The 57,199-nt window shown below is 53.8% G+C and carries 55 protein-coding genes, 1 rRNA gene, 2 pseudogenes and 1 riboswitch; of the genes and pseudogenes, 10 read left to right on the top strand and 48 right to left on the bottom strand.

What is annotated here, in order from left to right; all coding sequences use genetic code 11:
• Positions 1–91: 91 nt before the first annotated feature.
• Positions 92–640: a tyrosine protein kinase gene (locus tag EH198_RS14845; protein ID WP_246014330.1), complete on the top strand. Its 549-nt coding sequence runs from the start codon at positions 92–94 to the stop codon at positions 638–640.
• Positions 641–698: 58 nt separating this feature from the next.
• Here EH198_RS14845 and corA read toward each other — a convergent pair whose 3' ends face one another.
• From corA to EH198_RS14730, 23 genes are all read right to left on the bottom strand, one after another.
• Positions 699–1,658, bottom strand: coding sequence for a magnesium/cobalt transporter CorA (gene corA / locus EH198_RS14840; protein WP_124696306.1), 960 nt, complete (start codon positions 1,656–1,658; stop codon positions 699–701).
• The gene (locus EH198_RS14835; protein WP_124696305.1) at positions 1,655–2,554 is read right to left on the bottom strand and encodes a response regulator; all 900 of its coding nucleotides are present in this window, start codon (positions 2,552–2,554) and stop codon (positions 1,655–1,657) included. Before EH198_RS14835 ends, corA begins: the two co-directional genes overlap by 4 nt.
• A 3-nt stretch (positions 2,555–2,557) precedes the next feature.
• On the bottom strand, positions 2,558–3,841 hold the full coding sequence (locus tag EH198_RS14830; RefSeq protein WP_124696304.1) for an ATP-binding protein: 1,284 nt from the start codon (positions 3,839–3,841) through the stop codon (positions 2,558–2,560).
• Positions 3,842–3,937: 96 nt separating this feature from the next.
• On the bottom strand, positions 3,938–4,588 hold the full coding sequence (locus tag EH198_RS14825) for an amino acid ABC transporter permease (protein WP_124696303.1): 651 nt from the start codon (positions 4,586–4,588) through the stop codon (positions 3,938–3,940).
• Between the two features lie 220 nt (positions 4,589–4,808).
• Positions 4,809–5,453: an amino acid ABC transporter permease gene (locus tag EH198_RS14820; RefSeq protein ID WP_124696302.1), complete on the bottom strand. Its 645-nt coding sequence runs from the start codon at positions 5,451–5,453 to the stop codon at positions 4,809–4,811.
• A 256-nt stretch (positions 5,454–5,709) separates the two neighbouring features.
• Entirely contained in the window at positions 5,710–6,537 is an 828-nt protein-coding gene (locus tag EH198_RS14815; RefSeq protein ID WP_124696301.1) for a transporter substrate-binding domain-containing protein, read from the bottom strand.
• Positions 6,538–6,567: 30 nt separating this feature from the next.
• Positions 6,568–7,296 carry an amino acid ABC transporter ATP-binding protein gene (locus EH198_RS14810; protein ID WP_124696300.1) on the bottom strand — a complete coding sequence of 243 codons (729 nt, stop codon included), beginning with the start codon at positions 7,294–7,296 and terminating at the stop codon, positions 6,568–6,570.
• A 311-nt stretch (positions 7,297–7,607) separates the two neighbouring features.
• Positions 7,608–8,597, bottom strand: coding sequence for an inorganic phosphate transporter (locus EH198_RS14805; RefSeq protein WP_124696299.1), 990 nt, complete (start codon positions 8,595–8,597; stop codon positions 7,608–7,610).
• A gap of 13 nt (positions 8,598–8,610) precedes the next feature.
• Positions 8,611–9,225, bottom strand: coding sequence for a DUF47 domain-containing protein (locus EH198_RS14800; RefSeq protein ID WP_124696298.1), 615 nt, complete (start codon positions 9,223–9,225; stop codon positions 8,611–8,613).
• Positions 9,226–9,437: 212 nt separating this feature from the next.
• Complete coding sequence (locus EH198_RS14795) at positions 9,438–10,523, bottom strand: DUF3048 domain-containing protein (RefSeq protein ID WP_124696297.1); 1,086 nt, start codon at positions 10,521–10,523, stop codon at positions 9,438–9,440.
• A 270-nt stretch (positions 10,524–10,793) separates the two neighbouring features.
• Positions 10,794–11,711, bottom strand: coding sequence for a hypothetical protein (locus EH198_RS14790; RefSeq protein WP_124696296.1), 918 nt, complete (start codon positions 11,709–11,711; stop codon positions 10,794–10,796).
• Positions 11,708–12,547 carry an ABC transporter permease gene (locus EH198_RS14785; protein WP_124696295.1) on the bottom strand — a complete coding sequence of 280 codons (840 nt, stop codon included), beginning with the start codon at positions 12,545–12,547 and terminating at the stop codon, positions 11,708–11,710. The genes EH198_RS14790 and EH198_RS14785 overlap by 4 nt, the downstream gene beginning before the upstream one ends.
• Positions 12,544–13,737: an extracellular solute-binding protein gene (locus tag EH198_RS14780; RefSeq protein WP_124696294.1), complete on the bottom strand. Its 1,194-nt coding sequence runs from the start codon at positions 13,735–13,737 to the stop codon at positions 12,544–12,546. The genes EH198_RS14785 and EH198_RS14780 overlap by 4 nt, the downstream gene beginning before the upstream one ends.
• Before the next feature lie 25 nt (positions 13,738–13,762).
• Positions 13,763–14,800: an ABC transporter ATP-binding protein gene (locus tag EH198_RS14775; RefSeq protein WP_124696293.1), complete on the bottom strand. Its 1,038-nt coding sequence runs from the start codon at positions 14,798–14,800 to the stop codon at positions 13,763–13,765.
• A 48-nt stretch (positions 14,801–14,848) separates the two neighbouring features.
• On the bottom strand, positions 14,849–15,673 hold the full coding sequence (locus EH198_RS14770; protein WP_124696292.1) for an ABC transporter permease: 825 nt from the start codon (positions 15,671–15,673) through the stop codon (positions 14,849–14,851).
• A 133-nt stretch (positions 15,674–15,806) separates the two neighbouring features.
• Positions 15,807–16,808: a LacI family DNA-binding transcriptional regulator gene (locus EH198_RS14765; protein ID WP_124696291.1), complete on the bottom strand. Its 1,002-nt coding sequence runs from the start codon at positions 16,806–16,808 to the stop codon at positions 15,807–15,809.
• A gap of 2 nt (positions 16,809–16,810) precedes the next feature.
• The gene (locus tag EH198_RS14760) at positions 16,811–17,542 is read right to left on the bottom strand and encodes a glycerophosphodiester phosphodiesterase (protein WP_124696290.1); all 732 of its coding nucleotides are present in this window, start codon (positions 17,540–17,542) and stop codon (positions 16,811–16,813) included.
• Positions 17,543–17,556: 14 nt separating this feature from the next.
• On the bottom strand, positions 17,557–18,561 hold the full coding sequence (locus tag EH198_RS14755; RefSeq protein ID WP_124696289.1) for a CehA/McbA family metallohydrolase: 1,005 nt from the start codon (positions 18,559–18,561) through the stop codon (positions 17,557–17,559).
• Positions 18,558–19,022, bottom strand: coding sequence for a hypothetical protein (locus EH198_RS14750; protein WP_124696288.1), 465 nt, complete (start codon positions 19,020–19,022; stop codon positions 18,558–18,560). The genes EH198_RS14755 and EH198_RS14750 overlap by 4 nt, the downstream gene beginning before the upstream one ends.
• Before the next feature lie 248 nt (positions 19,023–19,270).
• On the bottom strand, positions 19,271–20,047 hold the full coding sequence (locus EH198_RS14745; protein WP_124696287.1) for a dioxygenase family protein: 777 nt from the start codon (positions 20,045–20,047) through the stop codon (positions 19,271–19,273).
• Between the two features lie 84 nt (positions 20,048–20,131).
• On the bottom strand, positions 20,132–20,962 hold the full coding sequence (locus EH198_RS14740; RefSeq protein ID WP_124696286.1) for an alpha/beta hydrolase family protein: 831 nt from the start codon (positions 20,960–20,962) through the stop codon (positions 20,132–20,134).
• Between the two features lie 192 nt (positions 20,963–21,154).
• The gene (locus EH198_RS14735) at positions 21,155–21,352 is read right to left on the bottom strand and encodes a hypothetical protein (protein ID WP_124696285.1); all 198 of its coding nucleotides are present in this window, start codon (positions 21,350–21,352) and stop codon (positions 21,155–21,157) included.
• 146 nt (positions 21,353–21,498) lie between these two features.
• On the bottom strand, positions 21,499–21,693 hold the full coding sequence (locus EH198_RS14730) for a hypothetical protein (protein ID WP_124696284.1): 195 nt from the start codon (positions 21,691–21,693) through the stop codon (positions 21,499–21,501).
• A gap of 275 nt (positions 21,694–21,968) precedes the next feature.
• Between EH198_RS14730 and EH198_RS14725 the strand changes: the two genes are divergently transcribed.
• The 3 genes from EH198_RS14725 (at position 21,969) to EH198_RS24715 (ending at position 23,953) form a co-directional block, all read left to right on the top strand.
• Positions 21,969–22,616: a DUF1129 family protein gene (locus tag EH198_RS14725; RefSeq protein ID WP_185702906.1), complete on the top strand. Its 648-nt coding sequence runs from the start codon at positions 21,969–21,971 to the stop codon at positions 22,614–22,616.
• A gap of 33 nt (positions 22,617–22,649) precedes the next feature.
• Positions 22,650–23,597 carry a hypothetical protein gene (locus EH198_RS14720; RefSeq protein WP_124696282.1) on the top strand — a complete coding sequence of 316 codons (948 nt, stop codon included), beginning with the start codon at positions 22,650–22,652 and terminating at the stop codon, positions 23,595–23,597.
• Positions 23,598–23,785: 188 nt separating this feature from the next.
• Positions 23,786–23,953 carry a hypothetical protein gene (locus tag EH198_RS24715; RefSeq protein ID WP_185702905.1) on the top strand — a complete coding sequence of 56 codons (168 nt, stop codon included), beginning with the start codon at positions 23,786–23,788 and terminating at the stop codon, positions 23,951–23,953.
• A gap of 172 nt (positions 23,954–24,125) precedes the next feature.
• Here the strand turns inward: EH198_RS24715 and ilvA are convergent, their stop codons facing one another.
• From ilvA to purM, 7 genes are all read right to left on the bottom strand, one after another.
• A complete protein-coding gene (gene ilvA / locus EH198_RS14715) occupies positions 24,126–25,388 on the bottom strand; it encodes a threonine ammonia-lyase IlvA (RefSeq protein WP_124696281.1) in 1,263 nt (420 codons plus the stop codon).
• A 153-nt stretch (positions 25,389–25,541) separates the two neighbouring features.
• Positions 25,542–27,821: a methyl-accepting chemotaxis protein gene (locus EH198_RS14710; protein ID WP_185702904.1), complete on the bottom strand. Its 2,280-nt coding sequence runs from the start codon at positions 27,819–27,821 to the stop codon at positions 25,542–25,544.
• Between the two features lie 332 nt (positions 27,822–28,153).
• Positions 28,154–29,485, bottom strand: a complete 1,332-nt coding sequence (locus EH198_RS14705) for a tetratricopeptide repeat protein (RefSeq protein WP_221621525.1) — start codon at positions 29,483–29,485, stop codon at positions 28,154–28,156.
• Positions 29,486–29,757: 272 nt separating this feature from the next.
• Positions 29,758–31,032, bottom strand: coding sequence for a phosphoribosylamine--glycine ligase (gene purD / locus EH198_RS14700; RefSeq protein WP_124696279.1), 1,275 nt, complete (start codon positions 31,030–31,032; stop codon positions 29,758–29,760).
• Between the two features lie 24 nt (positions 31,033–31,056).
• Positions 31,057–32,604 (bottom strand): bifunctional phosphoribosylaminoimidazolecarboxamide formyltransferase/IMP cyclohydrolase, encoded by a 1,548-nt coding sequence (purH, locus tag EH198_RS14695; protein ID WP_124696278.1) that lies wholly within the window; start codon positions 32,602–32,604, stop codon positions 31,057–31,059.
• A gap of 263 nt (positions 32,605–32,867) precedes the next feature.
• Positions 32,868–33,482: a phosphoribosylglycinamide formyltransferase gene (purN, locus tag EH198_RS14690; RefSeq protein WP_124696413.1), complete on the bottom strand. Its 615-nt coding sequence runs from the start codon at positions 33,480–33,482 to the stop codon at positions 32,868–32,870.
• Positions 33,482–34,525 (bottom strand): phosphoribosylformylglycinamidine cyclo-ligase, encoded by a 1,044-nt coding sequence (gene purM, locus EH198_RS14685; protein ID WP_124696277.1) that lies wholly within the window; start codon positions 34,523–34,525, stop codon positions 33,482–33,484. The genes purN and purM overlap by 1 nt, the downstream gene beginning before the upstream one ends.
• Before the next feature lie 236 nt (positions 34,526–34,761).
• On the opposite strand from purM, the gene EH198_RS24375 reads away from it, so the two are divergent.
• The gene (locus EH198_RS24375) at positions 34,762–35,001 is read left to right on the top strand and encodes a hypothetical protein (RefSeq protein WP_148091504.1); all 240 of its coding nucleotides are present in this window, start codon (positions 34,762–34,764) and stop codon (positions 34,999–35,001) included.
• 191 nt (positions 35,002–35,192) lie between these two features.
• Here the strand turns inward: EH198_RS24375 and purF are convergent, their stop codons facing one another.
• The 8 genes from purF to purE all read right to left on the bottom strand — a co-directional run bounded on the left by purF (position 35,193) and on the right by purE (position 43,891).
• Positions 35,193–36,689 (bottom strand): amidophosphoribosyltransferase, encoded by a 1,497-nt coding sequence (gene purF / locus EH198_RS14680; protein WP_124696276.1) that lies wholly within the window; start codon positions 36,687–36,689, stop codon positions 35,193–35,195.
• The gene (gene purL, locus EH198_RS14675) at positions 36,674–38,920 is read right to left on the bottom strand and encodes a phosphoribosylformylglycinamidine synthase subunit PurL (RefSeq protein ID WP_124696275.1); all 2,247 of its coding nucleotides are present in this window, start codon (positions 38,918–38,920) and stop codon (positions 36,674–36,676) included. The genes purF and purL overlap by 16 nt, the downstream gene beginning before the upstream one ends.
• Positions 38,898–39,587: a phosphoribosylformylglycinamidine synthase subunit PurQ gene (gene purQ / locus EH198_RS14670; RefSeq protein WP_124696274.1), complete on the bottom strand. Its 690-nt coding sequence runs from the start codon at positions 39,585–39,587 to the stop codon at positions 38,898–38,900. The genes purL and purQ overlap by 23 nt, the downstream gene beginning before the upstream one ends.
• A gap of 5 nt (positions 39,588–39,592) precedes the next feature.
• Positions 39,593–39,838, bottom strand: a complete 246-nt coding sequence (gene purS, locus EH198_RS14665) for a phosphoribosylformylglycinamidine synthase subunit PurS (protein ID WP_124696273.1) — start codon at positions 39,836–39,838, stop codon at positions 39,593–39,595.
• A gap of 76 nt (positions 39,839–39,914) precedes the next feature.
• Positions 39,915–40,808, bottom strand: coding sequence for a phosphoribosylaminoimidazolesuccinocarboxamide synthase (locus EH198_RS14660; protein WP_124696272.1), 894 nt, complete (start codon positions 40,806–40,808; stop codon positions 39,915–39,917).
• Positions 40,809–40,835: 27 nt separating this feature from the next.
• On the bottom strand, positions 40,836–42,131 hold the full coding sequence (gene purB / locus EH198_RS14655; protein ID WP_124696271.1) for an adenylosuccinate lyase: 1,296 nt from the start codon (positions 42,129–42,131) through the stop codon (positions 40,836–40,838).
• Positions 42,132–42,137: 6 nt separating this feature from the next.
• Entirely contained in the window at positions 42,138–43,379 is a 1,242-nt protein-coding gene (locus EH198_RS14650; protein ID WP_124696270.1) for a 5-(carboxyamino)imidazole ribonucleotide synthase, read from the bottom strand.
• Between the two features lie 26 nt (positions 43,380–43,405).
• Positions 43,406–43,891, bottom strand: a complete 486-nt coding sequence (gene purE, locus EH198_RS14645) for a 5-(carboxyamino)imidazole ribonucleotide mutase (RefSeq protein ID WP_124696269.1) — start codon at positions 43,889–43,891, stop codon at positions 43,406–43,408.
• 230 nt (positions 43,892–44,121) lie between these two features.
• Positions 44,122–44,223: riboswitch (purine riboswitch) on the bottom strand.
• Between the two features lie 325 nt (positions 44,224–44,548).
• On the opposite strand from purE, the gene EH198_RS14640 reads away from it, so the two are divergent.
• From EH198_RS14640 to EH198_RS14630, 3 genes are all read left to right on the top strand, one after another.
• Positions 44,549–45,316, top strand: a complete 768-nt coding sequence (locus tag EH198_RS14640) for a hypothetical protein (protein WP_124696268.1) — start codon at positions 44,549–44,551, stop codon at positions 45,314–45,316.
• A 221-nt stretch (positions 45,317–45,537) separates the two neighbouring features.
• Positions 45,538–46,080 carry a DUF1667 domain-containing protein gene (locus EH198_RS14635; protein ID WP_124696267.1) on the top strand — a complete coding sequence of 181 codons (543 nt, stop codon included), beginning with the start codon at positions 45,538–45,540 and terminating at the stop codon, positions 46,078–46,080.
• A gap of 469 nt (positions 46,081–46,549) precedes the next feature.
• The gene (locus EH198_RS14630; RefSeq protein WP_124696266.1) at positions 46,550–47,122 is read left to right on the top strand and encodes a nitroreductase family protein; all 573 of its coding nucleotides are present in this window, start codon (positions 46,550–46,552) and stop codon (positions 47,120–47,122) included.
• A gap of 206 nt (positions 47,123–47,328) precedes the next feature.
• On the opposite strand, the gene EH198_RS14625 is transcribed toward EH198_RS14630, so the two are convergent.
• A complete protein-coding gene (locus EH198_RS14625; protein ID WP_124696265.1) occupies positions 47,329–47,547 on the bottom strand; it encodes a helix-turn-helix domain-containing protein in 219 nt (72 codons plus the stop codon).
• 10 nt (positions 47,548–47,557) lie between these two features.
• Positions 47,558–48,043, bottom strand: coding sequence for a DUF2975 domain-containing protein (locus tag EH198_RS14620; RefSeq protein ID WP_124696264.1), 486 nt, complete (start codon positions 48,041–48,043; stop codon positions 47,558–47,560).
• Positions 48,044–48,371: 328 nt separating this feature from the next.
• On the opposite strand from EH198_RS14620, the pseudogene EH198_RS14615 reads away from it, so the two are divergent.
• Positions 48,372–49,396, top strand: a pseudogene (locus EH198_RS14615) (transposase).
• Between the two features lie 554 nt (positions 49,397–49,950).
• Here EH198_RS14615 and EH198_RS14610 read toward each other — a convergent pair.
• The 4 genes and pseudogenes from EH198_RS14610 to EH198_RS14595 form a co-directional block, all read right to left on the bottom strand.
• A pseudogene (locus EH198_RS14610) lies at positions 49,951–50,208 on the bottom strand (IS1595 family transposase); the annotation flags it as partial.
• Between the two features lie 124 nt (positions 50,209–50,332).
• On the bottom strand, positions 50,333–50,767 hold the full coding sequence (locus EH198_RS14605) for a universal stress protein (protein ID WP_124696263.1): 435 nt from the start codon (positions 50,765–50,767) through the stop codon (positions 50,333–50,335).
• Positions 50,768–50,811: 44 nt separating this feature from the next.
• Entirely contained in the window at positions 50,812–51,075 is a 264-nt protein-coding gene (locus EH198_RS14600; protein WP_124696262.1) for a DUF1294 domain-containing protein, read from the bottom strand.
• Between the two features lie 222 nt (positions 51,076–51,297).
• Entirely contained in the window at positions 51,298–51,675 is a 378-nt protein-coding gene (locus EH198_RS14595; protein ID WP_124696261.1) for a winged helix-turn-helix transcriptional regulator, read from the bottom strand.
• Positions 51,676–51,816: 141 nt separating this feature from the next.
• Here EH198_RS14595 and EH198_RS14590 point away from each other — a divergent pair, with 141 nt between their 5' ends.
• A complete protein-coding gene (locus tag EH198_RS14590) occupies positions 51,817–52,857 on the top strand; it encodes a zinc-binding alcohol dehydrogenase family protein (protein ID WP_124696260.1) in 1,041 nt (346 codons plus the stop codon).
• 345 nt (positions 52,858–53,202) lie between these two features.
• Here EH198_RS14590 and EH198_RS14585 read toward each other — a convergent pair whose 3' ends face one another.
• The 4 genes from EH198_RS14585 to rrf form a co-directional block, all read right to left on the bottom strand.
• A complete protein-coding gene (locus EH198_RS14585) occupies positions 53,203–55,347 on the bottom strand; it encodes a DNA topoisomerase III (RefSeq protein ID WP_124696259.1) in 2,145 nt (714 codons plus the stop codon).
• A 171-nt stretch (positions 55,348–55,518) separates the two neighbouring features.
• Positions 55,519–56,268 carry an acyl-[acyl-carrier-protein] thioesterase gene (locus EH198_RS14580; protein ID WP_185702902.1) on the bottom strand — a complete coding sequence of 250 codons (750 nt, stop codon included), beginning with the start codon at positions 56,266–56,268 and terminating at the stop codon, positions 55,519–55,521.
• 198 nt (positions 56,269–56,466) lie between these two features.
• On the bottom strand, positions 56,467–56,958 hold the full coding sequence (locus EH198_RS14575; RefSeq protein WP_185702901.1) for a heme-binding protein: 492 nt from the start codon (positions 56,956–56,958) through the stop codon (positions 56,467–56,469).
• A gap of 153 nt (positions 56,959–57,111) precedes the next feature.
• Positions 57,112–57,199: ribosomal RNA gene (gene rrf, locus EH198_RS14570) — 5S ribosomal RNA — on the bottom strand; the annotation flags it as partial.

Here is a 57,199-nt window from a genome sequence, read left to right as displayed (position 1 = left end):
CCTATCCCTGTTAACCCGGGCATACGTCCATACCTTATGTTCGCCCATGACATACAGTATAGCAAAATCACCGACAAAGGAATGTGATATCATGCCGCATCATTACTATAATCATTCCCACCGGAGCAGCCGCGCTTTGACTGAACCGTTCAATACTTCCCCCTATCCGGGGATCTCCCCTTACGTTCAGGTGCCGGGGCCCGGGACGACAGGCGCTTTCTCCCCTTTGGGTGCGGAAGCGGCCGAAACTGCGCTTGCGGTTCCGGCCGCGGCGGAGACGGCAGCCAAAGGCGGCGGACTGTTAGGAAACCTCGGCGGGCTCGCCAATTTGGCGAATATGGAACAGATCAAGGGGCTTATCGACCGCATGGGGGGAATTGACGGAATCGTCAGTTCCATGGGCAAAGTGCAGAAGGTTATGCAGGGCTTTCAGCAGATGGCCCCGATGTTCAAGCTGGTTATGGGCAGCATAGGCAAAGGTAAAGGGAAGGGCGGGGCGGCGGGACTGCTCGCTGCTGAAGAAGATTCCGCATCGTATGCGCCCCGGCGTAAAAAAAGAACCGCCCCGAAGCGCCGCAAATCGGGCTCTTCAGGGCGGCGGCGTTCAGGTTCATCCTCCGGCAAGCGGCGCCGCAAGTAAGCGGCGCCGCCTTTAAGCTCGGCGGCAGGAAACGTCATGCGGGCTGCCGCCGTTTATTTTAATTGAACCAGCCCCGCTTTTTAAACCACAGCACCATGCCTCCGCCGAGCAGCAGCATGATCATCAAGACTAAAGGATAGCCGTAGAGGTAGTTCAGTTCGGGCATTACATTGAAATTCATGCCGTAAATGCCGGCGATCAGCGTCAAGGGCATGAATATGGTTGTAATTACCGTGAGCGTCTTCATAATGGAATTCATCCGGTTCGAATTCAACGATATGTAACTGTCGCGCAGGTCCGCGGTCATTTCACGGTCGGCCTCGATCATATCGGTCAGCTTGAGCAAATGATCGTAAATATCGCCGAAATACATACGCTCTACCGAATTGCTCTGAATATGCTGAGAATTGAGAACTCTGTACATCAAATCGCGCATCGGCACAATCGTCCGGCGGAGCTTCAAGAGACGCCCGCGAACATCAAATACCTGGGTCATCAGTTCCTCCACCGACTCATTGCTTCCCCTGCTGTCCAGCTCCGCCAGCTCGTCCTCAATCATATACAGGCTCGGAAAATACTTGTCCACCAGCTTGTCCATTACCGTGTAAGCCGCCAGTATCGGACCGCCGGACCATCCCTTCCGGTTATGGATTTCCTTCACGACCTGATTCCAGGCTTCATCCAGCTCCGTCTGATGCTGAAGATGAAAGGACACGAAGAAGGATTTGCCGACGAACAAATCCACCTCTTCCGCCCTAAGCGAGGATTCATTCAGCGCATGCAGCACCAAAAACTGCACATCCTCATAGTAATCGAGCTTTGGCCGCTGAAGCACATGCATACAGTCCTCAATCGCCAGCGGATGAAAATTGAAATAGGTATCGAGAAGCCGCGTCTCCTCCAGAGTCGGCTCGGAAAAATCGGCCCAAATCCACTTGTATTCCTCTACCCCGACCTCCCGCAGCGGGATATCAATCAGCACTTCACCCTGATGAGTGACCGCCAACGTCCGTATCATAGCCTTCCCTCCTGAAGCTCCAGAACCATTACCTGCAAAAACTTGCGGATATTCACTTTGGTCTTGCCGGACTCCCGGCCCTGCTCGATTTCCTTCATCTTGGCTCGCACATCTTCAAAATCAAAGTAAAGCGGCGCATAATACTCGAATTTGGGATGGCTGTAATCGGTCAGGCCGATGGAAGCCAGATGAGTCAGACCGGTAGCCAGCGCCCGCCGCAGCCGCTGCTCGATGGCCTTCATCTCTTTGGCGATGTCGCTTTTATTGTCCTTGTAACGCGCGGCCACGGTTTCGTACAGCTCCTTGAGCGGTGGGAGCGTCCCCGTATCCTCCCGCTCCATCAGGATTTCCATAATAGCCAAAATATCGCGTCCGCCGCTCTCGCCGATCATTCCCATGTTCATCAGAATCGGTTGGACGGCATCCTTGACCGTACGCCGGGCAGGAATCGCCGGGGCGGCTCCGAACTGCAGCCCCTCCAGCTTCTCCAGACTCGATTTGATTTCATCAAGGTAACGGCTCATGGCATAGCGCTCGTTCACTCTGCGCAGCACGGTCTCTACCTCGATCCGGTTAATCGGCTTGCGGATGAAAAATTCGATTCCGCTCTCATACGCCCGGCCGACCATATCCTGATTCTCAATCTGCGAAATCATGACGAACTTGGACTTGCAGCCCTGCGCCTGAAGGGAGCGTATCGTCTCGATCCCGTCCTGATCGGGCATCAGCAGATCCATCAGCACGATGTCGGGCGATTCTTCCAGAATCAACCGGACGCCTTCCTGTCCACCCTCGGCCGTTCCCGCGACTTCCCCAAGACCGCTGTCCTCGATAATATGCTGCAGCATCCTTCTTGCGCTCCGGTCATCGTCTACAATACAGAAAGAAAGCGGCATGCTCTACTCCTCCTTGTGCAGCTTCTTCGTGGGAATCGCAATCTTGAACATGGCCCCGCCCGCGTGAGGGGCATTGTTCACCGTAATCTCTCCTTCGAATAAACGAACAATGTCCTGCACATGCGACAGGCCGATTCCCGTTGCCGCCACACCCTCGTCATCGAATTTGGTCGTGAAGCCCGGTTCGAACAGCAACTCCCGGTCGCGCTCTTTCACTCCGCCTCCGCTGTCGGTGACGGTGAACACGGTCATGTCCTCTTTTTCGTATACATTCAGATAGATCGTTCCTTTATCTTTGATCGCTTCGACGGCATTGGCGGTGAGATTGTTAAGCAGCGTGAGCAGAGGGATATAGCTGACGGTGGCATAATCGGAGGTGAGCTGCCGGGTGAACGAGATGTGTTTCCCCAGCATATCGGCATACTTCTGGTTGCTCTTAACGGTAAAGCGGAGAATGCCCGACAGCGGCATATCGCCGGTTACTTCGCGGTCCACCAGCTTCGTCAGACCCGCCAGAATCCGCTGCGAGTCCTTCTTCACCTCATGGATCTGCTGCGTCATATGAAGTACCCGGCGGCTGTGAGCGTCATCTTCGCCGTCCTTTAGGCTGCGGTACAGCTCATAGCTGTCAAGAGTAGCCTGTTCCAGCGTTCCGATCGATTTTTTCAAATAAAACACTTCCCCATAGAGGCCCGAACCGAAACCGAGCATCTGCTCCATCCGGCGGTTCTGTTCCTTCTGCACCAGCCGAAGCTGGCTGACGGATATGCTGCTGTACAGGCCGGTTGTAAAATAGGTCCTCAGCATGGCAATCGCCATCAGATACGTCCATTCGTTCAGCCGGAACGATTTCGTTCCCAGCACCAACAGCCGGGTCAGCAGTTCCATCTCATTGGAGAGAAGGTCGATGACGGCAGCCACGGCTCCCAGCACCAGCGGATGAAAACGGTCCACCCGGCCTTTGATGACACCCATCAGTACCGCGAAGACCATATAATACACCATTGCCGAGCAGTGCCTGGCCAGAATGTCCCGCACGGTTAAATCCGTTCCCGCCAAATCAAGGCCCGTCCGGAACAGCAGTACAAATACGCCCGTAACCGCGCCTGTGAGCATAAAGGGAAGATGCCGAAACAAAAGCAAAAACAGCAGAAATGCACTGCTGCCTAGGCCGATTCTGAAGATGTCGCCGTCGAAGGGATTGATCTTGAACTCCCCGGCAATCGCCGTTACGACCGCGACCAGCAGAATCTGAATATATGGATGTCTGTTAAACGGCTGCCCCATTAGCCAAAACTCCCGCGTGCAAGTGTTAGCCATTATAGTACCACAAACCGCAGTGAATTCCTATAAAATACTACGAAAACCGACTTCGTCATGGCGTCAGGCATTTTTCGTTTCCAGTCGTTTGGACAGCACGGACAGCAGGTAATTGACTGTAAAATAGATCAGCGCTACAAGCAGCAGCGTCGGAATCGTATAGTTGTAGCCGTGTCCGATAATGATTCCGGCATTGTGCATAAGCTCCGCCAGAGAAATGATCACCGCCAGCGATGTATCCTTCAGCAGGGAAATAAACTGACTGACCAATGGCGGAACCATGCGCCGGAGACCCTGGGGAAGCACGATATGCCACAGCGTCTGTACTCCCGTAAGTCCCGACGAGCGCCCCGCTTCAATCTGCCCTTTGTCGACCGAGGTAAGTCCGCCGCGCACAATTTCCGAAATCATCGCCCCTTCAAAAATCGTCAGCGCCGCAATCGCCGCTGTCATCAGCCCGAGCTTGATTCCAACCTCCGGCAGCGCGAAGCGCATAAAGAAGATAATGAGCAGCAGCGGCAGGTTGCGGATCAATTCCACAAATACGAAGCTGATCTGCGACAACACCGGAACCTTCGCATAGCGGACGACACCGATGATACAGCCAAGCAGGAAGCTGAGAATAATCGCCGTAAAAGCGACAATCAGCGTGACATACAATCCGTCCAGCAAAAATTTAAGATTATCCGCCGAGTAAGCGCCGGCAAAATCCATCGTTTATCCTCCTTTCGATCCCGCAAAGTGCTTGGAATACGCTCCGTAAGCTCTCTCCACTTTGTGGGGCTATTTCATCTCTTCCGGGGCCCCCGCAAAGTATTCGGATTTCGCTTCGAAGCCTTTTCTTCACTTTGTGGGGCTTATTTTATCTCTTCCAGGGCCCCCGCAAAGTACTCGGATTTCGCCTCGAAGCATTTTCTTCACTTTGTGGGGTTACTCAGCGCTGCAATCTGCGCTCCCATACTCTCATAACATAGCTGAGCGGCAGAGTCAGCACCAGATAGAACAGCGCGACGAATACGTAGGTGTCGAACGTGCGGAACGTATCGCTGTTGACGATATCCGCGAAATACATCAGATCAAGGCCTGCCACGATCGTCAGCACCGACGAGTTCTTGATCAGGTTGATGAACTGGTTGCCCAGCGGCGGAATAACCAGCTTGATCGCCTGCGGCAGTACGACATGGATCATCGCCTGCACATAGGTCAGGCCCGATGAACGCGCCGCTTCGGTCTGTCCTTTTGGAACGGCGGCTATCCCTGCACGGATCGCTTCGGCGATAAACGCCGACGTGTACACCGTAAGGCCAATGGTGCCGGCCGTAAACCCGTCCAGAGATAACCCGAATGCCGAGGGGCCATAGTAAAAAATATAAACGACGAGCAGGAGCGGGATATTGCGGATAAACTCGACGTACCCCGTCCCGAACCATCTCAGCCCTCTTGCGGTAGAAATGCGGAACACCGCGATTAGGGTACCCAGTAAAAAGCTTCCCGCCAGCGCCAGCAAGCTGGAAAGAATCGTACCGCGGAATCCCTCCATATAAGTGCCGAAATAATCCGTCAAAATGGAAAACTGCATCTTGATCACCTGCCTTTTTCATATATAGCGATTGGTACAGCCCGGTGCTCTAATCTTTCCGGATAATTATTGTTCCCGCTCTCTCTTCACGGGCGCCCTTTGACAAGCACGAAAGGATGGCCGGCGGAATGCGCCCGTTCCATCCTTTCGCTGTTGCCGGCTTCAAGCCGGTCCCTTTGTATATATCCCCTCTTTGTACATCCCCATGTACATCAGACGGTGAGTCTGTCGCTCAAAAAAACCGTTGATAGAAAACTTACTTGGCCGGCGCTTTGCCGATCCATTTTTCATAAATCTTGTCGTATTCGCCGCTCGATTTCAGCTCGGCCAATGTGTCATTGATTGCCTTGACCACTTCGCTGTTGCCCTTTTGCACGGCAATGCCGTAAGGCTCGTCGGTGAACGGTTCGCCTACAACTTCATAGTTCGGGTCCTGAGCTGCCATACCGTACAGAATGGAGTCGTCCGTCGTCAGCGCGTCGCCTTTGCCGGTCTTCAGCGCAGTGAAGGCATCCTGATAGTTGTCGAATTCCAGCACGGTTACGCCCGGAACTTTTTCTTTAATATTTTTGACCGAAGTGGAGCCTTTGGAGCCCAGCACCGTGGAATCCTTCGTGATGTCGGCGAGGCCCTTAACCGGGCTGCCTTTCTTCACCAGCAGCGATTGTCCCGCTTGGAAGTAGACATCGGAGAAATCAACCTCTTTCTTGCGTTCCTCGGTAATCGTCATCGTCGCAACGACCATATCGATTTCGCCGTTGTTCAGCATCGGAATCCGTGTCTTGGAGGTTACTTCTTTCAGCTCAATCGCGTTCTCGTCGCCGAGAATATGCTTCGCGATCGCTTTGGAAATGTCGATGTCAAAGCCTTCAACCTGGCCGCTCGAAGGATCTTTCAGACCGAACAGCTTCGTGTCGAATTTAACGCCGACTTGCAGTTTGCCGCGCTCTTTAATTGCCGCGAGACCGCCCTCTCCCGCAGCCGCGTTGCTTCCGCCTGCATTGTTGCCGTTGTTGCCGCATCCTGCCAGTATGAACAGTGCGACGACCATCATTACGCTTAACAGCTTCCAGCTCTTTTTCATTTACTAGTTCCTCCCCAGTGTCTGTTTATTTTAATGGCTTAATACCCGGCTTAGAAAAGTCCTTGTGCGCTCCTCGCGCGGACTTGCGAAGAACTGCTCCGGAGCGGCTTCCTCGACGATCTGTCCCTGGTCCATGAAGATTACACGATCCGCCACCTCGCGGGCAAAGCCCATCTCGTGGGTAACGACAACCATCGTCATGCCTTCCTTGGCCAGCGTGCGCATTACGTCAAGCACCTCGCCTACCATTTCCGGATCAAGCGCTGAGGTCGGTTCGTCGAACAGCATGATCTTCGGCTTCATCGCCAGCCCCCTGGCAATCGCCACCCGCTGCTGCTGTCCGCCGGACAGCTGACTCGGATAGGCCTGCGCCTTGTCGGCAATGCCGACCTTCTCCAGATAATACATGGCCGTTTTTTCGGCCTCCGTCTTGGATACGCCCAGCACCTTGACCGGAGCCAGCGTAATGTTGTCGATTACTTTTTTATGCGGATACAGATTGAAGTGCTGAAACACCATCCCGATATCCCGCCGCACCTTGTTGATGTCGGTCTTCTTGTCATTGACGGCAACGCCGTTCACGGTAAGTCCTCCGCTCGTGATCGTCTCCAGACGATTGATGCAGCGGAGCATCGTACTCTTGCCGGAGCCGGACGGACCGACCACGACGACCACTTCCCCTTCATCCACATGCAGATCGATGCTTTTGAGCACATGGAAATGTCCGTAATGCTTCTCTACCTTATGAAAATCGATCAACGACTGCCCCCCCTTGCTCTATGTTGTCCGACATTCGGAATCTTTCAAAAACGACCTCTGTCAGCTATGGTAACACTTGAAAACAACCTTACTGTAACGACTATAAAAAACTACAAATTCCTACAGTTACTTTCGCATAAAAACCGCAATTTCCTTTGCAGACTGTGCGATATTTAATTTTCTTTCTCTAATGATTAATGTTTTTTATCGGATTGCTGTAACTTTTTATGACATAGTCTCTTGATTTCACTTTCTAATAAAAAAACCGAATCGACGTTGTCGATCCGGCTCTATGCCTGCCATTTTATAAATTAAAACAGAATTTTGAAAATAATGCCCGCCAGCACGGCGCTGATCGGTATCGTAATAAACCAGGTGACGATAATCCGGCCCGCCACACCCCATTTGACCGCGGAAAAGCGCTTCGCCGAGCCGACGCCGAGAATCGCGGATGTAATCGCGTGGGTCGTACTCACCGGTAAATGCAGCAGGGTCGCCGAGAAAATAACGGAAGCGGCCGATATATCGGCGGCGAATCCGTTGATCGGTTCGATTTTAAAAATCTTCGTGCCCATCGTCTTGATAATCTTCCAGCCGCCGATCGAGGTGCCAAGCGCCATGGCGGTCGCCGCCGAAATTTTTACCCAAAGGGGTACTTCCATCGTATCCAGACGGCCGGAGGTCACAAGCGCAAACGTAATGATCCCCATGGCCTTCTGCGCATCATTCGTCCCGTGAGTGAAGGACTGGAATGCGGCAGTCAAAATCTGCATCGTACGGAAGCCTTTGTTGACGGTGTGCGGACTTCGCTTTGCAAATATCCATTTGAGTATGGTCATGACTATATATCCAATGACGAAAGCGATAATCGGGGAAAAAATCAGCCCCTCCACAATTTCCGTAAAGCCGCTCCATTTGATATGATCCGGGCCCGCCCCTATGTAGACCGCTCCAGCAAGCGCTCCGATCAGCGCATGGGAAGAGGACGAAGGAATCCCGAACCACCAGGTTAAGAGGTTCCAGATAATCGCAGCCACAAGCGTCGCGATGACGATCTCGATCCCGTTATCCAGCTTCGTCGGATCAGTTACACTACCGCCGATTCTTTTGGCTACGCCGGTAAAAATAATCGCTCCGAGAAAATTCATGCATGCCGCCATAATAATCGCCGTACGCGGCGGAAGCGCCCGGGTCGAGACCGAGGTTGCTATCGCGTTGGCCGTATCATGGAAACCGTTGATAAAATCAAAGGCGAGTGCGAGAAATATTACAATGCCTAGCACCAATAAAGAAGTATCCATAGTAACTTGCCCCTTATGAGTTGCGCATAATAATTGATTCCAGCATGTTCGCTACGTCTTCGCATTTATCCGTAGTCGTCTCGAGCCGTTCATAGAGCTCCTTGCGCTTGATCAGTTCAATGGGGTCCTTGACCTGCTCGAACAATGCCTTCGTGCAATGGCGCAGCACCTCATCGCCCTGGTTCTCCAAATCGTTCAGCCGGATAGTATGTTCGCGGATGGCCAGCAATTTCTTCTGGGACAGCAGATGAACGGCTTTTTGAATTTCGTAGGCGCATTGACGCAAAATTTCGGCGAACTGGCTGATATACTCGTCAGTCACGGTCATATTGTACATATAGAAACGGGTAGCGGAAGAATCAAGTCCGTCGATGACATCGTCCATGCTCGTGATCAGCGCCATAATATCGTCACGCTCCAGCGGGGTGATGAACGTCTTGTTCAGCTCTTTGATCACCGTATGCGTATAGGTGTCGCACTGGGATTCGTATTTCTTCATCTCTCCGGCAAACAGCTCCAGATCGCTCAGATCGGAAAGGTGCTGGGCAAAGTAATCGGCAGCCTGTACGATCGTGTCGGCCATATTTTCAAGCGTCTCGAAGAAGATGTCCTTTTTTCTCAACTTCATATTATAAACTCCTTTACATAAAGTTCCTTGGAACGGCGGTAGCATTCATATGTAAACGCAGTATTAAATTGAATGACGACCTTTGTTATCTTAACATATCGTCAGGAAGGATAGATAGCAAAACCACCGAACTTTTTTACATCGCAGGTAATAGTTTGTCGAATGTTACGAAAGAATGCGCTATCTTCGGAATGTCTGGAATGAAATGGGCACTAGGAGGCCGTAATCGACACGTGGCTGTCAAAGGTCGGGGTATTGGGCACAATTAAAATATGGGTGATCCCCGGATACATCGCCGCTTCCTTCCCGTCCTGTACAAAGCGGACGACATCTCCGGCTTTGCGGGCCCATCTTCCCTGGATGACTTGGCCCCGCTGAAACAGCAGCGCCTCCCCGCCCAATTCCAGATTGATGGACAGCCGGCCGGCATTGTCAAGCACGGTATGGTCGGCGCCCATAACGATCACGTTGGCGGCTTCAACCGGCAGGCCGTTATCCCGGTCCAGATGCGGCTTCCCGTTAACCCATCTTGCATAGGTGCGCGAAGCGGAATCGTACTTGTAATCGACCGCATAGCTTTTGAGCAGAAAATGCACATTGAAACCGGCGGCGGCTTCTCCGCCTACCGGCACATAATCCGGATCAGTAAACGTATAGTCGGGAACATTCACCGCTCCGGCGTATCCGAGCTTCTCCGCTCCCTTCCGGAGCTTCTCTTCGCTCGTGTACAGATTATGGGGCGCCTTACGGTCCTTGTCCCGCCAGAAATAGGCGCCGGCCCGGCCGATCTCGTCCATATCGTCCTTCTTCCCGCTTTGCAAAATGGCATAAGCGGCCGGACTGCCGCCGGCATGTACGGTAACGCCGCCGTAAGACTCGCCGATATCGATCAAATACGGACGAATGCTGCGGACCGGACCGATTTTATCTATTGCCGATTGGCTCTGATAAATCGCGATCAGCCGCGTTATGCCCCCCTCGGCCAGTACCTCGTACAAGATGTCGGCCCGGGTCAGTCCCGATTGGGGACGGGCGGGCGGAGCGTTGTTGATCATCACGGCAAGCGGCCGGGGAAGCGGCGCTTCGGTTACGGGAAGTCCGGTGAGTCCTGACAGGGCCACAGTTGACGGTTCAATGGCGGGCGACGGCTCGGCCGAAGCGGTCTGCTGCGGAGTGGCGATGGCAGGTTCAGCCGTAGGGAGAACGCTGCCTCCTTCATCCTGCGGACCGCAGGCGGAGAGCAGAAGCGAAGCCAGAAGAATGCTGCCGAGCAGCAGGGAATTCGTACGATTGATCATAAAAGGGTCGTTCCTCCTTATTCAAGTCATGCCTGTCCTTCATTTAAATCCCCAATGTGAAGAACTGGCTATGTAGAATACTCCGGTACTTTGCGGGGCCCCCCCTATAATAGAACAGACCAGGGTATAACAACAACCGTTTCAAACAAACAACTGTATCATTTCATTCGACAGTAAACAGGCACTGCCGTCATCCTCCCGCGATGCCTGAATAGCATCGTCTGCGGGCGGGCACGGCAGTGCCTGTACAAGTGAAAGTGCGATAGTTCCCTAATCAAGCAATGCCCGGGTAAACCGGTCCGGCCATTCCATTTTCGGGTGAAAATTGTAGGGAATGGCGTGTGTGAACAAAATCGCATTCGCAAACAGCGACTTGAACATTAGCGGCTTACGCTCCAAATAAAAGAGCGGATCGATCGCGACCGAAAAGTCGATGTAAGACTCGTAGGAGCCTTCGAACCCCCGAGGCCAAAAGCGCTTCAGCGGATGCTGCGGCAGGCGTCCGCCCGCCTTCACATGCTCGTACGTTTGCCTCATCCAATCCTGCATGGTCATGTTCTTCAGGGGGATGTGGATGTTTTCCCAACCTTTAAGCAGCGACCCGTGTTTCCCCCACTCGATTCGGACAAGAGGCCGCTCCCCATTGTCCCTTGCTTCCAGAACTGCCTCCTCCGAGGAGATCACCGAGCTGTGAAAGAACGTCATAACCCCGGTGACCGTCTTCTCTTCAGGATCGTACTCCACCCATATCTCCTCGTGGTCGCAGGGCTCATAATCATCCGGAAAGTCGAAATCATCCTCCCAGAACAAGTGATAGCCGATGAGCGGCCGCGTCGGATGATGGACCGCTGCGACATCCTTCAGGGGAAAGCATTCCGCCTGTGTTGTGAGCAGCAGCGGGCAATGGCGGCGGATAGCGGCGGCTTCCTGTTCCGTAAGCGTAAGAGGGGGATCAAGCTCCAGCGCCATGCGATAGGCCTGCCCCGCCCGTCGGAGCTGACTGTCCAGATGATAATATTCTCCCTGCCTTGCCGGAAATTCGGCTTCATCAGGAAATACCTTGCGCAGCAAATCGAGCACAGGAATAATGGCCGCGCATGTTTCTTCGACTGAGATTTTCCCGTCCCGCATCGCCTCGGCTAATCTCGCGCTAACCGTCTTCCATTCATGCGTATAGATTTCAATCATGCCTTAGCCGTCTCTTCTTTAACCATTGAACGGATATAGAAGTACCCGAGCAGCGAGCACAGCAGGAACGTAAAGAAGGAAATCGCCGCAGCCTGTTCGCGCTCCTGGAAGACGCTGAATACCTGCTCCATCGAAACGCCTAGCATTTGGGGAGCATTCGGGCCGACCAGAAACGGCGCGGTAAACGAACCGATGACACCCATGAATACGAAGGTGACCGCAACGAGAAACGTTTTGTACGATAACGGCAGAACGATACGGAAAAAGATGCGCAACCGGCCGGCCCCGATATCTTTGGCGCTCTCAATGACCGCGTTCGGAATTCCCGCCAGCGCCGAACTGAGCAGCATTGTCGTAAACGGGATATTGAACCAGAGATTCGCAATGATAATGCCCTTTTGATCAAAAATAATCCGCGGAAGCGTTCCCCCAAACAACAGCAGCCATCGGGACAGCCAGCCGTGGTTCCCCAGCAGGTTGATCAGTCCGTAGGTCGCAATAACCCCTGGAATAAATATCGGAATCATGTAGGTTTTGCGGATTAAATCGACCAGCCTGCCGGTACTGAAGCGCATGTATACCGCTAATGCGTAGCTGACAGCCAGCACAATCACACAGGAAACAATCGTCACCTGAAGGGTAAACACGATATTCGCGCGCATCCCCTCGTCGGTGAACAAATACACATAGCGGCTGAGACCATACCCGCCGAATTCATCCCGGAGGCTTTCTATAAAAGACAAAATAATCGGAATGACTACGATCACCGACAGCAAGAGAAAGGAGGGGATAACCAGACAAAGTCCGAATATCCCCATTTTCACTTCTTTCCTCATTGGGCTGCCACGTCGCTCTGCCAGCGTTTGTTGATCTCTTTGCTCAATTCACCGACGTTGAAATTACGGAAGCCTTCCGAAACGCCTTTAAAAGAATCCTGAATGTCCTGCGGCATGCTCGTCAGCTCGATTCCCGGGAAGCCGTGCATCGTCTTCACCATGACAGCTTGCGCTTCTGGCGACAGGACGAAGTCCAGGAATTTATAGACGGCTTCTTTCTTCTCGGACAGCTTCGGCACCATCAGATAGGTCGGTCCGCCGTTGAAGCCAGGCGTAATTTGCTGCATTTTGGTCGTTGCCGGCAGTTGGCCTTTATCCAGCTGTTCAAGCACCATGTCGGACCAGGCGGGGATCATGTCGACCTCTCCGCTCGTCAGCAGATCAAGCGTACCTTGATTCTTTTTCGGGTAGATGCCTTTTCCGTACAGGTAAGGGCCGAGTTCCTTCAGCGTCGCGAAGCCTTTGGCCCAATCCTTCTCAATGGCTGGATCGTCGCTATGAATCGCATCTTCAGGCAAATCTTTATAAAGGGTCGTCGTTACGAAGGAGTTGCCGGAGCCCCCGGTGGAAGGGTCGTTATAAGCAAACCGCTCGGGATGCTGGCGAATCCAGTCGAACACCTCGTCCAGCGTGCGCGGAGGCGTAGTCACCTTCTCACTGTTATAAGCAAGCACGACGGCGGACGAGCGGTAAGGCACCGCCAGGTTCGCGACATCTTCCATCGTTTTTGAATCTACTTTTGCGAGATTTGGAACGGAGCTTGTGCTCAGTGTATCCCAGAGATCGTCTTTCTGGCCTTGGGTGACGAAGGGCAGACCGTCTTCATAGAGGTCAATATCGCCCGATCCCTTGCCTGCTTGCTTGGCGGCCATAATACGGTCATAGGTCGGTTGGGCGCCGGTCCCGGAAGGAATGTACACGAGCTTCACCTTAACGTCCGGATTTTTTTCTTCGAACATGGGCGTGAGTTCATCCCACAAGCTCTTTACGTTCTGGGAACCTGTAAAATAAAATTGAATTTCGACCGGTGTGCTGGAAGAGGCGGAATTGCTCGCTGTCGTGGAATCGGAACTGGTATTGGCGGCGGAGCTCGCTGAATTGTTATTCGCCGCACTGCCGCAGCCTGCCAGAATCGAGAAAGACAATGCCAGCGCCGACAGCATGGTGAAACGTTTTTTCATACGAAACATGTAAAATTTCCTCCTTAGTTTGTTCTTACTTGTTCGGATAAGCGATCACTTTGGCAAAAGCGACGGTCACACGCTGACCCATTGAAAGTTCCTTCACCCTATCTCTCGGCTGAAACGCCCGAATGGTGCCGTGCCCGTCAAGTTCAACCGACACCTCGGCATAATGGCCGAGCACCATCATTTGTTTGATTGTTCCATGCAAGCCGTCTCCTTCTCCGGAATCCGCAACTATCATGACATCTTCCGGCCTGACGGCGATGACGATCGACCCCTCAAGACGTTTCGTATTCGGAAAGACCAGACTTCCCACTCGCAGCTTGTCCTCTTCCACCACCCCCTTCAAAAAGTTCATTTTGCCGATAAACTGGGCGACAAACAGCGTATCCGGCGAATCGTAAATATCCTGAGGCGCCGCGATCTGCTCGATATTCCCCTGGTTCATCACGATGATCCGGTCGGAAAGGGAAAGAGCTTCCTCCTGGTCATGGGTGACGAACACCATCGTCAGGCCGGTCTCCGTCTGAATCTCGCGAAGCTCTTCCCTCATCTCGTGACGAAGCTTGGCGTCAAGCGCGGAGAAAGGCTCGTCCAGCAGCAGTACCTCCGGTTTCAGCAAAAGGGATCTGGCGACGGCGATCCGCTGCTGCTGCCCGCCCGAAAGCTGGCTGGGGAATTTCTTCTCCACGCCGGGCAGCCGCACAAGCCGAAGCGCCTCCTCAACGGCGCTCTTGATTTCCGACTTCGGCGTCTTGCGGATTTTGAGCCCGAACGCCAGATTTTCATAGATGGACATATGCGGCCACAGATTGTACCCCTGAAAGACCATTGAGGTCGGCCGTTTCTCCGGCGGGAGCTTGACGACATTCCGGCTTGCGATCATAATCTCGCCCGAATCAGGCTCAAGAAAGCCGCCGATGCTTCTCAGCACCGTTGTTTTGCCGCAGCCGGAAGGGCCTAACAGGGTGACCAATTCACCTTTTTTAACATCGAGCGAAATATCGGTTACGCCCTCACCCGTCTTGTAACGTTTGGTCAAATTGCGAATCGAAAGCTGTACACTCATGAAAATCCTCCATGATCCGGAAATTGATCCGGTTATTGTCCGGGACGGTTATTTAACCTGGAAACCGCTGGCCATAATATCCGCGCTGACAAAACGCTGGGCCGCCAGCAGCAGAATAATGGTCGGTGCGGTAAGAATAATTGAGAATACGGCGCCGGCGCTGCTTGGGAAATCGGCGATTATTGAGTACATGACGATAGGCATCGTCTTGAAATCGGGAATTCCAACCAGGAAAGTGCCCTGGGCTTCATCCAAAGAGTTCAGAAAGGTGAAGATGGAAGCGACCAGAATACCCGGCATCGCCATCGGCAGCGTAATGCTGCGGAATACGCGGAACGGCGTAGCCCCCACATCCCTCGCCGATTCTTCCTGGGCGGTGTGAACATTGCGGAAGGCGGCTGTCGGAATCCAGGTCATAAACATCAGAACGTTAATCATATGAACCAGAACTACGCCGAGCAGCGTATTCATCAGCCCCAGTTTATAAAAGAGGACGGCAATCGAGACATACAGCCCCATTTTCGGAAAAGCGTGCGTAAGCAGAAAGGAAAACAGAAAGAAGCGGCTGAGCGGAAACCGGATCCGGGCAAAGGCATAAGCGGCCGGGATGCAAAGCACGATGGACAATACAGTGACCAACCCGGCGATCAGAAACGAAAGTCCGATGGATTTGGCGATATCCTCCTCCTGGAGTACGAAATGCCACCACTGCAAGGACCACTGCCGCGGCAGCAGGTCGGGATAGTTCCACTTGCTGCTGAAAGCAAGCACGGCAAGATTCAAGAGCGGGCCGACAAAGAACACAACAAAAGCGACAAGCAGCAGGAACTCGAATATTTTCCGAAAACCGATTGCTCTGAAATACCAACTCATGCGCCTGTAAAGCTCCTCTCCGGGATAACTGCCTCAATTGTGAGACCGTTCCCATATCACTATCTTTATTTTAAAATCTAAGTATTTGAACAGTATTATCTGAAATTACTTGAACGGTAAAGTATATGCGGCTTCAGGTAGACTGGCGGATAATCAGTTCGCTCGCATACTCGTTCAGCTTGGGGAGGCTGTCTTCCCTCCGGATCAACCGGTCCAGCATCCATATCGCATCATGTCCCATTTTCTCCTTCTCGACCCTCACGGTTGTGAGCGAAGGAGAGTACATGGAGGCGAAATCGATATCGTCAAAGCCCATAACTGCGATTTGCTCAGGTACCCGGACCGATCTCTCGGCCAGAAGCTTCATTGCTCCGAGAGCGAGCATGTCGTTCGTTGCGAATAAAGACGTAAAGGCACCCTGCTTGAAAAAGTCCCAATGCTCCAGCATGACCCGGTAGCCCATATCAAAGCTGGATTCCGGCGAGGATACTACAGTCAGTCCTCCGCTGTTTCCCAATCTTTCCATACTGCTGCAAAAGCCTTTCAGGCGTAAATTATGGCTTCTGTGCTCCTGCGGACCTGCGATTACAAAGATCTGACGATGCCCGAGCTGGTTCAGGTAAGAGGCGGCGCGCTCCCCTCCTTCTTCGTCCTTGCTTACGATCTGAACGACTTCCGGATCGTCTGTCGATCCGTTGACCATCAAATACGGAATATTGAATGATTTCACGTAATCAATGACATTTTGACGAAGCCGGCTGATCAGAATCAATCCGTCAACCCGCTTTTCCAGCATAAAATCGGTAGAACGCAGCGACATCTCATGGTCAGTGGTAAGGAACACGGAATAGCCCTTTGCCCCTGCGGCCATCAGGATGGCGTCAACAATTTTGCCGTACAGAGGATGAGATACGACCGGCTGCTGCTCCCGGAAAATGATAACGCCGATATTGTGCGTCCGCTGCGCGACCATCGCTCTCGCCACCGCGCTCGGCTTGTATTGCAGTGTTTCGATCACCTTCATCACGCGTTCGCGCGCTGCCTGACTGGCATAGCCGGAGCCCGAAATCACTCTGGAAACAGTCGATTTGGAGACGCCTGCCAATGAGGCGATTTCTTTTATGTTATAGCCCACACTCAACTTCCTTCCGCCAACATTTCCTTTTTAACCCGGACGAGGTCGGCAACATTTCTTGTAGTGATGGAATGTACGCCCATACCCGCGTATAATCTCATCTCTTCTTCCCGATCCACAGTCCAGATGTAGATTTGAAAATAATGCTCAGCCGCCTTCTCCAGCAGATACGGTTCGACTAAACGGTACGGTACATTAATTCCGAAGCAGCCGGCGCTTTCAGCATCTTGAAGTGTTTGCAAGACGGCTTTCGAATAGCTCTCTTTGAGAAACAGACCGGCATTCACATTGAGAAGCTTGCGCAGCCTTGAGTTGCTATGCCTGACTTTGAGGGCCCTGTCCGCTTCGCAGCCTGACAGAAATATGCGGTCCAGCATGCCGAGCTTCTGGGCCAATTCGGATACCGGCTCAATGCAGTCATCCGTCTTCAAGTCGAGATTCATCTTCTTCCCTGCGCACCGCACCAAATGCAAAGCCTGCTCCAGCTTGACGATCGGAATGGAAAGACTCTCATTCAGCTCCGAAATCGTCATTTGGGAAAGGCTGGCCATGGACCCGTTCGAGAGACGGACCGCATCATCATGGCTGAGCACGGGTATGCCGTCGCGGGTAACCCGAATGTCATCTTCAATAATATCCGCCCCGTTCGCAAGACCCGTCTCGATCGAGAGCAGAGTGTTATCGGGCGTATTCATACATCCGGTATGAGCGGTAATAAGCGGAACAGCATTCACTCTTTTATTCCCCCTTATTCAGTAGCGACGGGTTCAAAATAGATGGCATTCGTAAAAGCGACCATCGTTCGCACGCCTTTTACAACTCCCCATAATTCGGCCCTCGCCCAGATCAACCCGTATGCCGGGATGCTGAACCCGTAGAGCTGATCGGCGAAACCTGCAGCGCATTGTGCGAGTGTGCCCGAAATACCCGTAATCTTTAACGTAAAATCCTGTTTCGGCAGTTCCCAGAGCGTTTGCCTAACGGAAAAATCGATCTTCACATGGAGCTGGATTAAGTCGGCTCCATTTTGCACGGTGACGGATTCGCCGATGCCATACAATGCGCCGGCGGCCTCTGCCTCCATCGTTACCAGCGGACCGACCGTTACGGAGACCCTCCCCTGCGCAAGCGCCCGAACCGCTTTTTGCGAGATAGTTCCCGGCTCGTCGTCCAGTCCCAGATAAGTGACCGAGAGAGGCTCGTCCGTGTTCGCCTGCTCATGCCAATCCCGTCCGGATGTAGCTGCGATGCGAATGCCGGCGTTCAGCCGGTCCGTCCACAAAGCGAAGGCCCGCCGATTCTCGGGCTTGACGGATGCGAATGTTCCCGACCACACTTCGATGTAATCAAGGTCGTTCCAATCTTTGATTTCATATTCCCAGTAACAACCGGTACAGACGGGACTTCCGATCCGAAAGGGATGCGCCATTCCGGCAAGCCCGCCCCGCCCGTGAACCATGGAGATTCCTTCGTGAATCTCAGATTGTCCCGTCTTGCGCCAATCTACAAAATCCTGCAGGCCGATCGTTACCATATGCCCGTAGAATGTTGTCCACTCCATGCCCGGTATGATGACGACACCCGTTTCCCGCTCGATTAGCTCACTGTCTCCAAGCCCCGACATCGTATTATGATCGGTAAGCGCGATGCAGTCGAAACCCAGCTTCGCCGCACCTGAAGCCAGTTTCCGCAGTGTTTGTCTGCCGTCGCTGTGAAAGGTATGTGTATGAAGTTCGGAAGCCAGCCATCTCATGCCGTATCCGCCTCCTCCGTCCAAATTGACAATTCATAAGAGCAATGTTCCGTTACGACGGAGTGAACGCTGATCGTAACGCTCCACTCTCCTAAAGCCAATTTCCCGGATAATAGTCCATCGGACGCTTCCTGTTCCGACAGGAAAAGGTTCTGCTCCGCATCATGTCTGTGGCACGCGCCTCTATATCCGTCAGGATCGTCTATCGACAAGGTAAGGAGATTTTTAAGCGGTAAATATCGTCTCCAGCCTTCCCGAACCGGGCTCTGTTGCTCAGGAGCAATGTATGAACCTATGGATATCATAATTAACTCCTTGGCCTGTCCGTCGTCCTCCAGCAGCTTGGGCCCGTAGGCAAACCGAATTTGGATGGCGGCGGCAGGCTTGTCCAACCGAAATTGATGTGTGATATGACGTTTGGAATCAATAGGAGCAAGCTGTCCGCTCACGTTCAGCAGCATCATAGGCCTCCTTTTATGAAATAACGTGGGATCGGTCCCACAAAACCAACTTTAACGTCGGATTATTTACCGGGGATTAACGGGGGCTTCAAGCTTTGTAAAGCTGTGGAGGTAAAGTATTCCATAAACCGGATAGAGAACGGAACCATTGCTGATAATCCGCAACAAAAAAAACCGTAAGCGGATCACTTTTTCAAGTGTTCATCTTACGGGTTACTGTTTAGCATAGCTTTCGATCATTTATTATATTATTCGAATTTCCAGCAGTTCAGGCTAAGTGTTCCGTATTGGTATGCCTGAAACATCCGCTGCGCCTTCGTGCCTTTGGCCGCCGTTCCCAAAACGTAGAACAGCGGGACAAAATGCTCTTTGCCGTAAGATGGGACTGCTTCCCTAGCGTGCGGCGCCTTCTGGTCGTAATTGAACAGTTCCTGAAGATTCCGGGATTCCAGCGCCTCCGCAATCCAGGCGTCGAATTTCAGCGCCCAATCTTCGGGCTGATCGCTGTTGATAAGCAGCCGAAGATTATGGACGAGACCTCCGCTGCCGATGAACAGCACGCCTTCCTCTCGTAGAGGCGAGAGCATTCGTCCAATCTCATACTGCTCCTTCGGGGAGCGCAGGGAATCGACGGACAGCGCGATAACCGGAATATCGGCCTGCGGGAACATTTTCTTCAAAATTACCCAGACCCCATGATCAAGCCCCCTGCCCAACACAGGCTGGTGAGGCAGGTTATGGCTCGTGAACAACTCACGAATCCGCAGGCTCAGCTCGGGATCTCCCGGAGCAGGATAAGTCAGCCGGTACATATCTTCCGGAAAGCCGTAGAAATCATGCTGCGTTTCGTAACGCTCGTCGACCGTAAGCAACTGCTGCGGACTCTCCCAATGCGCCGAGAAGACGACAATAGCCCGGGGCCTGGGTAAATCTGCGCCGAGCCGCTCCAGAAAGCGGGTATATTCGTTATCCTCGAGGGCGAGCAGCGGGGAACCGTGCGCGATAAAAAATGCCGGCATTTTCATCGATGCCTACCTCCGTAACCAGTATGTGGTCTGCATCTTTATTTTACCGCTTCTTGCCCGCTATTGCGAGCGCACCGCCCTGCCCTATATCATCCAGTTCTGCCATTCCTGCTGGATTTGCTCCTGCCGGTTCATCCACTCCCGCGTCGTTCGGATGACCTGGGACTGCGCGTCGCCCGAGGAGAACGTGTGATTGGCCTGGAATACGATCTCCTTGTCGCAGCGGCCTTCCGGACGTTTCCAGAACAGCTTCTGATACAGGAAGGCATAATCTACCGGGATGACTTCGTCGGAGGTACCGTGGACCAGAAGCACATCGCCGCTGAATTTGTCGGCTTCCTGAAAAGGCTGAAATTCGGCCAGCGAATTGAAGTATACGGGGGTGAAGGCATAGCCCGCATGATCCGCCGAGCCCGTCTTCACCGCCATGTCGTACGCCTCGCGCCCGACGATTTTGACGATATCATTGAACGGATACCCGACCGCCGACCACATCACCAGAGTCTTCACCCGGCGGTCGCGGACTCCCGTCAGCAGGGCTACCGCTCCGCCCAGGCTGTGCCCGATCAGCGTCACACGAGTCGGATCGACATCGGTGCAGCTCAGGCCGTAGTCAAGCACAGTCCGAGTCTGCGCGATCATGGATTCAAGACTTTCGCTGCCGTAGCTGCCGCTGCTTTCACCGCAGCCGATATAATCAAAGCGGATCACCATATAGCCGTCCTTCGCCAGCTCGCGGGCGGCCTTGACGAACAGACGGTCCACACCGATACGGCTGCCGACGAACCCGTGGCAGATGACGGCGAGCGGGACCCGGTCCTTACAGCGTCCGGTCGCTCCCTGCACCTTTGACGGATAGTGGATGCTGGCGGTCAGCTCCTCTTGATTATGTCTGATGACGATAGCCCGTTCCATACAGAATCCTCCCTGTACATTGTTTATTCCAAGTTTCATTGTATATTCAATTTCATATAAATCCGATTAACTTAGTATGAATTATATATACTCATCTTACCCCCTGCATCCTGCTGTTGTCAATAGAAAAGACCCCTTTTATCCTGAAGGACAAAAAGGGTCTTCACGGGACGTCCGTCCTTAAACGGCCAGCTATTCGTAGCTGTATTTGAACATGTCGTGCGTTTCTTGTCTGCCTTCCCAGCTCTTCAGCCACTCCTCAGGAGCGCCGGGGGCGCATTCCCATAAGCTGGCTGAGCACTCCTCGGGCAATTCCGCATGACCGACCGACATTTCTTCGGCAGGGTTCTTCGGCTGCTCACTCCCCGCCTTGTCACGCCGTTGTTCCACGTTTCATCCCGCCTTTCTTTTGAGCGAACCCTCTCAGGGGCCGTTCAACAGTCAGTGTGCGCTCTTTAAGGAGAGACTATTCATGGGCAAAATATCGCAAACAACCGTTTTGTCCAAAGGGAACAAAGGTTTCAGCTTAATGCTGATTATTCATAGCCGCTGTCGGAGGCATCGCCGGTCTCTTGTCCGGCTTCCGGGCTCTGCAGCTTCTCCCTCGGAGCGTCGGCGGCTGAGTTCAATAGACTGAACCCGTCCGAGCCTCCCCAATCGGTGATACCGTTCCGGGGCGCGGTTCCGCTCTCTGCATTCTCTTCCATGCCGCTTGGATTCACGGGCTCCATAAAGCATCATCCTTTTGCCGTTATCGCCGCCTAACGCGGCGTCCTATCAGTGTTAACCGTTCAGATGCGTTTATACACTTATACACGCAGGAGACCGGCGCTTGCAGCAATGCCCGCTCCGTTGATTGATGGACGAAGCCTGGAGCTGAGGCGCGGAAGCGGCCGCAAAGCGCATATCCTTGCACTGTCCGCCGGCGGGGCCGTATACTTTGGGTAGTGGAGACAAACCGATTCATCACACGGAGGTTGGCGTTAAGAGCATGAAAGTGAAAGATATGATTAAAGAAAATAACCGTTTGCGGGAACAGATGACGCCCTTCAACCGCTCCTATATGGAGGATATGATTATCGCGCTGCGGGCAAGCCGGATCAACAAGCTGCGCACGGAAGAGCTTCTGCTGGAAGCCGCCCATACCATGCTCAAAGCCCAGGCCAGGGGGAAAAACGCGAAGCAGGTATTCGGGGACAAACCCGAAGAATATTTTAAAGCGATCATGGATGAAACACCCGAACGCCCTGTGTTTAGCAGGCAAAAGATAGTGCTGATGATTCCCTGGGTTGCCCTGACCTGGCTGTTCGGGGTTCTTGCGGCCGGCGGCCTGCTCTCCCTATGGATTACGGGAACCGCCGGCATGTTCGGACAAATCGGCCTGTTTACGCTAATCAGCGTCGGCTTGGGATCGATTATTTTTGTAGGACTGATTATGAAATGGCTCGGTTCCTTGTCGGAAGACGACGCGCCCAAGGCCGGAAAATTCGATTTGAAGTCTCTCGGCACCTATGTCGCCGTCGCCGTTATCATCGTTACCGCCGGTCTCCTTCTCGGCAAATGGCTGCCGGCGTTCACCCTGTCCCCGTGGGTCAGTCTGATTGTATTCGCGGCAGGGCTGATCGGCCAGAGACTGTTGTTCCGCCGCAAGTAACCTCTGCCTCATGCATAGACTGGAGGAGTTCAATTGACAAAGAAACATTCCATTTTGACGGCTGCTCTCGCATCCGTCCTTACACTGCAGTTCATCATAGCCGAACCGGTCTCCGTCTTTGGCGCCGGCTCTTCCTCTGCGGGAACATCCGCGGCGGCGTCCATTACGGCGGGCACAAGCCATGCGGAAGCCGTCTACAAAGCGTCGCTGCCGCTCCTCCTGTCCCCGAACAAGCTGCCTGAGGCCATTTCGTACCTGAACGCCAATATGTACGGAGTCGGGACTTACCGCGCCACCATGATGACACTAATGCTTGAAAATGTCCAAAAGACGGCGCTGCCAGCTTGGGATGATAAATTTTACAATTCCGCAGTTCAGCGCAAGCTCATAGACATTTATGAGCCTGGAGACAGTTTGGCGCAGCTGGCGGACAAGACGAAGAATGTGAATCTGAGTCTGATGCTGCGGCGGGCCGCCGCATGCGGATACAAGCTGGAGACCGCCGAGGGTTCGTTCTTCCCGGTTATCGATTATGACGCTTATCGGAAATACAAGTTGTATGTCACAGGTGACATCCGCGATTATATTTCCATTATGGCTGTCGAATCAAATTTCCCGTCCAGCAAGGATAATGGTCTTGTGATTGCCTGGACGGAGGTGGCGTCCCGAGCGCTGGCTCAGGAATCCTTTCTGTCCGCCTATCCCCGGTCCAACCGTTTGGGGATCGTAAAACAGCTGTACCGGATGTACGAGACCGATACGTTCTATGGCCTGAACAACACGCCGCTGTTTCATTACGATAATCTGGAAATGGATCTGGAGGCACAGAAAGCCTACGGCGCGATTCTGGCCAAGAGCACCGGCAAAAGCGCTTATCTGGAGAAGCTGGACGGCTTCATGAAGCTGGCGAAGGAGCATGACTACAAGCTGACCGATGAAATCGAGCTATACCGCAGGCAGGCGGCGCCGCCTCAGGAGTAGTCCGCCTATCGGCAATCGTTCCCCTCTTCGAAACCGGCATTGGGACGATAAATACAAAGCTGCCTGAATAGGCTTTACAGCCCCTGAAGTTTCTTCTCGGTTTCTCTTTTCTTGTCGTGACTAAGCTCCACAAAAATGGTTGACATTGTGCAATCGGGATTATCGATCCTGATGTTGCGGTTGTTGAAATGGACATTCCGGTTCCGGTTCCGACACCGGGACCTGTGCCGTATCCTCCCGCTCCGGATCGGGAGCTGGAACGCCGGGTAAATCGCCTGGAGCGTGAAGTGCAGCGGTTGTCAAATGAAGTCCAGCGGCTTGACCGACGGGTGGACCGCCTGGAACGTCAGAGTTAAATTCCTTCAGGTATCGTTGAAGGAATGCCTTGGGCTTTCCGACAATCATACCCGCACGAACAGCCCCGCGGATTCCTTCCGCGGGGCTGTTTATCAATCCAATTCGTTTAACCAATAGAAAAAAACCGCGCACGGGCGCGGTTTTTACAGCTGTTTGTCCATATGTTAATGACTAGATCAGCATATTGAACAGATTCAAGTCCTTGTTCAGTTCGACATAATCCACGCCCTTAAGCTTCATCCGCTCAAGAAGAGGCTCGTAGGCTTCCTTGGACAGCAGCTCAATGCCGACGAGGGCTGGACCGTTCTCCTTGTTGTTCTTCTTCGTATATTCGAACCGGGTAATATCGTCTTCGGGACCGATCACCTCTGACAAAAATTCGCGCAGCGCGCCCGCCCGCTGGGGGAAGTTGATCATAAAATAGTGCTTCAATCCTTCATAGATCAGCGAGCGCTCTTTAATCTCCTGCATCCGGTCGATATCATTATTGCCGCCGCTCACGATGCAGACGACCGTCTTGCCCCGGATCTGATCTCGGTACAGGTCCAGTGCCGCGACCGGCAGCGAGCCTGCCGGCTCCACCACGATGGCATTCTCGTTATACAGCTCCAATATCGCCGTGCAGGCCTTGCCTTCCGGCACCTTGACGATGTCGTCCAGAGCGCGGGAACAGATATCGTACGTAAGTCCTCCAACCCGCTTCACCGCCGCGCCGTCGACGAACTTGTCGATTTCCGGCAGCGTAACGACCTCTCCCCGCCGGAACGCCTCGCTCATGGAGGCCGCTCCCGACGGTTCCACGCCGATAACCTTGGTAGAAGGGCTGACCGTCTTCACATAGGAACCCACGCCCGCCGCCAGCCCGCCGCCACCGATCGTCACGAACACAAAATCGGCCGGTTCGCTCAGACTCTCCATCACTTCCATCGCAATCGTTCCGTTGCCGGCAATGATCTTGGGCTCGTCGAACGGATGAATGAGCGTCATGCCGTGCTCAACGCAGGCCTGCATCGCTTCTTCGTAGGCGTCGTCGAACGTATCTCCCTTGAGCACCACTTCGACATAATCACCGCCGAACCGCCGAACCTGTTTCACCTTCTGATTGGGAGTGGTGCTGGGCATATACACTTTGCCGTGAATACCTAGCGCACGGCAGGAGAAGGCGACGCCCTGCGCATGATTGCCCGCGCTGGCGCAGACGATCCCCCGGTTTCTTTCCTCTTCGGACAGGCTGCGGATCATATTGTAAGCCCCGCGGATTTTGAATGAGCGCACGACCTGAAGGTCCTCGCGCTTTAAATATACATTGCAATCGTACTTGGCCGACAGCACCGCGTCGCGCTGCAGCGGAGTCCGGACAATGACTTCCCGCAGCATGTGATGCGCCCGCACGATGTCTTCCAGCCCCACGATCCGGTTGTCGCTTTCCTTCATGAATTCTCCTCGCTTCACTATCTTGTTAGCATTTCGTAGCCTTCTTGTAACATACTCCCCCGGCGGCAATTTTTCAAGCATTGCGGGCGCAAAAACGGCCCCGGCGTTTAGTAATCGCCGGGGCCGAACGATGCTGGCACAATGATTTACAGTTTATGCCTTAAAACGGGACACAGTATTCAGCAGCGCCGACGCGCTCTGCCGGATCTCTTCCATCTCCGTAACAATGCCGCTGGATTGGCTGATAATCCGCTCCGATCTTTCGGCAATGCTGCCCGCGCCCTCGGCGCCTTCGTTCGTGGCAATCGTCGTTTCACTGATGGCGCTCAGCATATTTTGGATAGAGGCAAGCAGTTCCTCCGTAGTGGCGCTGAAATCCGTCACCAGATCTTCTACATACTTGGCGTCTTCACTGTACATTGAGCCCGTCTGCTGCATGGCGTCGTAATCGTGCAGGACCTGCTTGTCCACAAATTGCAGGATATCCTCCGCCCCTTCGACGAGACTGCCCACCGCCGTAACAACCGAGCCGGTGACCTGCATAATTTCTCCTACGGCCTCCCGGGAATTTTCCGCCAGCTTGCGGATTTCCTCAGCGACCACGGCGAATCCCCGCCCCGCTTCTCCAGCCCGCGCCGCCTCGATGGAGGCGTTCAGCGACAGCAGGTTCGTCTGCGCGGAAATCTCCAGTATAGCCTTCGTCAGAACCTTGATCTGTTCGATCGACCGGGACTGCTCGATCGCATTCCGAAGCTTCTCTTCGCTCTGCCCGTATAGCCGGTCCGCCGCCAGGCGGGACTCGATGGCCGACTGTTTGAGCCGCTCGGCGCGCGCATTAATATTCCTCGCCGACTCCGCTCCCTCTTGGGCTTTCAAGGCGATGCTGTTAATGGCGCTCTCGATTTCCAGCGTACTGGCATTCATTTCCTCCATGGAGGCGGCGGTTTGCTGCATTCCCGCCGATAATTCTTCGGTCGTAGCGGACACGTCCGCGATGTTCTCGTCCAGGGCGAAGATATTTTTCTCCGTATTTTCCACCGCATTAGAAATGCTGTCCGAGGTTCGCATGATTTCGCCGATCATTCTCTGTTGGGAAGCGATCATTTCATTGAAGCCCGTGGCCAGAAGCTTCATTTCTCCGATGGCCTTGAAGTCGGCGCGTACCGACAGGTCCCCGTTCATCGCGGCCCCGAAGGCGGAGGTCAAGACCGGAATTGGCTTCAAAAGACTGCCGGAAACGAAATACAGCAAGAGGCCCAGAATGACAATGGAAGCTAGAATGGACAAAATAAAAATGAGCTGGAAGGTGTTCAGAGCGCTCTCCGCGTCTCCCGAAGGCACGACAAGCGCTACCGCCCATTGATGGTCTACTGCGGGAGCATAAGAAACATAATTGGAGCGGCCGTCAATATCCGTCTTCATAACACTTGCGCCCCATTGTACCATTTTGTCGCCGACCGCTTTCCAGTCCGCTCCCAGCTCCCCGATCTTCTTAAGCAGGATATAGTCGCTGTTCGGGTGGTAAATGAAGGTGCCAGCCTTGTTGACCAGCAGCGCAAATCCGCTGCCATTATAGTTGAAATCTTTCAGCTCCTTCGTGATTTGCTCAATCGAAATATCAGCACCCGCCACGCCGATCAGCTTGCCGTTGTCGTCCAAAATCGGAGCGCTAAGGGTAACGACCATTTTGCCGGAGCCGGCGTCAATATAAGGGTCGGTCACCGTAAGACGGTTGTTCTTGACCGTTGTCGCATACCAGGCGCGTTCCTTCATGTTGTAGTCGGCCGGAGGTTCGAATTCATCCTGGGTTATGACCTTGTTAACGCCATCCAGACCGATATATACGTTCTGCAGATTCTTGTTGTTGCCCTTGGTAAGACTCAGTGTGCGAACAAGTTCGGTGTATCCTTCCGTCGTCTTGACTTGGTCCGGCGAGGGTACGCTTGTGATGTAGTCTCTCACAAAAGCGTTGACGCCCAGCAGCTGCACACTGTCGCCGGCCGGCAGCAGCAGATCGTTCACCTTTGAAGCAATCTGGCCTTTTTCATAATCAAGCGATTGGCGCAAATCATTGACGATAACCTTCTTGGCGTTGACGTAAATGACGGATGCCATGATTGTAAAAATGATAACGACGGACACGATAACGGACAAAAACAACTTGCCTCTGATCCCCATGTCGGAGAAACCGTGCAGTAATTTACCGGCTAAGCTCTTGAATCCCGCCTTTTCTTCCGCACGCTCTCCTGACTGCGCCGCTTCCGCCATAGGTTTAGACAGCCCTTTAAGCAGCCGTTTGTTCGGCAAGCGAAGCTTCAGCTTTGACGGGATCATTCCTTTTGACCACGGTTTGCGATTGTCTGCAGAGTGACTCTCCTCTAACGGCTTGGAAGCCGACTCGTTTTTTTCATTAGGAGATAATTTTTGTACCATGATGATCCCGCCTTCAACATAAATTATAAACATACTTGTTTGTTTTCTGAGAAAGAATATCTCTTTTTCGACTTATTTCTACAAAATCCCACTTTACTCCTTTACCGTTTAACAACGACATTCGAACAAAGTGTGAAGAAATGAAAGTCCGATTTCAGAAAATGCCTTTATAATTGCTATCGGATTTCATTTTGGAGTTAATTAGAGAATGTCAGGTTTTCTATCAAAAAATGTGTCAGCTTTATGTTAATGTCGAAATTCGGACTTTTATGCATCAAAAAGAGCCTTCACTCCTGTGTACAGGGAGTAAAGACTCTAATGAAAGGCTTATTCTACTGCTTCAGCATCCACTTCAGCAGCTCCGGTACGCTCGCCCACAGCCGCGAATGCATGATCACGTACTCGATTGCTTCGTTGGCATCGCCCATCCCGATAAAATCGGGCAGATTGTGGGGAAGAATTTTTGCGCCAAGCAGATAATCCGGGACATGCTTGTTCACGCCCTTTGCTACGCGATACAGCATTTTTAAGCGGGAGGTGACGCCATGGCGTTTGAATTCGAGCACCATCCGGTCATAGGCAAACGAAGCGGACCCGTCGTCCGCGCCGTAAGCTTTCAGCAGCTCCTCCGCCTTTTCCAGCCGGTCACTGTACAGGTAGACGGCAAGCAGCAAAAAGCGCGCTCCCATATTGTCAAAGGGGTTAAGCTCCAACATATGCTCCAGCGTTTGGGCCGCCTCCTCCGAAATTCCGCCGAACCAGCATGATTCCGCATAGCTCTTGCAGACGCGGAGGTAAGGGCGCGTCTCTTGAATCAACCAGAAGTGCCCTTTGTTCTCGGCAAAAAACTCCCCGCCCAGCTCCCGGCGGCCGGCTTCCATCCCGGATTTCAGCAGTGTCCGCGCTTCGTGCTCGTTCTCGGCCTCTTCAGCGAGCACCAGATAAGCTCCGGGATTGTCGAGATCCAGCTCAAGCGCCGCTCTGGCCAGCTGAATTCTGCTCTTCGAATTGCCCGCCTCCATCGCTTTATAAACCAGCTGCTGCGCCTTCTCCTTAGCGCTTCCACTCATCGTTCCGATGAGCAGGTCCGGAGGGAATGATTCCTCCGGGCTTCCGATGCCGTGTTCCTCGGCGTATACGCGCAATTCCTTGACTCTGCGCGCAATCGTACCCGGCGCCACCTCGTACTTCTGGGCCAAGTCCGCCTGGCTCAGCATGAAGCCGTATTCCTCGGACAGCAAATATTCTATCGCCGCGCAGAACACGCCTTCCTTCTTCACCAACGGCTTCACCTTACGCGAGTAGCCGTTCCACAGCATCAGCGCTTCCGCGATCAGTTCCTTGTCATATTCGTATCTCATCTGCTCAATTAGCGTGAGTCCCAGCCGCTCATGCGCCGGGCTTTCCCACTGCAGGTCGCGCGAGACTAATTTTCTAAGCTTGGGAAGCGTCAGCTTGTCCCCTTGGGATGCCGTCTTCCCCTCTGAAACGGCATGCTCCTCCACAAGGGGCTGCGCGATCGTTCCCCGCACGGTCGTTTCGGCTGTCGCCCCCACCAGGCTGAGCGCGGGAACTGCGGCTTCCCGTTCTTTACCGATACAGCACTTTTTATATTTTTTGCCGCTTCCGCATGGGCATAGGTCGTTTCTTCCGATCTTGATCAAAACATATTCCTCCTTAAATCTGCAGCACACCAAAAAGTAAACAGCCCGCACATATACTTTAGGTACGTTCCGCGTGACTGTCCATGACGATATTATAGCATTTCCGGCATTTAAAAAGGGTCCCTCCGCTATCGGAAAGACCCTTTCTTCTGTATATATCCGTACATTTTCCCCCGTACGAGATGTATTATAGCACTTCTCTCACGCCTTGTCAGTCCTTTTTTAGGACATTTAACATAAAAAATTGTGGGTTCTCCCGAACTAAAATCCGACTATTGTCTTAATAACGCTTTGGCTGCGATATCGGTCCGGTTCTGCTTGCCGTCAAAGGAAATCCGGTTCGCCTTCGCATAAGCGGCTTCCCGCGCTTCCGCGATCCCGGCACCGAGCCCGACAACGCCGAGCACCCGTCCGCCGCTGGTCACGATGCCGCCGTCAGGACCAAATGCTGTACCGGCATGAAAAATGAGCCCTTCCCGTCCGCCTTCGTCCAGCCCGGCGATCGGCACGCCTTTCGGATAGGAACCCGGGTAACCTTCCGAAGCCAATACGACACAGACGGCCGCCTCATCGGTCCACTGGATATCCAAGCTCTCCAGACGGCCTTCCACTGCCGCCAGGAAAATCTCCAGCAGATCGCTCTTCAGTCTCGGCAGGACGACCTGAGTCTCCGGATCGCCGAAGCGGGCGTTGAATTCGACGGTTTTGGGAGTACCGTCCGGCGAAATCATCAATCCCGCGAACAGGACGCCCCGGAAAGGCCTGCCTTCGGAGACCATGGCCTTGGCCGTGGGGACGATAATCTTCTCCACCGCTTCACGAATGATAGAATCATCGATATGCGGCAGCGGAGAGTAGGTGCCCATCCCGCCGGTATTGGGACCTTTGTCGCCGTCAAAGACCGGCTTGTGGTCCTGCGCCGCCGGCATCGGACGCACCGTCTCGCCATCCACGAAGGCCAGAATCGACATCTCCTGTCCCGCCAGAAACTCTTCGATTACGACCTGACTGCCGGACTCTCCGAAGATGCGGGATACCATCATATCCTCCAGCGCCTGCTCCGCTTCCTCGCGGGAATAGGCAACGGTTACGCCTTTGCCCGCCGCAAGGCCGTCCGCCTTGATGACAATCGGCAGCGGCTGCTCACGCAGGTAAGTCAGCGCCTCTGCATGATCGCTGAATTTGCGGTAAGCCGCAGTCGGTATATTATATTTATGCAGCAGGTCCTTCATGAACGCCTTGCTGCCTTCAATCTCGGCCGCGTTTTTGCGCGGCCCGAAGACCTTGAGTCCTTCTCCTTCAAGAACGTCTACAATGCCAGCAGCCAGCGGGTCGTCCGGTCCTACTACGACAAGACCGACCTCTTTTTCCTTGGCGAACGTGGCCAGCTTATCGAACTCAAATACGCCGATTGGCACGCATTCCGCAACCTCCGCGATCCCGGCATTGCCCGGCGCGCAGTAAATTTTATCCGCTTTGGGGCTCTTGGACAGGCTCCAGCATATTGCATGCTCCCGTCCGCCGCCGCCAATCACCAAAATATCCATACCTTATAAAACCTCCGGTCCGTTCTAGTGTTTGAAATGACGGACGCCGGTAAAGACCATAGCGATTCCGTGCTCATTCGCAACCTTGATCGATTCCTCGTCCCGGACGGAGCCGCCCGGTTGGATGACTGCCGTAATGCCCGCTTTGGCTGCAAATTCAAGCGTATCGCCCATCGGGAAGAATGCGTCTGAAGCCAGCACCGCGCCTTTGGCTTTGTCTCCGGCCTGCTCGATGGCAATCTTCGCAGCGCCCACGCGGTTCATTTGTCCCGCGCCCACGCCGACTGTCATGTCGTCCGCTGCAAGCACGATAGCGTTCGACTTCACATGCTTGACAACCTTCCAGCCGAACAGAAGCTGCTTCAGTTCTTCTTCGGTCGGTTTGCGGTCAGTTACGACTTTAAGATCGTCCGGGTTAATGGAGTGAACGTCGCTTTCCTGCACGACCATGCCACCCTCAACCGTTGTGACGACAAAGCTGCTCTTCCGCTCTGCGGCCGCGCCAAGCCCGCCGATTTTCAGCAGACGGATATTTTTCTTCTTCGATAAAATTTCCAGCGCTTCGTCCGTAAATCCGGGAGCCAGAATGATTTCCAGGAAAATTTCCTTGAGCAGATTCGCCGTATCGGAATCGATGTAGCGGTTAGCCGCCACGATGCCGCCGAAGATGGAGACCGGATCGGCGTTGTAAGCTTTTTGGTAAGCTTCCAAGATGCTCTCGCCGATGCCGACACCGCATGGATTCATATGCTTCACCGCCACAACCGCCGGCTCATTGAATTCCTTGACGATTTGCAGCGCCGCGTTGGCGTCGTTGATGTTGTTGTAGGACAATTCCTTGCCGTGCAGCTGCTCGGCGCCGGTCAGCGTGTCCTGAGCCGCCAGCGGTGTACGATAGAATGCCGCCTTCTGATGCGGGTTCTCGCCATAGCGCAAATCCTGAATCTTCTCGTAAGTTACCGTGTAGCGCTCCGGCAGCGGTTCGCCGGTCACATTGGACAGATAGTCGGAGATCAGGGCATCATAAGACGCCGTGTGGCGAAATACTTTTGCCGCAAGCCGTTTGCGGGTTTCCAGCGTCGTGTCACCGCCCGCACGCACTTCTTCAAGCACGTTGGCGTAATCGTCGGCGTCCACCACCACGCTTACAAACGCATGGTTCTTCGCCGCCGAACGCAGCATGGTCGGCCCGCCGATGTCGATGTTCTCGATCGCTTCCTCGTACGTTACATCCGGCTTTGCGATCGTCTCCGCGAACGGGTACAGGTTCACAACAACCAGGTCGATGTAATCCAGCCCCAGTTCGGTCATCTGGCGCGTATGCTCCTCGTTGTCCCGAACCGCCAGCAGGCCGCTGTGAACGGCGGGGTGCAGCGTTTTGACGCGTCCGTCCATGATTTCGGGAAAGCCCGTCACGTCGGAGATACCGATGACTGGCACGCCTTCTTTTGCCAAAAGGGTGCTCGTTCCGCCCGTGGAGATGATTTCTACGCCCAATGCCGACAGCTCGCGGCAAAAGTCCACGATGCCCCGTTTATCCGATACGCTGACCAGCGCTCTTTTGATACTCACTTTGTATAGTCCTCCTCCATATTGACTTACGGTTTATTGGGTAAAACATTGACTGCATGAATATTTCTATTTTTAAACTTTTTATTTCGGGTTTCCGGCAGCCGCTCGCTAAATGATGCTCTTGCTGCTTAATATGTCCCATTCAGGTTCAAAGGCAGCTTATCCGACATTTCTCACAGCTTGTGCAATATTTCCCGAGAAATATCAAAACTCCAAGGGCTCACTCATTCAAATGTCGAATGAAACTGACGACCGCCCCACCGCTATTGCCGAACCGTTGCCTTTCTTCCGTTCAGCCCGACCCTTCCGGCTGCAAAAGCGGCGACCACTTCCGGATAAAGCTCGTACTCGACCCGGTGAATGCGCTCAGCGAGAGTATCCGCCGTATCGTCGTCCTCTACCGTAAGCGCCCGCTGGGCAATGACAGGCCCCGTATCCATACCTCCATCGACAAAATGCACCGTCACTCCCGTCAACTTAACTCCGTAAGCCAGAGCCTGTCCGATGGCATCCTTCCCGGCGAAAGCCGGCAGCAGCGACGGATGAATATTAATGATGCGTCCCTCATAGGGGGACAGCAGTACCGGGGTTATGAGCCGCATATATCCGGCCAGCACAATAAGGCCGATCCCGCGCTGATGAAGCTCCTCTACAATCCGCGTTTCGTACTGCTCGCGGCTGTCAAAATCCTTGGGCCGCAGCAGAAGGGCCGGAACCCCGGCCTCCTGCGCCCGGCGCGCCACAAGCGCTTCCGGCCGGTCGGACACCAACAGTTCAATGGTGCCACCGCCCAGCCGCCCTTCACGCTGCGCCTGCGCCAGCGCCGCAAAATTGCTGCCCTGCCCCGAAGCAAACACGGCGATCCGGCTGTAATCCATCATACATCCGCTCCCGTAAAGGTGACCTTTCGTTCTCCTTCCGTGACCTTGCCGATCACATACGCTTCCTCGCCGCTGTCTTTCAGCAGTTGCAGCGCTTTGTCCGCGTCATCCGCGCCCACTACCAGCACCAGGCCGATACCCATATTAAAGGTCGTGAACATATCGCGGTTGGTCACGCTGCCTTTACGCTGAAGCAGCTCAAAAATCGGCAAAATCGGCCACGAGCCGTACTTGATGTCCACATTGACGCCATCCGGCAGCACACGCGGAATGTTCTCGATGAAGCCGCCGCCTGTAATATGCGCCATGCCCTTCACCGGAAGCTGTTCCAGCAGTGCGAGAAGCGGCTTAACATAAATTTTGGTCGGCGCCAGCAGCACGTCGGCAAGCGGCGCGCCCAACTCCGGCAGCACCTCATCCAGACCATGCCCGCCTTCTCCGTCCAGCAAAAGCTTGCGCACCAGCGAGAAACCGTTGCTGTGAACACCACTGGAGGCAAGTCCGATCACCGCATCGCCGGGCCCGATATTTGCGCCAGTTACCAGCTTGGCCTTATCTGCGACACCAACCGTAAAGCCTGCGATATCATATTCGCCTTCCGCATACATGCCCGGCATTTCCGCCGTCTCTCCGCCGATCAGCGCGCAGCCCGCCTGATGGCAGCCTTCCGCGATTCCCGAAACGATCGCTTCGATCTTCTCCGGCACCACTTTGTCGCAGGCCAGATAATCCAGGAAAAAGAGCGGCTCCGCGCCCTGTACTACAATATCGTTCACGCACATGGCGACCGCGTCGATGCCGATCGTATCGTGACGGTCCGCAGCGAAGGCGATTTTCAGCTTCGTGCCGACTCCGTCCGTTCCCGATACCAGCACGGGCTCCTCGTACTTATCTTTATTCAAGCCAAACAACGCACCGAATCCGCCGAGCTCCGTCATGACCTCGGGGCGAAACGTGCGCTTCACATGCTTCTTCATTCGTTCTACCGCTTCATTGCCCGCCGCAATATCCACACCGGCGTTTTTGTAAGCTTCCGACACTTGGACACCTCTTTTCATGTAGTTAAGCAAAAGATTCCGGTTAAGTCGTCATTTCGTGGACAGCTTGGACTTCCGATCGCTGTTATGCTCGGATTTCCGGATTGAACCGCTTGGCGGTCGAAATCCGAGCATAAAGGCGAACGCTACGCTTCTCCAGTTCCAATCTTCCCCTTCATGACGCCTTCCCGGAATCGAGGGGGAGCGGGATAGGCCGGGCGCCGATGTAACCGGCGCCCGTGCCCGGGGCGAGACCTGCCGCGACTTCGCGCAGCGAACAGCACGGGGCGGTCAAGCCCCCTAGTGACCGCCGAGCGAAGCGGCGGTCCTCCTCGCTTGCGGCGAGTCCAGCCAGCGCCTTCGCGAAGCGAACAGGTTGGGGCTGGACGAGCCCTTATGCAACGCTAAGCGAAGCAGCGGTGCGCCTTAAGCCCCGGCGGCGGCCCCAGGCCGGATGCCGGGAGCCGCAGAGCCGTTAAGCGTGTCCCGCTATCCGCGCAAGCGGAAGGGACGATAAGCGGCTGCCCACACCAATCCCCCGCTTAGCAAGTTCAAACCAAACACAATTACGCCGAGCTTTCGGGTGGCCGGAGGGCAGGCCCTCCGGGGTCCCCCTTGGCAAGGGGGATTTAGGGGGATGGACCCACGATTTAGGGGGATCGAAAAAACGCTAGCAGCTGCATCCTTCCTTCTCAGCCCCGCCAAAGTCAACCTGCGTCGGATAATCGTTATCGAAACAGGACAGGCACAGCCCGCCTTTGTAATCACCGCTGCTCAGGCCGCCGATGGACTGAATCAGTCCGGTTGGCGATAGGAACGCCAGCGAATCCGCGTTGATCTCGCGGCGAATTTCTTCAACCGACTGATGGGAGGCGATCAGCTCCCGCCGGTCCGGCGTGTCGATGCCATAGAAGCACGGGTTCTTGAAAGGTGGCGATGTAATACGCACATGCACCTCGGTCGCTCCCGCTTCGCGCAGCAGATTCACGATCCGGCGCGAGGTCGTGCCCCGCACGATGGAGTCGTCGATCATGACGACACGCTGGCCTTCCACGACGCGGCGGACGGCGCTGAGCTTCATTTTGACACCCTGCTCACGCAACTCCTGGCTCGGCTGAATGAAGGTCCGGCCGGTGTACTTGTTCTTGATCAGCCCCAGTTCGTACGGAATGCCGGTCTGCTCCGCGTAGCCAATGGCAGCGGAGATGCTGGAATCCGGTACGCCTGTCACGATGTCGGCGTCGACAAAGCCTTCAAGCGCGAGCCGGCTGCCCATCCGCTTGCGGGCGGCATGCAGGTTCGCTCCGTTCATATCGCTGTCGGGCCGTGCGAAATAAATATACTCCATCGCGCACAGCGCCTTGCGCTGGGGCTCGGCGAACCGGTCCTCCGTCAAGCCGTCCTTGTCCAGGATCAGCAGCTCGCCCGGCTGGATATCGCGGACAAGCTCCGCGCCGATCGTCTCCAGAGCGCAGGACTCCGAAGCGAAAATATACGCTTCCCCGACGCGCCCCATCACGAGCGGCCGCAGACCGTTCGGGTCGGAAGCGACCAGCAGCTTGTCGTTGGTCATCAGCAGAAAAGCGAAGCCGCCGACGAGCTGCTGAAGGGCCTCTTTGGCCGCTTCCACAAAATCCTTCGGTGAACGCGCGATCAGATGCGCCAATACCTCGGTGTCGCTTGTCGTCTGGAAAATCGAGCCGCTGCTCTCCAGTTGACGCCGGATCAGCGGCTCGTTCACGATGTTGCCGTTCGTGGCAATCGCCAGATCGCCGTCACGGTATTTAAAGATGAGCGGCTGCGCGTTCGTCAGCCGGCTGTCTCCGCTGGTGGAATAACGAACATGCCCGATGGACATGTCGCCGACCAGCGACAGGATTTTGTCCTTGTCAAACACTTCCTTGACCAGTCCCATCCCGCGGTGGTAGTTGAAGTCCCGGCCGTTAGCCACGCAGATCCCCGCGCTTTCCTCGCCGCGGTGCTGAAGCGCATGAAGGCCGTAATAAGACATGGAAGCGGCTTCCGGGTGTCCGAAGACCCCGAAAACGCCGCATTCTTCTTTCAATGTATCAAATATATCTCCCGAGCCCGTTCCTTCGTTGTAAAAGTCGCCGGTCCACAGGAGGGGTTCCGCCTGCTTGTTCCCGGTCTTTATTTCATAAGACATGGAATAGCATCCTCCCAAATGGTTGTAAGCTCCGCCACCGGTTCGTCCAGGGCGGAAGAACCGTCAAGATTTAAACGCAGACGTTCGCCGCCTACGGTGCCAATGATCTGTACCGGCACGCCCGCAGCGGCGATATACGCCCGCAGCTCCTCCGCCTTGCCGCTCGAAGCGGTCAGCAGAATACGAGACTGGCTCTCGCTGAACAGCGCCACGTCGCGGCGCAGGCCGCTGGAGGCCAGCTCAACGTTCGCGCCGATCCGGCCGCTGATGCAGCTCTCGGCCAGCGCGGCCGCAATGCCGCCTTCGGACAGGTCATGCGCCGAGCGGACAAGGCCGCTGCGGATGGCGCCGAGAACAGCGTCAAGGAGCTTGCGCTCAACCGCCAGGTCCAGCTGCGGCGGACGGCCTTCCGTTACGCCGTGAACGGCGTACTGGAACTCGCTGCCGCCAAGCTCCGCGCGCGTTTCACCGAGCAGCAGAATGGCGTCGCCCTCGTTCTTGAAGGCCTGAGTCGTAATATGATCCGTATCCTCCACAAGGCCGACCATGCCGACTACCGGAGTCGGATAGATGGCGCCTGTGGCATTCTCGTTGTACAGGCTGACGTTGCCGCCGATAACCGGCGTGTCCAGCACGCGGCAGGCTTCCGCCATGCCGTCAACGGCGCGCTCCATCTGCCAGAAAATATCCGGCTTCTCCGGGCTGCCGAAGTTCAGGTTGTCCGTAATCGCCAGCGGCTGCGCGCCGGAGCAGACGATGTTCCGCGCCGCTTCGCCGACCGCGATTTTTCCGCCGACTTCAGGGTCCAAATACACGTAACGGCCGTTGCAGTCCGTCGTCATCGCAAGGCCTTTGCGCGTGCCGTTAATCGTCACGACCGCGGCATCCGAGCCGGGGCGAACCGCCGTACTGGTGCGAACCATGTAGTCGTATTGGTTGTAGATCCATGCCTTGCTTGCCACCGTTGGGGAAGCCAGCACTTTTTTAAGCGCGCCGCCAAGATCGGTCACTTCTTCATAACGAAGCGTATCGACCGCAGCGTTCTCCTCGTAATAAGCAGGTACGGAAGAAGGCTTGTCATACACCGGACACTCATCCACCAGAGCCGTTACCGGCATGTCGCCGACAATCTCACCGTGATGGAACAGCTTCAACTGACCGTCGTCCGTTACCTTGCCGACTTTGCAGCAAATGACTCCCCAGCGGTCAAAAATCTCCTGCGCCTGCGCCTCATCCTTCGGCTCGACGACGAACAGCATCCGCTCCTGCGACTCCGAAAGCATCATCTCGTAAGGCGTCATGCCTTCCTCACGCTGCGGCACCTGGTCGAGATACAGTTCAAGACCGTTGCCCGCCTTGCTCGCCATTTCCGAGCTGGAGCAGGTCAGGCCCGCCGCGCCCATATCTTGAATGCCGAGGACGATGCCGGTATCGATCAGTTCGAGGCAAGCTTCCATCACCAGCTTCTCCATGAACGGATCGCCGACCTGCACCGCAGTCTTTTTCGCTTCCGATTCCTCGCTCAGCTCTACCGACGCGAAAGTCGCACCGTGAATGCCATCGCGTCCTGTAGGCGGCCCGACGTAGAACACCGGGTTGCCGACGCCCTTGGCGACGCCGCGCTGGATTTTGTCGTGATCGATGAGACCGACGCACATCGCGTTGACGAGCGGATTGCCGTCATAGCTTTCGTCGAACATCACTTCGCCGCCGACGGTCGGGATGCCGATACAGTTGCCGTAGCCCGCGATGCCGGACACGACATGCTCGAACAAATATTTGACCCGGTCGCTTTCGAGCTTGCCGAAACGAAGGGAATTCAGAACGGCTACCGGTCTTGCGCCCATCGAGAAAATATCGCGGATAATCCCCCCCACACCCGTTGCAGCGCCTTGATATGGCTCTACTGCTGACGGATGGTTATGGCTCTCGATTTTGAATACAACGGCCTGATTGTCGCCGATGTCTACAATCCCTGCGCCTTCGCCCGGTCCCATCAGGACGCGGGGGCCGCTTACCGGGAATCGCCGCAGCAGCGGCTTCGAATTCTTGTACGCGCAGTGTTCGGACCACATAACGCTGAACACGCCGATCTCGGTGTAGTTGGGAAGGCGTCCCATGAACGAGCAGATCAGCTCATATTCGCTATCCGACACGCCGAACTGGCTGTAAATTTTTTGGTCCTTGATCTGCTGCGCAGTCGGTTCCTTAGCGGACACTTGCTGTGCCATGAGTATCCCTCCAGGTCTTCAAAATTGAACTGAACATCCGTTTGCCGTCTTCCGAGCCGAGCAGGGAATTAACCGCGCGCTCCGGATGCGGCATCATACCGACGACATTGCCGCGTTCATTGCAGATGCCCGCAATATCGGCTACAGAGCCGTTAGGATTGTCCGAATAAGTGAATACAATCTGGTTGTTCGCTTTAAGCGCAGCCAGCGTCTCTTCATCGCAATAATAATTGCCTTCGCCGTGGGCGATGGGAATGATGATTTCTTCGCCTGCCGTATAGTCCTTCGTGAAAGGCGTTTTATAGTTAACGACCTTAAGCGTCGTATCGTGACATCGAAATTTCATCGATTCGTTGCGGCGCAGCGCGCCCGGCAGCAGTCCAGCTTCGGTTAAAATCTGGAAGCCGTTGCAGATGCCAAGCACGAACTTGCCCTGCTCGGCCGCTTTGGCTACCTCGTTCATCACGGGAGCAAAACGCGAAATCGCGCCGCAGCGCAAGTAATCGCCGTAAGAAAAGCCGCCCGGAACGAGAATGCAGTCATAAGCAGACAGGTCGGTCGCCGTATGCCACACAAAGTCGACGGGCTCGCCAAGCGTTTCCTCGACCGCTTTGTAGCAGTCGATGTCGCAGTTGGAGCCGGGAAAGACAAGGACAGCAAATTTCATGACACTCACGCCTCCAATTCGTATCGGTAATCCTCGATCACCGTATTTGCGAGCAACTTCTCGCACATTGCCTTAAGCCGTTTTGCGGCCTCTTCACGGTCGTTCGTATCCAGAGTCAGTTCGATATACTTGCCGATGCGCAGACTTTCAACTTCCTGGAAGCCTACGGAATGAAGCGCCCCTTGTACAGCTACACCCTGGGGATCAAGCACGCTTTTTTTAATGGTTACATATACCGTCGCTTTTAACATACCTTTGTCGTTCCTCCTAAATGTTCATGCCGTTAAGCATCTTAAATTTATATTGAATTTCCCAATATCCAAAAAATCAGTTCAGCGAATGACCGGTAATCCGGTGGTAAATATCCAGGTAGCGGCGGCTCGTCTCGGCGACGACTTCCTCCGGCAGCGGGTCGGGGGTACTGTTTTTATCCCAGGAAGAGGACGCAAGATAAGCCCGCACCGGCTCCTTGTCCATGCTGTCGATTTCAATATCAAGCGCGTACTTGTCTTTTGCCCAGAAACGGGAGGCGTCCGGCGTAAAAATCTCGTCGATAAGGATCACCCTGCCGTCCAGAATGCCGAATTCGAATTTGCAGTCGGCCAGTAAAATACCGTGCTCTGCACAGATATCACGTGCGAAAGCATACAGCTTCAGACTCTTTTCCTTTAGCTCATCCCCCAGCTCCTCGCCGATCAATTCCTGCATTTTGGAAAAAGGAATGTCTTCGTCGTGTCCAACGTCATTTTTGGCCGCCGGGGTAAAGATCGGCTCCGGCAGCTGTGCGTTCTTGCGCAGACCCTCAGGCAGCTCGATGCCGTTCACCTTGCCGGTCTCCTGATACTGCCGCCAGCCGCCGCCGGTGATGTATCCGCGCACCACGCATTCCATGTCGATCCGCTGCGCCTTGCGCACAACCATGATGCGGTTTCTTAGCAGCTCCGGATTCTTGACAATGCTGCCCAGACGGTCCACATCGATATGAACAACATGGTTCTCCAGCAGTTCTTTCGTCTGCCCGAACCAGAAGGCGCTCAGCCGGTTCAGCACATTGCCTTTCTCAGGCACGGCCGGCTCCAGCACATAGTCGAACGCAGAAATCCGGTCCGTCACGACGATCAGCATATGCTCTCCCAAATCGTACAGCTCGCGCACTTTGCCTTTATACAGCAGCGGTGCGTCGATCAAATCCACCGCAGTCGATACGGCAGGGTATGTCATGGTCTTTCCTCCCTTGAAGAAATGAGTTTAGATCAAGCCCAGCTTGCGGAAAATCGTATCGACATTTTTGAGGTGCCACGACGGATTGAACGCGTCCGCAATCTCTTCGGGGCTGAGTACCGCCGTAATTTCCGGGGTGCTCTCCACGATTTCGCGGAAATGCTTTTGCGTCTCCCAAGCCTGCATGGCGCGCGGCTGTACCGTATCGTAAGCCTGCTCACGGCTGAAGCCCTTGTCGATCAGCTTCGTCATGACCCGGCCGGAGAACGGAACCCCGTAGGTACGCTCCATGTTGCGCTTCATATTTTCCGGGAACACGGTCAGGTTCTTCACGATATTGCCGAAGCGGTTCAGCATATAGTTAAGCAGCATCGTCGCATCCGGGAGAATAACCCGTTCCACCGAGGAATGCGAGATGTCGCGTTCATGCCAGAGCGGCACGTTCTCGTAGGCGGTGATCATATGTCCGCGAATGACCCGGGACAGGCCGGAAATGTTCTCACAGCCGATCGGGTTGCGCTTGTGCGGCATCGCCGACGAGCCTTTTTGTCCTTTGGCAAAAGCTTCCTCGACCTCGCGTACCTCGCTCTTTTGCAGGGCGCGGATTTCAGTGGCGAACTTGTCGAGCGAAGTCGCGATCAGCGCCAGCGTCGCCATATACTCGGCATGACGGTCACGCTGAAGCGTCTGCGTCGAGATCGGCGCGGGGCTTGTGCCCAGCTTGCGGCAGACGAACTCCTCCACGAACGGGTCTATGTTGGCGTAGGTGCCGACCGCGCCGGAGATTTTACCGAACTGTACACCGCTTGCTGCGTGGCGGAACCGCTCCAGATTGCGTTTCATTTCCTCGTACCACAGCGCCATTTTGAGACCGAACGTTGTCGGCTCGGCATGTACGCCATGCGTGCGGCCCATCATCGGAGTATCTTTGTAGGCGACCGCCTTATCTTTTAAAATTTCGATGAAATTCACAATGTCCTTCTCCAAAATCTCGTTGGCCTGGCGCAACAGATAGCCCAGCGCCGTGTCAACGACATCGGTGGAGGTCAGGCCGTAATGCACCCATTTGCGCTCCGCCCCAAGGCTCTCCGAAACCGCGCGTGTAAAGGCGATAACGTCGTGGCGCGTCTCCTGCTCGATTTCGTAGATGCGGTCGATATTGAACTCCGCGTTCTCCCGCAGCTTGACCGTATCCTCTTTCGGAATGACGCCAAGCTCCGCCCACGCCTCACAGGCACACAGCTCCACTTCGAGCCAGGCTTTGAATTTATTTTCTTCGGTCCAGATAGCACGCATTTCCGGTCTGCTGTAACGTTCGATCATGTGATTTCAGTTCCTCCAAAGGTTAGTTTGCTCTACCCAGGCCAGCGCATCCGCTGTATCCTTGCAGAGCAGGTTGATATGGCCCATTTTGCGGCCGGTCTTGCTTTCAGTCTTGCCATATATATGAAGCTTGGAGATGACTCCAAGCCGGTTGGCGTCTTCATCATCGCTGGTACAACGTCCGACAGCGCCCTCCAAATGCTGGCCCAGCACATTAACCATAACGGCCGGGGTCAGCAGCTCCGTGTCGCCAAGCGGCAGATTGCATACCGCCCGTACATGCTGCTCGAACTGCGAGGTGGCACAGGCGTCCATCGTGTAGTGGCCGGAGTTATGCGGCCGGGGCGCCAGTTCGTTGACGAACAGCTCGCCGTCCTCCGTCACGAACATCTCCACCGCCAGCAGCCCGACAGCATCCAGCCCAGCGATGAGCTTCTCCGCCAGCTCGCGGGCTTTGCGCTGGATGGCCTCCGGCACCCGGGCAGGGACGATGGACAGGTGGAGAATGTTATTCACATGAATATTCTCCGCTGCTGGAAAGCTTTTCACCTCGCCGCGCGGGCTGCGGGCGGCGATGACCGAAATTTCGCACCGGAACGGCACGAATTTCTCCAGCACCAGCGGGGCGTCTTCCGACGCTCCCGGAGAGCCGGCGTCTCCTGCCGCCGGAGCGCCTTGCGGCGAAGCGGCCGAGTCGGCCCGCTCCAGCGCGAGCCGCCGGAACGCGTCCTCCAGCTCGTCCTCCCAGCGGAGGACGGCCTGTCCCTTACCGTCATATCCTCCGGTGACGGTCTTCAGCACCGCCGGCAGGCCGAGCTCCGCAGCGGCCGCCTTAAGGTCCGCAAGGCTCGCCACCTTGCGGTACGGGGCTACCGGGACGCCCGCAGCTTCGATGGCGGCCTTCTCGCGCAGCCGGTGCTGCGTCGTGTGCAGCAGCGCGCTGCCCTGAGGCACGTACGATTCCTCCGCCAGCAGCGCGGCCACGCCCGCGTCGACGTTCTCGAACTCGTACGTGATCACATCCGCGCGGCGCGCAAGCTCCCGCGCCGCGCCGATGTCGTCGTACGCCGCAACGATCTGCGGCGATACCTGCCCGCAGGGCGCATCCGGCGCAGGGTCCAGCGCCACGAAGCGGTAGCCCATGGCGCTGCCGGACAGCGCCATCATGCGCCCGAGCTGCCCGCCGCCGAGCACGCCGACGGTCGCTCCCGGACGGAGCGTCCGCGGCTGCGCCTTACGCTCCGGCATATCCGCACCTCCGCTGATTCCGCCGCTCATAGGTCGTCGCTGCCTTCCAGCACTTCGTCGCGGATGGCGTCCCGGCGCCGCTGCGCCCGGCGCTGCACCTCGGGATCGAACGCCCCGATGATCTGGGCCGCCAGCAGCCCGGCATTGACCGCGCCGGCCTTGCCGATCGCAACTGTCGCGACCGGAATGCCTCCCGGCATCTGCACGATGGAGAGCAGCGAATCCAGCCCGTTCAGCGCCTTCGACTGCACCGGTACGCCTATGACCGGCAGGATCGTCTTCGCCGCAACCATGCCCGGCAGATGCGCAGCGCCTCCGGCGCCGGCGATAATGACGCGGATGCCCCTGTCCGCGGCCTCCTCCGCAAAGCGGAACATGAGATCCGGTGTGCGGTGGGCGGACACCACTCTTTTCTCATAGGAGATCTCAAGCTCTTCCAGCACCGCACATGCATGCTGCATTGTTTCCCAATCCGATTTGCTGCCCATGATGACAGCTACCTGCACCGACATTGTTCAACCTGCCTTCCGTTCATGAATGGTTAATCAGCTCCAGTTTCTATCTTGACCCATTTCTCTATAGTTTTCCATAATTCGCACAAAAAAAGCCCGATTCCCTGACGATATTGCGGGAATTTCGGACTACAGAGGAAAAAATAGACATTTTTCGACTTCTCCCCTCAAGGAGCGACAGAAAAAAGGACAGCATCGTTTCTGACGGACGGGCCGCAAGCGATGTCGCCTGATGTCTTTCAATTCCCCGTAGTCCGGAAATTTACGGTTCCCAGGTAGAAACTTCCGGGCCCTATCCCCGGATTTATACGAGCTGTTTATGCCTTCAGTTTAACAACCCCCTACACCGTATGTCAACTTAAACACGAACATTATCATAGGCTCCCGGTAAAATGTTCGCTTTTTGACAGAATTACTGTGCTCTATCCCGAATGTCTTTCTCCAAAGCCTGTCCATATCCTGAAGAAGTTGGGACTGTCTCCCTTAAAAGGCTTGTGAGAAATGCTTCCTTATATAATGGAATATTTATTACATTATTGTGTCGGTTGCATCCTAGCGCTTCTGGGGCAGACGTTTGCTGATATAATTCATATTTAAATATATTAAGCTATATTTAGATATAATTAGTGCTATTAATTAATGGAAGGCGAGAACCTTATGCGAATATTGGTGAGTATTGACGATACGGATAATTTTACGACCAAAGGAATAAAGGGCACAGGAGATTTGGCGAAAAATATAGCCCGGGCCATTAAATCCAACGGCTGGGGTGACTCCAGCAGAATTACCCGGCATCAGCTCCTGCTCCATGAGGACATCCCTTATACCTCACACAACAGCTCGATGTGTTTTGAAGCGGAGATTGATCCTCAGTATCTTCAGGCTGTCATTGATTTCAGCGCCCGGCATTTGGAAACGGAGAGCGAGCCGGAGGCTGATCCCGGCCTCTGCGTCGTAGTCCCGAATCGGCTGGTGGACCCTGCGCGGTTAGTCAACTTCGGTTATCGTGCCAAGCGGGAAGTGTTGGACAAGAATGATGCATACGTTCTGGCGTCGGAGCTTGGAATTCACCTGTCGGAACACGGCGGAACCGGACAAGGCGTAATCGGGGCGATGGCCGGAGCGGGACTGCGCCTAGGAGGCAACGACGGGTCGTTCAAAGATAAGCATAAAGTCGGAGAGCCGGGAACCATTCTTACTGCAGCCGAGCTTTGCGCGCTCGCCGGGGTGGATGGGATCAGAAGCCTTGGTGGAGCCCTTCTGGGCGAGGAAGCAACGGTGGTTGTTGGAAATATGGTGAAATCCATCTTGTCGGAAGGCCAGGCGGTCATTCCGGTCCAGCCGCTCAAAACCGGGGAACAGGCGCCCGTTTGGCAGACCTGCTCCAAGCAGCAGATTCATCTGCTTCAGAGGATAGGCCAATGACCGGGGATGAGCATGACTGTTATTCATCCGTAAACCTTCAGGCTGAGGAACAAGCATCGCGCTGCCCCTCCTTCCGTCCCGATGTAGAAGAGGAATGGGTGTCGGACGAACCTGTATCCTGCCTAAACTGTTATTTTCGGCGATGGACAAGCGATTCTTATCATTGTATGGCTGGCAAGCCGGAAGTCACCGATTAGCTCACGGAAAGGAGGAAAGAACGCATGTACGATATCGTCATCATAGGTGCCGGAGTTGTTGGAACCGCGGTTGCCAGGGAACTGTCCAAATATCAGCTTCGTATCACCGTGCTTGAGAAAAATAATGAGATTGCCTGCGGGGCGACGAAGGCCAACAGCGGCATCGTATACAATGGACACACCGCCCGGCCGGACAAGCTTAAGGGGCGGTTGACTCTTCAGGGCAGGCAAATGTTCGAGGCGCTGTGCCGGGAGCTTGATGTCGCGTTCAAACCCATCGACATGCTGATTGTCGGTTTCGACGACGAAGACGGGTATGCGCATGATGAAATCCTCTGCCCCTCCCGCATTGTGACAACTACGGTTCCAATTGAGGGCGGTGTCTGCAAACGCCTTCCAGTTCGCTCCAGTGAGCCGCTGCCGAAGGAATGGATTGGCGAATGGATGCGGCTGGTCAAGGAACTCCGGGTGAAGGCCCCAGTCAGAGTAGGAGAGATACTAATTGTCGGCATTCTGGGAACCGGCACAGATGTCATCAGTTCAAAAGGCGTTGCGCAGGATCAATAATTATCAGTTGCTCATGACATATCCGGTGCAAGGTGTTAGTTTTCATCACGCGCGTTTTTTATCTTGCGCAATATAAACAAAAGGACCTCCTCATTCAGTCCCAGGCTGCGGAGAGTGTCAGGGCAATCTGAACATAGATGAAACCTATAGGCTTGTCTGGAAGCCTTAACCCGGCTGAAGACACGGGGCAACCTTAGAATGGATGGCTTGGTGGAGGGTCTTTCTATGTTTGGCGCTTTGCTGCGGGGGATTTGCTTGATCCGCGGAGGCATCTCCATTGAAGAACGGATTGAGGTTGACAAAGTGCAAGGGCAATTTTTTCTGTAATGAAAAAGATTTCAGCCTAAGTGGAACATGGTATACTGATAGAAATACTAAGAGTATAAAGTGTTCTTTACGAGGACGGGCGGCTAAAGGCCGTCGATTATTCAGGCTGAACACGGAGCTAATAAAATGGAGGTTGTCGAGTGTGATTAAGGAGCTTGTCAAGAAAAACCGAACGTACAGAAGGTTTTATGAGGATGTTAAAATTGAGCGGGAAACTTTGGAGGAACTGATTGATCTGGCTCGCCTGTCTTCGAGCGGCGGCAATTTGCAATCCCTGAAGTACATCCTTTCCCATGATGATGAGAAGAACAGCCTGATCTTTCCGCATCTGAGATGGGCGGGTTATTTGACGGATTGGGATGGACCGGAGGAGGGCGAGCGGCCTTCAGCTTATATTGTGGTGCTGGGCGACAAGGAGATAAGCGCCAACCATTTCTGGGATCATGGAATCGCTTGTCAAAGCATCCTGTTGGGCGCTTGCGAGAAGGGGCTCGGGGGCTGCATGTTCGGCGCAAGCAATAAGCAGGCTTTAACAGAGGCGCTGCATATTCCGGAGCGATACGAGGTTATACTGGTTATTGCGCTTGGCAAACCGAAGGAAGCTGTTGTCCTGGAAGAAGTGACGGACCCGCAGGATATCAAATACTGGCGTGACGAACAAGGCGTTCATCATGTGCCGAAGCGGAAACTGGAGGACATCATCGTTAATTTGTAAATAAATCGATATAACCGTAACGCGAAAAGAGCAGAGACTCGTTTCCATGCCTCTTTTCGCAAGTACGGGAATGTTGTACCCTCTTAGTTAATAAAAGGCTATGTTAAATTCTAATGTTGATATTTGACCATAAGAAAACCGCCTTGGTGAAAAGGCGGTTCATTGAGCTATCATACCCGTTAGTTAAATAAATTAGTTGTCTGTTTTTATTGAGTGTCTTCGTCGCTTTTGTACTCCAAAATATCACCTGGCTGACAATCCAAAGTCTTACATATCGCTTCTAATGTTGAAAAACGAACCGCTTTTGCTTTCCCATTTTTCAGAATGGAGAGATTCGCCATAGTAATTCCAACTCTCTCCGAAAGCTCCGTTACGCTCATTTTTCGTTTTGCTAACATCACATCAACATTAATGATAATTGTCATATCCCCCACCTCAGACCGTCAAATCATTTTCTGATTTTATGTTAATCGCTTCTTGTAGAAGCCGTTGGAGGATAGCAGCAAAAACGGCGATAACCAACGAAGCAAAAATGATGATGAGCCCCATTAATCCAATAGGAGGGTCAACTTTCTTCGCTATAAAACGAAAGAGTGGCAAACCTAATACATACAAACCACTGATTGTAATCGCACAGCACTTTATGTTCTTTAACGCCTTTACAGATAATTCCGAGAACGCTGTGTTCTCGTCAATGTACCGTAAAAGATTGAAAGCCTGATAGAGAGCAAAGTAAAAAGGCACAGCCGCTCCATACATCACGATGAAAACGAGATATTTCATTAGGGCAATATTTGGATACAATTTTGCTGCGAAATTCGCCATATGGGGCACTAAAAATATACACAAAGCAAGCACTGCAATTCCAGCCAGAAAAATAATTACCTTTAAGAAAGTGGTTGAACCTGGTTTAACATTCATTTAAAACACCTCCTCCACTTATTTAATGACAACATGATTTTAGTATATAATTTATCGTTTTGAAATAAATTTATATTGTTTTTATTATACTATTATTGTTATTTGAATATCCTTTTAATTTTGACAAATATAAAAAGCATTTCTCATTACAAAGAAATGCTCTTGCTTTAAAATGTTAAATTTACAACTGGTTCAACAAAACTGCCCGTTAAAATTCCTGTAAACTGAATAATTTGGACTTTGTAAAAAAAAGAGCGCCTCTGTAACATGGGAGTTGGATACGGGTCTACAGCCCTTTTAATCTCACCATTTAGGAGGTCGCTCTACTATGAAGTTTAAAGCTCAGGACAAGCAAAATCAACTCATTGAAAACATTTCCTCTTTGCATCTGGTTCTCGTAAATCCCCATCTCGTCAAAAAGAACAAGGAAAACCGCGACAATACCCCATCCAAAAACGACCGTAAAGACGCACTCGTCATCGCGAATATGGTCAAAAACGGCTACTATTCCCCTGCACGATTCAATCCGGAAGCCTACGAGGAGCTGCAGATTCTCATGGCTAACCGCGACACGGTTGCCAAACGGCTGAACAGCGCCGTTAACCAGATCCATCGCTGGGTAGATATTGTATTTCCAGAACTTCGGCATGTTTTTAAAATTCTTACCTGCACTAGTAGCATTGCCACGTTAAGACTGTTTCCTCTCCCGAAAGAAATTAGCCGGTTAACGACCGAGCAAGTCATTCCGGCTGGAAGCAATATGTGAAGCGTCATGCAGGGGTTCTTCGCGCCGAGCAGCTCATTGCGCTGGCTAAACGCAGCGTTGGCGCCACGCAGGCACTGCACGCGTACAAGCTGCACTTGGGTCAGTTGCTCGAAGAATACGACTTGGCGCAGCGCCAGCTTGAGCAGATTGAGCACGAGCTTCATCACATCCTGGAGCGGATTCCTTACGCTCAGAAGATGCTTGCCATTCGGGGCGTAAATGTAACGAGCTTAGCTGGAGTTCTAGGCGAAGCCGGTGATCTTAGCGGCTACGCGCACGGAAACGCATTATTACGACATGCGGGTCTAAACTTGGCTGAGGCAAGCTCTGGGAAGTGGCGTGGAAAAATGGTGCTCAGTAAGCGCGGACGCCCTCGTCTTCGACGTTTCCTCTATCTCATGACGATGTGTATGGTCATGACCAATCCAGATATTAAAGCTCTGCACCACCACAATGTTGACGTAAAAAAGCTAAAGAAAATGAAATCGATTATGAAATTATGCGGTAAAGTGGCCCGCATGCTTGTCGGTCTGGCCAAAAGCAACGAAGATTACATCTCGGCTAAAGTATTTCCGCAAGCAGCCTAAGCAGCGTTTTTCACCAACTGATGCATTCGCAGGATTACAAAGAGCACGGAGTATCGGGAGACGTTGAGCAAAAGGGCTCGGACCCGTTCCGTTAGAAAAACCGACCTCCACCCCTTAGGTAGATGTGACGAAGGAATGAAAGGGCATAGACCCGCCCCGACATGGGAGTGAGAATCGCTAGGGTAAGTGGAGACGTACATATATGGAACAATATGGGTGATGGACACCTCGCCTTTGTTCCCGCATGCCCTTTCTAATATCCCCAGCCACCGGCTCCTCCATCTCCTCTTCTCTTACATTTACCACAGGGTGAAATCCTGCGAATTCATGAGGCTGAGTGAGGATACTAAATCATTTCGAGGGAGCTTAACAAGAATAAGCAGAGAGCCGAAGTTTGGTATTCGTGTCGGTCACAGTAAACAAACACGATTTGACCAACATATTTTTCTTATTCGATGAGGTATTCTCATATTCCTTGCTGTCTATATAACGAAACCAAGCCAAATAATCTTGCAATATTTGGTTGCAACACCATTAAAGCGGTCCATCCATTTTTTTAAGCGTTGACGTTTAACCTCTCCAGTACGTGTTTTTACAGCGTACTTCCCAAATCGCACGACAGAATAGTTTTTGCAATGCGGGCAAACAAGCCCATCTTTATGCTTCTGCTCTTGTATTTCATCAATCGCTCGAACTGGAACCAACACTCCTTTGGTTCGTGACTGTAAAAAGTAGATAAGCTCTCGCTTACCATTATCGTCCAACGTATCAGCAAGCTTTTTCAGTTCCTTTAAATCCCCTAGGTAAATCATCTCCGAACAGTGATATTACCCTTATTATAGAACATTAGTTCGCATATGTCAAATATCAACAACGAAGTTTAACATAGCCTAACAAAAAAGGAACGCCGAAGCGTTCCTCCTCTTCCCGAGTTTTTTATTTTACGACCAGCACCGGTATTTTCGCGCTTTGCACTACATTATGGCTTACGCTTCCGAGCACAAATTCACGGATTCCGCCAAGGCCGCGGCTGCCTATAACAATAAGATCCACGGCATGCTGCTTGGCATAGCCCAGAATCATCTCGGCGGGGGAGCCCTGAAGCAGTTCCACTACCGCGTTAAGCCCTTCCGAATCCAGACGTTTCTTCACATCTTCAGTCGTCTGCACCGCCAAATCGTAATAATCCTTATTGACCGAAGCCGGGAGAGGCGCGAGAGCTTCCCCGATAAAAAACCGCGGGAATTCAAATGCGTGTACGACATGCAGGGAGGACCCCGGCGTTACCTTGGCCAGTTCGATTGCGCGATCCAACGCTTTGTTGGCCGCTTTCGATCCGTCATAGGCGAGCAAGATTTTAGAGAATAACATGTACGCCACCTCTTTTTTTCAATTTGTCCTGCCTTATGAAAGGTTTATTGCAAAAAATAGCTGTACATCAGGACGTTCAGAAGCACCAGCACCGGAATGCCGATGACAAAGGAAAGATGCCGTGTCTTGTGGCGTCTGCGGTACATGGCTGTCATCACGCCGAGAGCCCCTCCGATCGCCGCCAGCAGAAACAGCGTTTTCTCCGGCACACGTTCCCTTCTGCCGCGGGCTTTATCCTTGTCCTCCGACATGACTATATAGCCGATAATGTTGATAATTGCGAACCATATCGCCACAATCTTGACCATTCCAGACTCCTCTCCCCTGCCGCCCTATACCTTTATTATATTACCCTTTCAGATAAAAAACCAACAAAGAACCGCCTTCGGAAGCCTGGTTTCCCGGCCTTTCCCTTAGCTTCTGCCGCTTCATTGCAGCTGTCTTCTTGCCTTTATCTATCGTTCTCCTAGGAGATCGTCTCTGATATCCTTTATGCGTATCGGGAGGCTCCCGTTTTCCGGAAACTCCCGTTACGACTGAGAAGGAAGCTGCCCGTTTTGTGAGCCGGATCTGTTTTTGTACACCTCGCCCCAATCCCGCATCAGCAAAATAATCGGAACCAGCGTCAGCCCGAACTCCGTCAGCGAGTATTCAACCTTGGGCGGCACCTGATGATACACTTCCCGATGAATCACGCCGTCCTCTTCCAGCTCTCTCAGCTGCAGGGTCAGCATTCTTTGGGTAACGGCAGGGCAGATTCGTCTGAACTCATTGAACCTTTTGGTTCCTTCGATCAGATGATACAGCAGAACCCCCTTCCATTTCCCCCCTATCACATCCAGTGTATATTCAACCGGGCAGCCTTGATCATTCGGGCATTCGCCATATCCGATTTTACGGTTTCGCATACAAATCCTCCTAAGTATCAATTTAGATACTACATCACATTAATGTGCGTACTTATTAATTTGTAACCATTTGTTTAATATAAACATAGGACATTTTTTTACTTTTGAACACAAAAATTTTACCGAGGAGTTGGAGATCATATGAACAGCAGCAAGCAAACGATGAAAGCCGTAGGACTTTACAAGTATCTCGATATTGCAGAACCGGAGAGTCTGATCGATCTTGAGATCAAAAAGCCGGTTCCCGCCGGAAGGGATCTGCTCGTCAAAGTCAACGCCATATCCGTCAACCCGGTTGACGTCAAAGTTCGCGCTCCCAAAGCAAAGACGGAATCGTCGCCGAAGGTTCTGGGCTGGGATGTAGCGGGAATTGTAGAGCATGCGGGGCCGGATTGCACGCTGTTTCAGCCGGGGGACGAAGTGTATTACGCAGGCGCCATCGACCGTCCGGGCGGGAACAGTGAATACCATCTTGTCGATGAACGGATCGTCGGACAAAAGCCCGCTTCTCTCGATTTTGCGGAGGCAGCCGCGCTCCCGCTGACGACGATTACCGCATGGGAGGGGCTGTTCGATCGACTGGGCATCTCGATGTCCAAAGAAGATAATGCCGGCAAAACCCTGCTCATTATCGGCGCCGCCGGCGGCGTTGGGTCCATTGCCATTCAGTTGGCCAAATATGCGGGATTGACCGTGATCGGCACCGCTTCCCGCTCCGAATCGTCCGAATGGGCCAAGAGCCTCGGGGCCGATCATATCATCAGCCATTACGAGCCTTTCCTTGCCCAAATGAACGCTGCCGGAATTTCGCATGCCGATTATATTTTGTGCCTAAACGCCACTGTGCAGCACTGGGGGCATATGGCCGAAGCCATTGCTCCCCAGGGCAAAATCTGCTCGATTGTCGAAACCGACGAGCCGCTTGATCTGGACCTGCTCAAAAATAAAAGCGCAGCTTTCGTGTGGGAATTCATGTTCACCCGTTCGCTGTACCAAACCGCGGATATGGTCAAGCAGCATGAGCTGCTGAATGAAACCGCCCGCCTGATCGACTCCGGAGTGATCCGTACCACCCTGACCGACAAACTGGAACCGATCAACGCCGCCAATCTGCGCAAGGCGCATGCCATGGTCGAAACCGGCCGGACGGTTGGGAAGATCGTATTGGAGCATTTTGAATAGATCGGCTTGAGGGTACTCAAACAAGAACCTTACAGCTTGCAAAAAACTCCCGTCAAGGCTGTGGGTCATCCCACCCGCTTTGCGGGAGTTTTCTGATTCGCGATTGGCCGGTTTTCTACCGGCGCCCGCGTTTAATCCGCTTAATGCCTGCCGGACGATGCGTCCACATGACACAGGAACACGCGTCCCATCCGGACGACGTCTACCGCAACCGTTACAAATGCCGCGCCGACATAGAACGGAACTATTAGAAAAGCCACGGACGGTTTCCCGTCCATGGCCTGTTCTGATAGATCCTGAAGTTTTTTTACTTGTATTATGGCATTTATCCGCTTATCGGCGCCCTTATTTCCCCTCTTTATTGCCTTCCATTGCAGCTTTCAGCAGATCTCCGAGGCTTGTTCCGATGCTCTCCGGCTTGCTGTACTGCTGCACCAGCTTCTGCTGTTCCCGCTTGTTCATATGCTTGCTGTCCTTATTCACGGTCTCCGTAATTCCGCAGCCGAGACATTGAACGAACAAGCCCGCTTTGCCTTCTTTCTGCTCCATCTTCTTGTGGCACTGCGGGCAGCGGCGGTTTGACAACCGCTTCTCCCCTGCCCGGGTATAACCGCAGTCGTCTGCCGGGCAGATGAGCAGCTTGCCGCGCTTCGACTTCTTCTCCAGCAGCCGCGTGCCGCACTGCGGACAGTGACTGCTGGAGACATTATGCGGCTTGTACTCCGCGCCGCTGCTCTTGACTTCGCCGACGAGTTCCTTGGCCATGCCGCGGATGCCCTGCAGGAACGGCTCCGGCTTCCCTTGGCCGCGGGCAATCCGCTCCAGCTCGGCCTCCCAGCGGGCCGTCAGGTCCGGCGTGCGAAGCTGCGCTGAAACCAGATCGATCAGCTGCTTGCCCTTGCCTGTCGGATGCAGGACATTACCCTGCCGCTCGATCGTATCCGATGATACGAGCTTCTCAATAATGTCCGCCCGGGTCGCCGGCGTACCGAGGCCATGCTTCTCCATCTGCGTCAGCAGCGCCGCCTCGTTGTAGCGTCCCGGCGGCTGCGTTCGGCCGCCGCGCAGCATGCAGCGGCGGATCGATACCGTATCGCCCTGCCGCAGCTCCGGCAGCGTCACGCCGCGCCCTTCCGCCTCGCCTCCCCCGGACTCCGACTCCTCGTCATCGTCCGTACTGAGGTCGCCGCCGTAGACTTCGCGCCAGCCGGCGTCCTTAACGGTCGCACCCTTGGCCGTGAAAGTTTCCCCGTCCACCGTAACCGTTACGGCTACCGCATCGTAACGGGCCGGCGGATAGAACAGGCTGATGAACCGGCGCACGATCAAGTCGTAGAGCTTCCGCTCCTCCGTACTGAGCTGGTTCAGCAGGACCGTTTGCTCCGTCGGAATAATCGCATGATGGTCGCTTACCTTGCTGTCGTCGACGATCCGCTTCGTAATATTCAGCGGTTTGCGAAGCAGCGGACGGGCAAGCGCCGCATAAGGACCAACCGCCACGCTATCCAGTCGTTCCTTCAAGGTACCCGTCATATCCGCCGTCAAATACCGGCTGTCCGTCCGGGGGTACGTGACCAGCTTGTGCTGCTCATACAGCCGCTGAAGCACGCTCGAAGTCTGCTTCGCCGAGAAGCCGAATTTTCGGTTCGCATCCCGCTGCAGCTCCGTCAAATCGTAAGCGAGCGGATGAGGCTCGCTCTTCTCGCTTTTTTGCACTCTCGTCAGCGTACCGCTTCGTCCCTCAAGCCGCTTGGCCAGCGCAGCGCTCTTGTCCTTGTCAAAAATCCTACCGTCTCCGCCGCCCGCTCTCCACTGCGCCTGGAAATTCCCGAAGTCCGCGATCAGCGTGTCGAATTCCTGGGACCGGAAATTCATGATTTCCCGTTCACGGTCCATGATCATGCCAAGCGTCGGCGTCTGCACGCGTCCCGCCGAGAGCGGTGCGCCGAACTTAGTGGTCAGCGCCCGCGTCACATTAAGGCCGACCATCCAGTCGGCCTCGGCACGGCAGCGCGCCGACTCATACAGACGGTCGAACTCGCGGCCCGGCTTAAGCGACGCAAAGCCTTCCTTAATCGCTTTGTCCGTCTGGGAAGAGATCCACAGCCGCCGGAACGGCTTTTTCCACTGGGCCATGGACATGATCCACCGCGCCAGCAGTTCCCCTTCACGCGCCGCGTCCGTCGCAATAATAAGCTCACCGACATCCTGGCGCTTCATTAGATGCTGAACCGCCTTGAACTGTCCGCCCGTCTCCCGCAGCACCTTCAGCTTCATCCGGTCCGGCAGGATCGGCAGATCCTCCAGCGCCCATGTCGCAAATTTATGATCATAATCCTCGGGCTCCGCCAGACCCACCAGATGGCCGAGCGCCCAGGTCACAATATACCCCGGTCCTTCCATATAACTCTTCTGCTTCTCCCGGCAGCCCATCACCCGCGCAATCTCGCGCGCCACTGACGGCTTCTCCGCTAGTATTAATGCTTTCATAGCTTGCTCCTTTCCATACCGGACTATTATACCATTACGAGGAGGGGCAGGAACAAGCGCACCCAGTATGTGGCCTATCCGTCTGCCGTTATCGGGGCATATGCCGTTCCGTCGTCAAAAAGCGGCTTCCTCTCACCCACCGGTAAGAATAAGCCGCCCTTATTAGAAACACTATTCGGAATCCATATCCAGATGCGCTTCAAAATATACCTTATTTTCCCGAACCCCCCGCACATAAAAGCCTCCACTTGTTTCAACAGACGCCTGAATAACCATTTCCTCCCCAAAGGTTGCCTCCTGCAAATAGGTAATCCGGAAGCGCCGCAGTTGTTTCGTTTCAAAAGCCGTCAGCGGAAGCGCATCACAGCACAAATCCCCATAACGCGCATTATTCAAATGTCCGTAATTATCCAGCCCGCTGTACCTGACCTGATACCGGTAAGCCTCGGTTAGCACAATCTCTTGGGGAATGACGACTTTTTCGGGAATATCCCCCACTGAATCGCCGGTATAGAACTGAACTTCAGCCGGAAATGCGCTCGGCCGCAAAATCTTCCGTTTCGTGGTATCAACGAGCGCCCATACCGACCTTGCCGACACCGCCTCATGACCCTGACCATTAAAAATACGGTAATCCCTCTGCCACAATGGCCCCTTAGTTCCTTTACACCAAGTACGAACCGCTAATTGATCTCCTTGCCGGGGAAGGCTCCCAATCTGTACATCCAAAGTCATCAGCATCCATCCCATATTCATCCGCAGCATCTCTGCCAGACTGACTCCCATACCGGCTACGGCCGAATCGGCTGCGTGCTGCATCATATCCAGAATAAAAGAAAGCTTGCCTCCCGCCCGAAAATCCGTGTCGCTGGCATAGACCTTTTGATTTTCCTCCCATAAGGGAGCAGTTAACTTGTCCATAACATACCCCTGTTCCATATACGTTAATTATAATTCCATGTTTAATTCAATGAAAATCCAGCCTTTTTATACTGTATAGCCCTATTTGGTTAAAAAGCAACTCTCAATTGCAGACGGAATTGGGGCACATAACAAAAACCGGTCAAACTCCGATTCCGGAGCTGCCGGCTGGTATGAGCGTATATCCCCGTAGCGTAATCATTTGGCGGATGATGCTTCTCCTTTGTATTGCTGCCGCTTAAGGAGGGAAATGGCATTCAGGCATAGCATATGTTCCTCCTCCGAAGTCAGCCCGCAAACCGCTACCGTTCCGATCATTCCTGCATTTCTCAGCTTAATAGGAAAGCAGCCCCCATTTAGAGCATAATCCCCGGAACTAACGCCGTTGACTTGGCAGTAGGCTTGTTCATCACCGTCATACTTCAAAAAAAGGTACAGCGAGCTATGGCTATGCAGGTTAACGACATTCGTCTTTTGCCTAATACAATCATCTTGATCAATAACCGTATTCGTTCCGGCTTTGTAAAATAACAGCTTTCCATTGCGTCTGACCGAAACGACGAGACCTCTGCTTTGTTTGCCGGCAATTTCCAGTACATTCATTCCCAACGTAAAGGCATCCTCCGCCGAGAACGAATCAAGCTCCATATCACGCTCCTGCTGCAATACCTCTTCGATCGTCGCCGCCATCATGATCATCCTCCTGTCTGATTAATCGTTACGATCCGCCTCATATCATTACTATGAATCTACTGAAGGTTTTATGAAATCGCCGTTAAAATTCAGAGCTTCTCCTCTAAAAAACACAAAAAACCACTGCTGAAATTCAGCAGTGGTTCATGTGCTTGGCGGCGTCCTACTCTCCCAGGACCCTTCGGTCCAAGTACCATCGGCGCTGGAGGGCTTAACGGTCGTGTTCGGGATGGGTACG

Origin of the sequence: Paenibacillus rhizophilus, assembly GCF_003854965.1 — a bacterium.
Lineage (GTDB): Bacteria > Bacillota > Bacilli > Paenibacillales > Paenibacillaceae > Paenibacillus_AQ > Paenibacillus_AQ rhizophilus.
Note: the sequence above shows the minus strand (reverse complement) of the source record. Positions and strands in the feature narration are given on the sequence as shown.

Bases quoted from the DNA above. Each gene is read 5' to 3' on its own strand.
- EH198_RS14635 (WP_124696267.1), top strand. From the start codon at position 45,538: ATGTACGATATCGTCATCATAGGTGCCGGAGTTGTTGGAACCGCGGTT.
- purF (WP_124696276.1), bottom strand. From the start codon at position 36,689: ATGTCTTATGAAATAAAGACCGGGAACAAGCAGGCGGAACCCCTCCTG.
- EH198_RS14830 (WP_124696304.1), bottom strand. From the start codon at position 3,841: ATGGGGCAGCCGTTTAACAGACATCCATATATTCAGATTCTGCTGGTC.
- EH198_RS14750 (WP_124696288.1), bottom strand. From the start codon at position 19,022: ATGCTGCTGAACGTGAGCGGACAGCTTGCTCCTATTGATTCCAAACGT.
- EH198_RS14595 (WP_124696261.1), bottom strand. From the start codon at position 51,675: ATGCGAAACCGTAAAATCGGATATGGCGAATGCCCGAATGATCAAGGC.
- EH198_RS14845 (WP_246014330.1), top strand. From the start codon at position 92: ATGCCGCATCATTACTATAATCATTCCCACCGGAGCAGCCGCGCTTTG.
- EH198_RS14815 (WP_124696301.1), bottom strand. From the start codon at position 6,537: ATGAAAAAGAGCTGGAAGCTGTTAAGCGTAATGATGGTCGTCGCACTG.
- EH198_RS14730 (WP_124696284.1), bottom strand. From the start codon at position 21,693: ATGGAGCCCGTGAATCCAAGCGGCATGGAAGAGAATGCAGAGAGCGGA.
- EH198_RS14620 (WP_124696264.1), bottom strand. From the start codon at position 48,043: ATGAATGTTAAACCAGGTTCAACCACTTTCTTAAAGGTAATTATTTTT.
- EH198_RS24715 (WP_185702905.1), top strand. From the start codon at position 23,786: ATGGACATTCCGGTTCCGGTTCCGACACCGGGACCTGTGCCGTATCCT.
- EH198_RS14605 (WP_124696263.1), bottom strand. From the start codon at position 50,767: ATGTTATTCTCTAAAATCTTGCTCGCCTATGACGGATCGAAAGCGGCC.
- EH198_RS14585 (WP_124696259.1), bottom strand. From the start codon at position 55,347: ATGAAAGCATTAATACTAGCGGAGAAGCCGTCAGTGGCGCGCGAGATT.
- EH198_RS14785 (WP_124696295.1), bottom strand. From the start codon at position 12,547: ATGAGGAAAGAAGTGAAAATGGGGATATTCGGACTTTGTCTGGTTATC.
- EH198_RS14835 (WP_124696305.1), bottom strand. From the start codon at position 2,554: ATGCCGCTTTCTTTCTGTATTGTAGACGATGACCGGAGCGCAAGAAGG.
- purQ (WP_124696274.1), bottom strand. From the start codon at position 39,587: ATGAAATTTGCTGTCCTTGTCTTTCCCGGCTCCAACTGCGACATCGAC.
- EH198_RS14795 (WP_124696297.1), bottom strand. From the start codon at position 10,523: ATGATCAATCGTACGAATTCCCTGCTGCTCGGCAGCATTCTTCTGGCT.
- EH198_RS14820 (WP_124696302.1), bottom strand. From the start codon at position 5,453: ATGCAGTTTTCCATTTTGACGGATTATTTCGGCACTTATATGGAGGGA.
- corA (WP_124696306.1), bottom strand. From the start codon at position 1,658: ATGATACGGACGTTGGCGGTCACTCATCAGGGTGAAGTGCTGATTGAT.
- EH198_RS14745 (WP_124696287.1), bottom strand. From the start codon at position 20,047: ATGAAAATGCCGGCATTTTTTATCGCGCACGGTTCCCCGCTGCTCGCC.
- EH198_RS14740 (WP_124696286.1), bottom strand. From the start codon at position 20,962: ATGGAACGGGCTATCGTCATCAGACATAATCAAGAGGAGCTGACCGCC.
- EH198_RS14800 (WP_124696298.1), bottom strand. From the start codon at position 9,225: ATGAAGTTGAGAAAAAAGGACATCTTCTTCGAGACGCTTGAAAATATG.
- ilvA (WP_124696281.1), bottom strand. From the start codon at position 25,388: ATGAAGGAAAGCGACAACCGGATCGTGGGGCTGGAAGACATCGTGCGG.
- purN (WP_124696413.1), bottom strand. From the start codon at position 33,482: ATGGATTACAGCCGGATCGCCGTGTTTGCTTCGGGGCAGGGCAGCAAT.
- EH198_RS14825 (WP_124696303.1), bottom strand. From the start codon at position 4,588: ATGGATTTTGCCGGCGCTTACTCGGCGGATAATCTTAAATTTTTGCTG.
- EH198_RS14775 (WP_124696293.1), bottom strand. From the start codon at position 14,800: ATGAGTGTACAGCTTTCGATTCGCAATTTGACCAAACGTTACAAGACG.
- EH198_RS14755 (WP_124696289.1), bottom strand. From the start codon at position 18,561: ATGAGATGGCTGGCTTCCGAACTTCATACACATACCTTTCACAGCGAC.
- EH198_RS14660 (WP_124696272.1), bottom strand. From the start codon at position 40,808: ATGACATACCCTGCCGTATCGACTGCGGTGGATTTGATCGACGCACCG.
- EH198_RS14575 (WP_185702901.1), bottom strand. From the start codon at position 56,958: ATGGCGGCGACGATCGAAGAGGTATTGCAGCAGGAGCGTGATATGGAG.
- EH198_RS14710 (WP_185702904.1), bottom strand. From the start codon at position 27,821: ATGGTACAAAAATTATCTCCTAATGAAAAAAACGAGTCGGCTTCCAAG.
- EH198_RS14805 (WP_124696299.1), bottom strand. From the start codon at position 8,597: ATGGATACTTCTTTATTGGTGCTAGGCATTGTAATATTTCTCGCACTC.
- EH198_RS14600 (WP_124696262.1), bottom strand. From the start codon at position 51,075: ATGGTCAAGATTGTGGCGATATGGTTCGCAATTATCAACATTATCGGC.
- EH198_RS14640 (WP_124696268.1), top strand. From the start codon at position 44,549: ATGCGAATATTGGTGAGTATTGACGATACGGATAATTTTACGACCAAA.
- EH198_RS14780 (WP_124696294.1), bottom strand. From the start codon at position 13,737: ATGTTTCGTATGAAAAAACGTTTCACCATGCTGTCGGCGCTGGCATTG.
- purS (WP_124696273.1), bottom strand. From the start codon at position 39,838: ATGTTAAAAGCGACGGTATATGTAACCATTAAAAAAAGCGTGCTTGAT.
- EH198_RS14790 (WP_124696296.1), bottom strand. From the start codon at position 11,711: ATGATTGAAATCTATACGCATGAATGGAAGACGGTTAGCGCGAGATTA.
- EH198_RS14580 (WP_185702902.1), bottom strand. From the start codon at position 56,268: ATGGACAAGTTAACTGCTCCCTTATGGGAGGAAAATCAAAAGGTCTAT.
- purB (WP_124696271.1), bottom strand. From the start codon at position 42,131: ATGATCGAACGTTACAGCAGACCGGAAATGCGTGCTATCTGGACCGAA.
- purL (WP_124696275.1), bottom strand. From the start codon at position 38,920: ATGGCACAGCAAGTGTCCGCTAAGGAACCGACTGCGCAGCAGATCAAG.
- EH198_RS14650 (WP_124696270.1), bottom strand. From the start codon at position 43,379: ATGCCGGAGCGTAAGGCGCAGCCGCGGACGCTCCGTCCGGGAGCGACC.
- EH198_RS14590 (WP_124696260.1), top strand. From the start codon at position 51,817: ATGAACAGCAGCAAGCAAACGATGAAAGCCGTAGGACTTTACAAGTAT.
- EH198_RS14625 (WP_124696265.1), bottom strand. From the start codon at position 47,547: ATGACAATTATCATTAATGTTGATGTGATGTTAGCAAAACGAAAAATG.
- EH198_RS14725 (WP_185702906.1), top strand. From the start codon at position 21,969: ATGATTAAAGAAAATAACCGTTTGCGGGAACAGATGACGCCCTTCAAC.
- purE (WP_124696269.1), bottom strand. From the start codon at position 43,891: ATGTCGGTGCAGGTAGCTGTCATCATGGGCAGCAAATCGGATTGGGAA.
- purD (WP_124696279.1), bottom strand. From the start codon at position 31,032: ATGGATATTTTGGTGATTGGCGGCGGCGGACGGGAGCATGCAATATGC.
- EH198_RS14770 (WP_124696292.1), bottom strand. From the start codon at position 15,673: ATGAGTTGGTATTTCAGAGCAATCGGTTTTCGGAAAATATTCGAGTTC.